This is a genomic window from Micromonospora sp. CMU55-4 (assembly GCF_011602315.1).
GTDB classification, from domain to species: domain Bacteria; phylum Actinomycetota; class Actinomycetes; order Mycobacteriales; family Micromonosporaceae; genus Micromonospora; species Micromonospora chalcea.
Window position 1 is genome coordinate 113552 of the sequence record NZ_JAAOLH010000008.1, and the last position, 56777, is coordinate 170328.

General features: G+C 72.5%; 54 protein-coding genes (2 of these 54 running past the window's edge). 28 read left to right on the top strand and 26 right to left on the bottom strand.

The features are described 5' to 3' along the window. The 3 genes from HA073_RS16075 to HA073_RS16085 all read right to left on the bottom strand — a co-directional run. Positions 1–577 carry the 5' portion of an AIM24 family protein gene (locus HA073_RS16075; protein WP_043327727.1) on the bottom strand. The gene continues 143 nt to the left of window position 1, outside the view, so 577 of the gene's 720 nt are visible here — the first part of the coding sequence; it begins with the start codon at positions 575–577; its stop codon lies beyond the left edge, outside the window. Between the two features lie 86 nt (positions 578–663). Further along, a complete protein-coding gene (locus HA073_RS16080; protein WP_176722904.1) occupies positions 664–1008 on the bottom strand; it encodes a metallopeptidase family protein in 345 nt (114 codons plus the stop codon). A gap of 89 nt (positions 1009–1097) precedes the next feature. Continuing rightward, positions 1098–1526: an OsmC family protein gene (locus tag HA073_RS16085; protein ID WP_013289315.1), complete on the bottom strand. Its 429-nt coding sequence runs from the start codon at positions 1524–1526 to the stop codon at positions 1098–1100. Positions 1527–1688: 162 nt separating this feature from the next. Between HA073_RS16085 and HA073_RS16090 the strand changes: the two genes are divergently transcribed. The 3 genes from HA073_RS16090 (at position 1689) to HA073_RS16100 (ending at position 4170) form a co-directional block, all read left to right on the top strand. Then, positions 1689–2381 carry a hypothetical protein gene (locus tag HA073_RS16090; RefSeq protein WP_158629859.1) on the top strand — a complete coding sequence of 231 codons (693 nt, stop codon included), beginning with the start codon at positions 1689–1691 and terminating at the stop codon, positions 2379–2381. Between the two features lie 155 nt (positions 2382–2536). Beyond that, complete coding sequence (locus tag HA073_RS16095) at positions 2537–3358, top strand: HAD family hydrolase (RefSeq protein WP_166456777.1); 822 nt, start codon at positions 2537–2539, stop codon at positions 3356–3358. After that, positions 3358–4170: an HAD family hydrolase gene (locus tag HA073_RS16100; RefSeq protein ID WP_166456778.1), complete on the top strand. Its 813-nt coding sequence runs from the start codon at positions 3358–3360 to the stop codon at positions 4168–4170. Before HA073_RS16095 ends, HA073_RS16100 begins: the two co-directional genes overlap by 1 nt. A gap of 35 nt (positions 4171–4205) precedes the next feature. On the opposite strand, the gene HA073_RS16105 is transcribed toward HA073_RS16100, so the two are convergent. After that, a complete protein-coding gene (locus HA073_RS16105) occupies positions 4206–4796 on the bottom strand; it encodes a bacterial proteasome activator family protein (RefSeq protein ID WP_043327723.1) in 591 nt (196 codons plus the stop codon). Between the two features lie 57 nt (positions 4797–4853). Between HA073_RS16105 and HA073_RS16110 the strand changes: the two genes are divergently transcribed. Further along, on the top strand, positions 4854–5681 hold the full coding sequence (locus tag HA073_RS16110; RefSeq protein WP_166456779.1) for a S9 family peptidase: 828 nt from the start codon (positions 4854–4856) through the stop codon (positions 5679–5681). Positions 5682–5729: 48 nt separating this feature from the next. Then, the gene (locus HA073_RS16115; protein ID WP_166456780.1) at positions 5730–6953 is read left to right on the top strand and encodes an ABC transporter substrate-binding protein; all 1224 of its coding nucleotides are present in this window, start codon (positions 5730–5732) and stop codon (positions 6951–6953) included. Between the two features lie 67 nt (positions 6954–7020). Here HA073_RS16115 and ddaH read toward each other — a convergent pair whose 3' ends face one another. Then, the gene (gene ddaH / locus HA073_RS16120; protein ID WP_176722883.1) at positions 7021–7854 is read right to left on the bottom strand and encodes a dimethylargininase; all 834 of its coding nucleotides are present in this window, start codon (positions 7852–7854) and stop codon (positions 7021–7023) included. Between the two features lie 59 nt (positions 7855–7913). On the opposite strand from ddaH, the gene HA073_RS16125 reads away from it, so the two are divergent. Continuing rightward, positions 7914–8372 (top strand): Lrp/AsnC family transcriptional regulator, encoded by a 459-nt coding sequence (locus HA073_RS16125; protein WP_030499444.1) that lies wholly within the window; start codon positions 7914–7916, stop codon positions 8370–8372. Positions 8373–8427: 55 nt separating this feature from the next. After that, positions 8428–9384 carry a zinc-binding dehydrogenase gene (locus HA073_RS16130; protein WP_069089579.1) on the top strand — a complete coding sequence of 319 codons (957 nt, stop codon included), beginning with the start codon at positions 8428–8430 and terminating at the stop codon, positions 9382–9384. A 6-nt stretch (positions 9385–9390) separates the two neighbouring features. Here HA073_RS16130 and HA073_RS16135 read toward each other — a convergent pair whose 3' ends face one another. The 3 genes from HA073_RS16135 to HA073_RS16145 all read right to left on the bottom strand — a co-directional run bounded on the left by HA073_RS16135 (position 9391) and on the right by HA073_RS16145 (position 11596). Then, a complete protein-coding gene (locus tag HA073_RS16135) occupies positions 9391–10518 on the bottom strand; it encodes a hypothetical protein (RefSeq protein ID WP_104115651.1) in 1128 nt (375 codons plus the stop codon). Between the two features lie 65 nt (positions 10519–10583). Next, on the bottom strand, positions 10584–10841 hold the full coding sequence (locus HA073_RS16140) for a DUF6457 domain-containing protein (protein WP_166456781.1): 258 nt from the start codon (positions 10839–10841) through the stop codon (positions 10584–10586). After that, positions 10838–11596 carry a molybdenum cofactor guanylyltransferase gene (locus HA073_RS16145; protein WP_166456782.1) on the bottom strand — a complete coding sequence of 253 codons (759 nt, stop codon included), beginning with the start codon at positions 11594–11596 and terminating at the stop codon, positions 10838–10840. Before HA073_RS16145 ends, HA073_RS16140 begins: the two co-directional genes overlap by 4 nt. A gap of 247 nt (positions 11597–11843) precedes the next feature. Between HA073_RS16145 and fdhD the strand changes: the two genes are divergently transcribed. Next, complete coding sequence (gene fdhD, locus HA073_RS16150) at positions 11844–12698, top strand: formate dehydrogenase accessory sulfurtransferase FdhD (RefSeq protein WP_043327716.1); 855 nt, start codon at positions 11844–11846, stop codon at positions 12696–12698. 4 nt (positions 12699–12702) lie between these two features. Here fdhD and HA073_RS16155 read toward each other — a convergent pair whose 3' ends face one another. Beyond that, entirely contained in the window at positions 12703–13812 is a 1110-nt protein-coding gene (locus tag HA073_RS16155) for a DUF4192 domain-containing protein (protein ID WP_166456783.1), read from the bottom strand. Between the two features lie 152 nt (positions 13813–13964). On the opposite strand from HA073_RS16155, the gene HA073_RS16160 reads away from it, so the two are divergent. The 5 genes from HA073_RS16160 (at position 13965) to HA073_RS16180 (ending at position 20703) form a co-directional block, all read left to right on the top strand. Next, positions 13965–14879 carry a fructosamine kinase family protein gene (locus HA073_RS16160; protein WP_166456784.1) on the top strand — a complete coding sequence of 305 codons (915 nt, stop codon included), beginning with the start codon at positions 13965–13967 and terminating at the stop codon, positions 14877–14879. Then, entirely contained in the window at positions 14876–15892 is a 1017-nt protein-coding gene (gene moaA / locus HA073_RS16165) for a GTP 3',8-cyclase MoaA (protein ID WP_166456785.1), read from the top strand. Before HA073_RS16160 ends, moaA begins: the two co-directional genes overlap by 4 nt. Positions 15893–15894: 2 nt before the next feature. Continuing rightward, positions 15895–16140 carry a MoaD/ThiS family protein gene (locus HA073_RS16170; RefSeq protein ID WP_043327712.1) on the top strand — a complete coding sequence of 82 codons (246 nt, stop codon included), beginning with the start codon at positions 15895–15897 and terminating at the stop codon, positions 16138–16140. A 20-nt stretch (positions 16141–16160) separates the two neighbouring features. Continuing rightward, positions 16161–17423 carry a metallophosphoesterase gene (locus HA073_RS16175; protein WP_205797534.1) on the top strand — a complete coding sequence of 421 codons (1263 nt, stop codon included), beginning with the start codon at positions 16161–16163 and terminating at the stop codon, positions 17421–17423. Positions 17424–17517: 94 nt separating this feature from the next. Next, on the top strand, positions 17518–20703 hold the full coding sequence (locus HA073_RS16180; protein ID WP_166456786.1) for a UvrD-helicase domain-containing protein: 3186 nt from the start codon (positions 17518–17520) through the stop codon (positions 20701–20703). Positions 20704–20714: 11 nt separating this feature from the next. Here the strand turns inward: HA073_RS16180 and HA073_RS16185 are convergent, their stop codons facing one another. Together HA073_RS16185 and HA073_RS16190 are read right to left on the bottom strand one after the other, a co-directional pair. Beyond that, positions 20715–21344 (bottom strand): A24 family peptidase, encoded by a 630-nt coding sequence (locus HA073_RS16185; RefSeq protein ID WP_166456787.1) that lies wholly within the window; start codon positions 21342–21344, stop codon positions 20715–20717. Positions 21345–21354: 10 nt separating this feature from the next. Further along, the gene (locus HA073_RS16190) at positions 21355–22362 is read right to left on the bottom strand and encodes an EamA family transporter (protein WP_240925801.1); all 1008 of its coding nucleotides are present in this window, start codon (positions 22360–22362) and stop codon (positions 21355–21357) included. A gap of 85 nt (positions 22363–22447) precedes the next feature. Here HA073_RS16190 and HA073_RS16195 point away from each other — a divergent pair, with 85 nt between their 5' ends. Next, complete coding sequence (locus HA073_RS16195; RefSeq protein ID WP_166456788.1) at positions 22448–23266, top strand: flagellar basal body protein FliL; 819 nt, start codon at positions 22448–22450, stop codon at positions 23264–23266. A 153-nt stretch (positions 23267–23419) separates the two neighbouring features. After that, complete coding sequence (locus HA073_RS16200; protein ID WP_030499459.1) at positions 23420–24655, top strand: ATP-binding protein; 1236 nt, start codon at positions 23420–23422, stop codon at positions 24653–24655. A gap of 13 nt (positions 24656–24668) precedes the next feature. On the opposite strand, the gene HA073_RS16205 is transcribed toward HA073_RS16200, so the two are convergent. Further along, positions 24669–25217: a GNAT family N-acetyltransferase gene (locus HA073_RS16205; protein WP_043330817.1), complete on the bottom strand. Its 549-nt coding sequence runs from the start codon at positions 25215–25217 to the stop codon at positions 24669–24671. A 135-nt stretch (positions 25218–25352) separates the two neighbouring features. Between HA073_RS16205 and HA073_RS16210 the strand changes: the two genes are divergently transcribed. Together HA073_RS16210 and HA073_RS16215 are read left to right on the top strand one after the other, a co-directional pair. Further along, the gene (locus HA073_RS16210) at positions 25353–25898 is read left to right on the top strand and encodes a DoxX family protein (RefSeq protein WP_030499461.1); all 546 of its coding nucleotides are present in this window, start codon (positions 25353–25355) and stop codon (positions 25896–25898) included. Positions 25899–26103: 205 nt separating this feature from the next. After that, positions 26104–27525, top strand: a complete 1422-nt coding sequence (locus HA073_RS16215; protein WP_043327708.1) for a glycosyltransferase 87 family protein — start codon at positions 26104–26106, stop codon at positions 27523–27525. 4 nt (positions 27526–27529) lie between these two features. On the opposite strand, the gene HA073_RS16220 is transcribed toward HA073_RS16215, so the two are convergent. The 5 genes from HA073_RS16220 to HA073_RS16240 form a co-directional block, all read right to left on the bottom strand. Further along, positions 27530–27955: a molybdenum cofactor biosynthesis protein MoaE gene (locus HA073_RS16220; RefSeq protein ID WP_309228036.1), complete on the bottom strand. Its 426-nt coding sequence runs from the start codon at positions 27953–27955 to the stop codon at positions 27530–27532. A 35-nt stretch (positions 27956–27990) separates the two neighbouring features. Next, entirely contained in the window at positions 27991–29250 is a 1260-nt protein-coding gene (locus tag HA073_RS16225; protein ID WP_166456790.1) for a molybdopterin molybdotransferase MoeA, read from the bottom strand. A 37-nt stretch (positions 29251–29287) separates the two neighbouring features. Next, on the bottom strand, positions 29288–29782 hold the full coding sequence (locus HA073_RS16230) for a molybdenum cofactor biosynthesis protein B (protein WP_205797536.1): 495 nt from the start codon (positions 29780–29782) through the stop codon (positions 29288–29290). Next, on the bottom strand, positions 29755–30246 hold the full coding sequence (gene moaC / locus HA073_RS16235) for a cyclic pyranopterin monophosphate synthase MoaC (protein WP_043327705.1): 492 nt from the start codon (positions 30244–30246) through the stop codon (positions 29755–29757). Before moaC ends, HA073_RS16230 begins: the two co-directional genes overlap by 28 nt. 244 nt (positions 30247–30490) lie before the next feature. Further along, positions 30491–33493, bottom strand: coding sequence for a tetratricopeptide repeat protein (locus HA073_RS16240; protein WP_166456792.1), 3003 nt, complete (start codon positions 33491–33493; stop codon positions 30491–30493). Positions 33494–34135: 642 nt separating this feature from the next. Here HA073_RS16240 and HA073_RS16245 point away from each other — a divergent pair. The 5 genes from HA073_RS16245 to HA073_RS16265 all read left to right on the top strand — a co-directional run bounded on the left by HA073_RS16245 (position 34136) and on the right by HA073_RS16265 (position 39788). Next, positions 34136–36574, top strand: coding sequence for a putative bifunctional diguanylate cyclase/phosphodiesterase (locus HA073_RS16245; protein WP_369799318.1), 2439 nt, complete (start codon positions 34136–34138; stop codon positions 36572–36574). A gap of 40 nt (positions 36575–36614) precedes the next feature. Beyond that, positions 36615–37958: a glycosyltransferase 87 family protein gene (locus tag HA073_RS16250; protein ID WP_166456793.1), complete on the top strand. Its 1344-nt coding sequence runs from the start codon at positions 36615–36617 to the stop codon at positions 37956–37958. After that, entirely contained in the window at positions 37955–38587 is a 633-nt protein-coding gene (locus HA073_RS16255; RefSeq protein ID WP_069089303.1) for a phosphoribosyltransferase, read from the top strand. The genes HA073_RS16250 and HA073_RS16255 overlap by 4 nt, the downstream gene beginning before the upstream one ends. Before the next feature lie 23 nt (positions 38588–38610). Continuing rightward, on the top strand, positions 38611–39000 hold the full coding sequence (locus HA073_RS16260) for a zf-TFIIB domain-containing protein (protein ID WP_064448065.1): 390 nt from the start codon (positions 38611–38613) through the stop codon (positions 38998–39000). A 107-nt stretch (positions 39001–39107) separates the two neighbouring features. Further along, the gene (locus tag HA073_RS16265) at positions 39108–39788 is read left to right on the top strand and encodes a maleylpyruvate isomerase N-terminal domain-containing protein (RefSeq protein WP_043330810.1); all 681 of its coding nucleotides are present in this window, start codon (positions 39108–39110) and stop codon (positions 39786–39788) included. Between the two features lie 6 nt (positions 39789–39794). On the opposite strand, the gene dnaB is transcribed toward HA073_RS16265, so the two are convergent. Then, the gene (dnaB, locus tag HA073_RS16270) at positions 39795–41204 is read right to left on the bottom strand and encodes a replicative DNA helicase (RefSeq protein WP_043327703.1); all 1410 of its coding nucleotides are present in this window, start codon (positions 41202–41204) and stop codon (positions 39795–39797) included. A gap of 397 nt (positions 41205–41601) precedes the next feature. On the opposite strand from dnaB, the gene HA073_RS16275 reads away from it, so the two are divergent. Next, positions 41602–43332: a hypothetical protein gene (locus HA073_RS16275; protein ID WP_166456794.1), complete on the top strand. Its 1731-nt coding sequence runs from the start codon at positions 41602–41604 to the stop codon at positions 43330–43332. Positions 43333–43424: 92 nt separating this feature from the next. Here the strand turns inward: HA073_RS16275 and rplI are convergent, their stop codons facing one another. From rplI to rpsF, 4 genes are all read right to left on the bottom strand, one after another. Beyond that, a complete protein-coding gene (rplI, locus tag HA073_RS16280) occupies positions 43425–43871 on the bottom strand; it encodes a 50S ribosomal protein L9 (RefSeq protein ID WP_013289354.1) in 447 nt (148 codons plus the stop codon). Between the two features lie 14 nt (positions 43872–43885). Next, positions 43886–44125: a 30S ribosomal protein S18 gene (gene rpsR / locus HA073_RS16285; protein ID WP_007073789.1), complete on the bottom strand. Its 240-nt coding sequence runs from the start codon at positions 44123–44125 to the stop codon at positions 43886–43888. Positions 44126–44166: 41 nt separating this feature from the next. Further along, positions 44167–44694, bottom strand: coding sequence for a single-stranded DNA-binding protein (locus HA073_RS16290; protein WP_018788497.1), 528 nt, complete (start codon positions 44692–44694; stop codon positions 44167–44169). A gap of 80 nt (positions 44695–44774) precedes the next feature. After that, positions 44775–45065, bottom strand: coding sequence for a 30S ribosomal protein S6 (rpsF, locus tag HA073_RS16295; RefSeq protein ID WP_013289357.1), 291 nt, complete (start codon positions 45063–45065; stop codon positions 44775–44777). 639 nt (positions 45066–45704) lie between these two features. On the opposite strand from rpsF, the gene HA073_RS16300 reads away from it, so the two are divergent. After that, complete coding sequence (locus HA073_RS16300; protein WP_043327701.1) at positions 45705–46487, top strand: deoxyribonuclease IV; 783 nt, start codon at positions 45705–45707, stop codon at positions 46485–46487. Next, positions 46484–48688: a hypothetical protein gene (locus HA073_RS16305; RefSeq protein WP_309228032.1), complete on the top strand. Its 2205-nt coding sequence runs from the start codon at positions 46484–46486 to the stop codon at positions 48686–48688. The genes HA073_RS16300 and HA073_RS16305 overlap by 4 nt, the downstream gene beginning before the upstream one ends. Before the next feature lie 21 nt (positions 48689–48709). Here the strand turns inward: HA073_RS16305 and HA073_RS16310 are convergent, their stop codons facing one another. The 3 genes from HA073_RS16310 to HA073_RS16320 form a co-directional block, all read right to left on the bottom strand. Continuing rightward, positions 48710–50266 carry a glycosyltransferase family 87 protein gene (locus HA073_RS16310; protein ID WP_166456795.1) on the bottom strand — a complete coding sequence of 519 codons (1557 nt, stop codon included), beginning with the start codon at positions 50264–50266 and terminating at the stop codon, positions 48710–48712. Positions 50267–50389: 123 nt separating this feature from the next. Then, positions 50390–53215 (bottom strand): transglycosylase domain-containing protein, encoded by a 2826-nt coding sequence (locus HA073_RS16315; RefSeq protein WP_166456796.1) that lies wholly within the window; start codon positions 53213–53215, stop codon positions 50390–50392. A gap of 194 nt (positions 53216–53409) precedes the next feature. Continuing rightward, positions 53410–53856 (bottom strand): DUF5318 domain-containing protein, encoded by a 447-nt coding sequence (locus HA073_RS16320; RefSeq protein WP_030499480.1) that lies wholly within the window; start codon positions 53854–53856, stop codon positions 53410–53412. A gap of 174 nt (positions 53857–54030) precedes the next feature. Between HA073_RS16320 and HA073_RS16325 the strand changes: the two genes are divergently transcribed. Together HA073_RS16325 and HA073_RS16330 are read left to right on the top strand one after the other, a co-directional pair. Continuing rightward, a complete protein-coding gene (locus HA073_RS16325) occupies positions 54031–54669 on the top strand; it encodes a PadR family transcriptional regulator (protein WP_030499481.1) in 639 nt (212 codons plus the stop codon). Between the two features lie 23 nt (positions 54670–54692). Further along, entirely contained in the window at positions 54693–55772 is a 1080-nt protein-coding gene (locus tag HA073_RS16330) for an inositol-3-phosphate synthase (protein WP_030499482.1), read from the top strand. A 65-nt stretch (positions 55773–55837) separates the two neighbouring features. On the opposite strand, the gene HA073_RS16335 is transcribed toward HA073_RS16330, so the two are convergent. Further along, positions 55838–56317 (bottom strand): methylated-DNA--[protein]-cysteine S-methyltransferase, encoded by a 480-nt coding sequence (locus HA073_RS16335; protein WP_043327698.1) that lies wholly within the window; start codon positions 56315–56317, stop codon positions 55838–55840. Positions 56318–56385: 68 nt separating this feature from the next. Here HA073_RS16335 and HA073_RS16340 point away from each other — a divergent pair, with 68 nt between their 5' ends. After that, positions 56386–56777 carry the 5' portion of a SigE family RNA polymerase sigma factor gene (locus tag HA073_RS16340; protein ID WP_369799317.1) on the top strand. 118 nt of this gene lie beyond the right edge of the window, so 392 of the gene's 510 nt are visible here — the first part of the coding sequence; it begins with the start codon at positions 56386–56388; its stop codon lies off the right edge, out of view.

A 56777-nucleotide genomic window follows, 5' to 3' on the forward strand; every position in this document is an offset into this window, starting at 1 on the left:
GCGTGCCGAGGCCGAGCTGCTCGGCGCGGTGGTAGCCGGTCTGGAGGTTCGCCGACCAGCAGACCGCCGCCTGCGGGTCCACGTACGTCGGCGCGTCCACGTTGAGCACCACCGGGGTGCCCTTGGTGGTGATGGCGATCCGGCCGTGCCCGGTGAACACGCAGTTGAACAGGCCGGAGGAGGACGCGAAACCGGCGCCGCCGACCATCTTGATGTCGTACTGCAGGGTCGAGTCGAAGGCCAGCACGCTGGAGCCGTTGATGGACAGCGCGTCGCCCGGCTCCAGGTCGATGACGTGCACGTCCTTGGCGAAGTCGGCGAGGAACACGTCGCCGCGCCCGGAGACCTTCATCAGCGGCACGCCCTCACCGGTGAGGCGCTGCTTGATGAACTTGCCGATGCCGCCGGAGCCGAGGGCCTGGAACTGCACCTGGCCCTGGTAGGCGACCATCGAGCCGACGCGGGCCATCGCCTCGCCGTTCAGCTCGATCTTCAGCATCTTGGAGTTCTGCAACCGCATGCCCGGCTGCTGGGACTCCTTCTCAAGGTTCTCCGCGGAGAACAGCGCGCTGCGCATGGGTTTTCCTCCTGGGTCAGAATGTGCCTGACCACGGAGGTTAGGGGACCGGCGCAACCGCCGGAATTAGCCGGGCGGGGACCCGGTCAGCCCCAGCCCAGGGCGTGCAGACGCTCGTCGTCGATGCCGAAATGGTGGGCGATCTCGTGCACCACGGTCACCGCGACCTCCTCGACGACGTCGTCGTCGGTGTCGCAGATCGCCAGGATCGGATTGCGGTAGATCAGGATGCGGTCGGGCAGCACGCCGGAGTAGTCCCAGCCGCGATCGGTGAGCGCGTGCCCCTCGTACAGGCCGAGCAGGTCCTCGCCCGGCGGCGGGTCGTCCTCGACCAGGATGACCACGTTGCTCATGAGCCCGAGCAGCTCCTCGGGCACCTCGTCGAGTGCCTCGCCGACCAGTTCCTCGAACCGGTCCCGGCTCATCTCCACGGCCACGCGGCCCGGTCACTCCCCCAGAATCGGCACGTCACACGGCGAGGGCGGCCCGCAGGACACCCCCGCCGTGCCGTACGTGATGGTCAGGCCAGGCGGGCGTTCAGCGTGATCTGCGCGCCCGGCGACAGCAGCCGGGAGATCGGGCAGTTCTCCTTGGCCGCCTCGGCCAGCTTGGTGAACTCGGCCTGGTCGATGCCCGGAACCTGACCGACGGTCTCCAGGTCGATCCGGGTGACTGTCATGCCGGCGTCGGTCTTGTCGAAGTGCACCTTGGCGGTGGTCTCCACCGCCGTTTCCTGGGCGCCGGCGTCGGCGAGCTGCTTGGACAGCGCCATCGAGAAGCAGCCGGCGTGCGCGGCGCCGATCAGCTCCTCGGGGTTGGTGCCCTCGCCCTCCTCGAAGCGCGACTTGAAGGAGTAGTTGCCGGACAGGCCGCCCTTGCCGGTGCGGACGGTGCCGGACCCCTCGGTGAGGTTGCCCTGCCAGCGAGCGGATGCGGTACGGATAGGCATGGCACGACGCTACGCGAAAGCGGGCCGCGTCGCACCGCACCTGTGGACCACGATCCGGGCCGTCGGGTGTGTGCTGTGCCATGATTCGACGCAGGCCCGCGTACGGGAAGGGTGGCCATGTCACAGGATCTCCCCGTCCCCCGCCAGGAGAAGCGAATCCCCGTGCGGGACGACGACACCACTGTCGTCGAGTGGGGTGACGCCGAGCCGGAGTCCCCCGGCCGGGCCGGACGCTCGCTCGCCGCCCTGGGCCGGGACCGCCGCCTGCCGACAGTGCTCGCCGGGCTCGCCACGGTGGCCGCTGTCGCCTCGCTGATCGGCGAGTGGCTGATCATCACGGTGCCGGCCGAGGCCCGGGACGACGACGCGCCCACCCGGCTGACCAGTGGCATCTCCGAGATCGGCGGGTTCGGGGTGGCGTACCTGGTGGGCCTGCTCGGGCTGTCCGTGGCGCTGGCTCTGGCGCTGCGCGGCGCCCCGGCGGTCCGTCGGCACGCCGCGCTCGCCGGGCTGGGCCTGTCGGCGGGCGTGCTCGGCGTGCTGGTCGCGACCGCCGCCTCCCTCGAGCAGCTGGCCCGGCGCATCCTATTCTTCGTCGGGGACCAGCGCCTCGACGTGGAGCACGGGCGCGGCCTGGTCACCGCGTTCCTCGCCGTGGCGCTGCTGGCCGCCGCGCTGCACCTGGCCGGCCGGAGCGCCGGGGACACGCCCGCCGACGAGGAACCGGACCACGACCACCCGGACGACCGGCCCGCCTGGCGGGGACGCGCCGCCACGGACGACCTGCCGCCGGCCCCCGCGGACCTGACGGTGCAGCCCACGGTGCCGTTCGCGGACCCCGACCGGTCCCGCTGACGCCGCATACGTCGGCCACCGCGGCTTCGCCTCCGATTCGCCGGAAAGCCGTGGTTGCCGCCCGTTCCGCGAGATACGGTTGCTGCCCGCCGTCCCGTGGTCGCGGCACCGAAGACCTGGTCGGCCGGCGTGACGGCGCGGGCGAAGGAGGAACCATGACCCGCCCGGGACTGCCCAAGCTGATCGCCACCGACCTCGACGGCACGCTCGTCCGCAGCGACGAGACCGTCTCCGCGTACACCCACCGGGTGCTGGACCGGGTGCGGTCCGCCGGGATTCCGGTGGTCGGCGCGACCGGCCGCGGACCGCGCCTGACCGAGCTGACCCGTAACGACATCCGGGCCGCCGACTTCCTGGTGATGGCCGGTGGCGGCCGGGTGGTGGACCAGAGCGACCCCGACGGGCCGCTGGTGCTGCGCGACGAGCGGCTGCCCGGCGAGGTGCTGGCCCGGATCCTCACCGACCTGGAGGCGGCGGCCGGCCCGCTCACCGTGATGGTCGAGGCGTCGGACGAGCACGACGCGCCGCTGTGGGGCGACTACCACCCGAGCTGGCCCTACCCGGACCGGTTCGAGGCGCGCAGCCGGATGGAGTGCCTGTCCTGCGACGTGATCAAGGCGTTCGCGCGTACCGCCGACCACCACGTGGACGAGCTGCTGGCCGCCGCCCGGGCGATCGTGCCGCCGGAGGTGGCCACGCTCACCCAGGCCGGGCTCGGCTTCATCGAGATCTGCCCGCCCCGCACCGACAAGGCCAGCGGCCTGAGCGTGATCGCCGAGCGGCTCGGCGTCGACCCGGCCGACGTGCTGGTCTTCGGCGACCAGCCGAACGACCTGCCGATGTTCGACTGGGCCGGGTGGGCGCGGGTGGCGGTGGCGAACGCCCACCCGGAGGTACGCGCCGCGGCGGACGAGATCACCTTGCGCAACGACGACGACGGGGTGGCCGTCTACCTGGACCGACTACTGTCCCGGTGATGGAAGATCCACCTCGGCTCGTCGCCTCCGACATCGACGGCACGCTGCTGCGCGACGACCGGACGCTCAGCCCGCGTACCGCCGGCGTGCTGGCCCGCATCGCCGCCGCCGGCACGCCGGTGGTCCTGGTCACCGGCCGTCCGATCCGCTGGCTCCAAATGGTGTACGAGCAGCTCGCCGCGCCGCTGCCGGCGATCTGCGCGAACGGCGCGGTGGTGTACGACCCGGTCACCGACCAGGTGCTGCGGGCCGACCCGCTCGCCCCGGAACTGCTGGCGGAGGTGGCCCGGCGACTACGGGCCGAGGTGCCCGGGGTCAGTCTCGCGGTGGAGATCGTGGACAGCCGACAGATGCGGCACGAGGCGCACTACCCGCTGCGCTGGGACGCCGACCTCGACGCCATCCGGGCCGTCGAGTCGCCCGAGGAACTGCTGGCCGCACCCGCGGTGAAGCTGCTGGCCCGCGCCGCTGAGCAGGACCCGGACGTCTTCGTGCAGGTGGTGGCGGGCGCGCTGGAGGGGCTGGCCGAGGCGACCCACTCGTCGTACAGCGGGCTGATCGAGATCTCGGCCGCCGGCGTGACGAAGGCGGCCGGCCTGGCCTGGTACGCGGAACGGCTGGGCGTCGGCGAGCGGGACGTGCTGGCCTTCGGCGACATGCCCAACGACGTGCCGATGCTGGCCTGGGCCGGACGCGCGGTGGCGGTCGCCAACGCCCACCCGGCGGTACGGGAGATCGCGCACGAGGTCACCGGGCCGAACACCGAGGACGGCGTGGCGGCGTACCTGGAGAAGGTCTTCGAGCTGGACTGAGCGGCCGGGGCGCGTGACGCGCCCCGGCCGGCGGGTCACAGGTACTGGCCGGGCGCGTGGCCCTCGCCGGCGCCGGGCATCCCGGGCATGCCCGGGATCACGCCGCCGGGGCCGCTGGGCAGCGCCTGACGGCCCGAGCGCATCTGCTCCAGCTGGACACGGGCGGCCATCTGCTGGGCCACCAGCGCGGCCTGGATGCCGTGGAACAGGCCCTCCAGCCAGCCCACGAGCTGGGCGTGCGCGATCCGCAGCTCGCCCTCGCTCGGCGTCTGCCGCTCGGTGAACGGCAGCGAGAGCCGCTCCAGCTCCTCGCGCAGCTCGGGCGCGAGACCCTCCTTCAGCTCGACGATCGAGCGCTCGTGGATCTCCCGCATCCGGTTCCGGCTGGCGTCGTCCAGCGGCGCCGCCTTCACCTCCTCCAGCAGCTGCTTGATCATGCTGCCGATCCGCATCACCTTGGCCGGCTGCTCGACCAGGCGGGTCGGGTCCTCGCCCTTGCCCTCCTCGTCGGTCTGCACCGTGCCGACCGGGCGGCCGTCCGGCCCGACCACCACCACGGTGCCGGGGATGCCATCGTTGCCCTGCTCGTCGTCCCGTCCGGAATGCGCTTCGGTCATGGCACCCATCTTTACCCACGCCGACCATGTGCACGCGGCCGGACCGGAGGGAGCTACCGTCGCCGCATGCTCTCCGACCCACGCGAGGTGCTGACCCGCCCGTCTCCGCCGCCGGACGCCACAGTCGCCTACGGCGACCACCCGGACCAGCTCGCCGACCTGCGCCGGCCCGCCGGCGACGGGCCGGCCCGGCCGCTCGTGGTCGTGGTGCACGGCGGTTTCTGGCGGGCCGAGTACGACAGGGCCCACACCGGCCCGATGGCGGCGGCGCTGGCCGCGCTCGGCCACCCGGTCGCGCAGATCGAGTACCGCCGGACCGGCCAGCCCGGCGGCGGCTGGCCGCACACGCTCACCGACGTCCGCACCGGGGTCGCCGCCCTGCCCGGTCTGGCCGCCGCCGCGCTGCCCGGCCGGGTGGCCCCCGTACCGCCGATCCTGATCGGCCATTCCGCGGGCGGGCACCTGGCCCTGTACGTGGCCGCGCGCGCCCCGGAGACGGTCGCCGGGGTGGTCGCGCTGGCCCCGGTGGCCGACCTCGCGCAGGCGTACCGGCTGGACCTGGACGGCGGGGCGGTGGCCGCGCTGCTCGGCGGCTCCCCGGAGGACGTGCCGGACCGGTACGCGGACGCGGATCCGTCGAATTTCGTACCCATGCGAACACGGACCGTAGTCGTGCATGGCGAGCAGGATCTTCAGGTTCCCACCTCGATCAGCCGATCCTGGGTGGCCGGCGACCGGGCTGCCGGCGGCACTTCCACCTTGATTGAGCTGCCTGAATGCGAGCATTTCGGGCTGATCGACCCGGAGGCGGCTGCCTGGCCCCGGGTGACACAGGCGTTGCGGTCGCTTCACGATGATCTTCCGGGCATTGACGCAGCGTCGCCGACCAGGTAGAACGCCGAAGGGGTGTGCACCATGGCCACCCCGTCGGGAAGGAAATCGGTGGCACAGATGAACCGCAGGCGGGCTCTGCAACTGCTGGCCGCGCTGGGCACCACCGGACTGGCGGCGGGTTGCGGCTCCGGGGAGGACGACACCGGGGAGCAGGCCGGATCCGGCAGCCCGATCAAGATCGGGCTGATCGTGCCCGGCAGCGGGGCGAACAAGGCCATCGGCGACGAGATCACCAACGGCTTCCAGCTCTACCTCCGCCTGCGCGGCCAGCAGATCGCCGGCCATCCGGTCACGCTGGTGCCGGCCGAGGAGGGCTCCACCGCCGCCAGCGGCAAGGCCGCCGTGGAGCGGCTGATCAAGGAGGGCGTGCTCGCGCTCACCGGCGTGGTCAACCCCACCGTGATGACCGGCATCAAGGACTCGGTCGAGCAGGCCCGGGTGCCGCTGATCGGCTCCAACGCCTCCCCCTCGACGCTGCAGGGCGTCGTCTACATCTGGCGCACGTCGTACGTGCTGACCGAGCCGGGCGAGGCGCTCGGAGAGTACCTGCGCCAGAAGCTCGACGCGTCGAGCCGCATCGCCATCTTCGGCACCCGCGGCCAGGGCAGCCAGGACGTCGTCGAAGGGCTGCGGCGCGCGTACGAGCGGGGTCGCCGGCTCACCGAGGACCCGATCTACACCGACGACTCCGACAACCCCTCGCGGAATCTCTACGCCGGGCCGATCCGCAAGGCGCTGGAGCGGAAGCCGGACGCGGTCTTCTGCCACTACTCGGGCGCCCAGGCCGTCCAGTTCGTCAAGCAGCTCTACGCCCTGGGCTACCGGGGGCCGATCTACGCCCCCGGGTTCCTCACCGAGGGCACCGCGCTGGACCAGCTCGACGACGGTGAGAAGGGCCGCGACCGCAAGCTGATCGAGGCGAACGGCATCGAGACCGCGCTCAACTACTCGGCCGATCTCAACAACACCGCGAACCGGATCTTCGCCTCGGCGTACCGGAAGACGTTCAACTCCGCGCCGACCACGTACGCGATGGCCTCCTACGACGCCGCGCTGGTGCTGGACAAGGCGATCCGGCTGGCCGGGGCGAACCCGTCCCCGCAGCAGGTCAACCTGGCACTCGGCAAGGTCGGCCAGGTGGACAGCCCGCGCGGCCCCTGGCAGTTCAACCAGACCCGTACCCCGCAGCAGAAGTGGTACCTGCGCCGGGTGCAGACCGACGGCCGGCTGCTGTCCAACATCGTGATCAACGAGCTGGCCACGCTCGGCTGACCGGCCCCCGTACGCGACGAAGGGCGGTCTCCCCACCGGGAGGCCGCCCTTCGCGCCGAGGCGTGGCTCAGTGCCGCAGTTCGGCGATGCAGCACTTCACGCTGCCACCGCCCTTCTTCAGCTCGGACAGCTCCACCGGGACCGGGTGGTAGCCGGCCGCCTTCAACTTGCCGGCCAGCCGCGTCGCCTCGTTGTTCAGCACCACGTTGAGCCCGTCGCTGACCAGGTTCAGGCCGAACGCCAGCGCGTCCTCGTCGTCGGCGACGATCGCGTCCGGGAACAGCTGGGCCAGCACCTTCTGGCTGGCGGCGGAGAAGGCGCCCGGGTAGTAGACGATGTTCTCGTCGTCGATCGAGGCGAGCGCCACGTCCAGGTGGTAGAAGCGCGGGTCGATCAGGCGCAGCGAGACCACCGGGCGGCCGAGCGCCTCCTGCGCCTCGGCGTGCGCGGCCGGTTCGGTCCGGAAGCCGTGCCCGGCGAGGATCAGGCCGCCGTGGGCCTCCGGCAGGTACGCGAAGTCGCCCTCGCCCTCGTTGGTCTCGTTCGGGGCGATGAACCGCCAGCCCTGCTCCTCGTAGAACGCCCGGTGCGCGGCGGCCTCGGCGGTCCGCTGCTCGTGCTTGAACCGGGCGCCGTAGACGGTGCCGTCGACCACGAACGCGCCGTTCGCCGCGTAGACCATGTCCGGCAGCCCCGCCTCGGGCGTGAGCAGGTGCACGTCGTGGCCGAGCCCGACGAGCGTCTCCCGCAGCCGGTCCCACTGCTTGACCGCCAGGTCGGCGTCGACCGCCGTGGTCACGTCCATCCACGGGTTGATCGCGTACTCGACCGTGAAGTGCTCGGGCGAGCACATGAGATATGTCCGCTTTCGCGAGACTCGCTGCTGGTTCACGGTCACCAAGAGTAGGTACGGTACAACTTTGGTAACAGCCACAAGCATTGCTTCCCGGGAGCAGAACGTTGCAGATAGACGCGGTAGACCAGCGAATCATTGCGTTGCTCGTGGCTGACGCCCGCGCCTCGTACGCGGACATCGGCACCCGGGTGTCACTCTCCGCCCCCGCCGTCAAGCGACGGGTCGACCGACTCCGGTCCGCCGGGGTGATCCGGGGATTCACCGCCGTCGTCGACCCGGCCGCTGTCGGCTGGACCACCGAGGCGTTCGTCGAGCTGTTCTGCGCCGGCCGGACCACCCCGGCACAGATCGGCGCCGCCGCCCGACGGCACCCCGAAGTGGTCGGCGCGTACACCGTCTCCGGCGAGGCCGACGCGCTCGTGCACCTGCGCGCCGCGGACATCTCGCACCTGGAGGAGGCGCTGGAGCGGCTGCGCGCCGAATCGTTCGTCACCTCGTCCCGCAGCACCATCGTGCTCTCCCGGCTGGTCGAGTCCCCCGGCGTCGGACCGTCCACGCCTTGACCTCAACCTCGCTTCATGTCGTGCACTGGTGACCGGCTCGAAGCGAGGGGGCGGTATGCGTGCGGTGTGGCTGCGGGAGTTCGGCGGACCGGAGGTGCTCGTGCCCGGGACGGCACCCGATCCGGCACCCGGACCGGGCCAGGTGCTCGTCGACGTGGCACACGCGAACATCACGTTCGTCGAGACGATGTTCCGGGCCACCGGCTTCGGGCCGTTCGACGCCGAACTGCCACTGATCCCCGGCAACGGCGTCGGCGGGACGATCACCGAACTCGGACCCGGCGTCGATCCGGCGCTCGCCGGGCGCGTCGTGGTCACCGCCACCGGCGGCACCGGCGGGTACGCCGAGCGCGTCGTGGTCGACCGGAGCGCCCCTGTCCCCGTACCCCCGGGGTTGGCCCTGGACGCGGCGGTGGCGCTGATGGCCGACGGCCGGACCGCCCTGATGCTGGCCCGGGCGGCCGGGCTGCGGCGCGGCGACCGGGTCCTGGTGGAGGCGGCGGCCGGCGGCGTCGGGTCGCTGCTCACGCAGTTGGCGGCGGCGTCCGGGGCGACGGTGGTGGCCGCCGCCGGCGGCCCGGCGAAGGTGGCCGGGCTCCGCGCGGCCGGCCTCGACCTGGCAGTCGACTACCGGCAGCCCGGCTGGACCGGCCGGGTCCGGGACGCCGTCGGCGCGGTCGACGTGGTGTTCGACGGCGTGGGCGGACCGCTCGCCCGGGAGGCGTTCGACCTGCTCGACCCGGGCGGGCGGATGCTCAGCTTCGGGCTCGCCGGCGGCGCCTGGGCGGACATCCCGGCCGAGGCGGCCACCGCACGCGGCGTCACGCTGCTGAGCCCACGGCCCGGCCCGGACGAACTGCGCGCCCTCACCGAGGCGGCGCTCGCCGAGGGTGCCGCCGGCCGGCTGCGACCGCAGATCGGGCAGCGCTTCCCGCTGGAACGGGCCGCCGACGCGCACGCCGCGATCGAAGCCCGGCAGACCGTCGGCAAGACCCTGCTCGACGTGCGCTGACCCGGCTCAGAGGTACATGCCGGTGCGGTGCTCCTCGGCCCGCGCCGGCTTGTCCCCCTCGCCGAAGAAGCGCTTGCCGCCGAACTCGCCGTGCAGACGGTCGTCCAGCTCGTCCGCGAGACCGGTCATCACCTGCACCGCGAGCATCAGGTGGGTGGGCTGGAAGTTGCGGCCGAACACCGGAATCGAGGCCCACACCGTGTCGTCGGCGCAGTAGAGCCGCCCGATCGGCATCCGGTTGGTCAACTCGGACAGCTTCACGTACAGGCGCTCGGTCGGCTCGACCTCGGTCAGCACCGGCGAGAAGACGTCCACGAGCGGCGGGTTGTCGCGCACCCGGACGAACACCATCGCCGAGCCGGCCCGGATGTTGATGTCACCGTCGGAGTCGACCTGAAGCTGGTCGGACGCGGACTTCAGCATGGTCGACACGACGGTGCGGACCCGCTCCTCCAGGGCCAGCACGTCGTTCTCGCCGGACTGCGCGGCCGCCGCCGCGGCCAACGCCTCGTCCAGGTCGGCCTCGACGTCGCGGTCCGGGCCGAACTCGCTGCGGGCCGTACCGAGCGGCTCCACCGGCAACGGCTCACCCTCGGTGTCGTGCACCAGGTAGACGAGGAAGGCGGGATGCGGGGCGCCGTAGACGTCACGCAGCGTCCGGGACAGCACAGCGGCCAGCCGGGTCGCCTCGTCGGTGCCGCAGTCCAGCCCGAACTGCTCACCGGAACCCGGCACCACGCCCGGCGGCGACCAGCCGAGCGCCACCATGTCGGCCACCGCCGCCCGGTCCAACCGGTAGCCCTGGGGCAGCGTGGCGTTGCCGACCGCCCGGGCCGAGAGGCGACCCTCCTCGCCCGCGTCCACGCTCACCGAGTAGACGGCGTCCCCGGTGCCGGAGGCGGTCGGATCGAGTGTCACCTCCAGGTGACCACCGGCGGGCAGTGCGCGTAGCCGCTCGGCGAGCGCCCGCGCGAACTCACGCCAGGCCTCGGTGACCTTGGCCCGAAGATCAGCGGTGGTCGGCTCGTCGAGCAGGATCGACTCGTGATGCTCCGGCGCGCTGCCGGTGGCGTGGTGTTCCGGCGCGCTGCCGGCAGGCTTGTCGACCGGCGCCGAGGGGTGGTCTGCCGTCATGATCGCCTCCGTCCGTCCCCGCCACCCTACCCACGCGCGGCGGCCACCGAATCACGCGCAAGGCGCTATTCCGCGGGCGTGGACCCACCCAGATCCACCGGCCACGAGCCGGCCAGCGCGCTGAGCCGCTCGGCCGCCGCCGCCGGGTCCGCCCCGCGCCCCACCGCCACCCCCAACAGGTACGCGGTGACCGGCGCCCCCGGCCGGACCACCTGATGCGCCACGTCCCGGGCCACGTCCAGCACTGTCGGCACCGGCACCCCGGCCGGGTCCAGCTCCAGCTCGGCGCAGACCGCCGTGACCCAGTCGTCCAGCACCGTCATCTCGACCACTCCTCCGCCCGGCGTACGTCCTCGTCAGTGTCGCAGTCGAACCAGGGCGGAGGACCCGAGCCGGACCACGACACCTCGCGTACGGCGACACCGGTCAGCAGTCCGCGTACCGGCGCCCCGTCGAGGGTGCCGCCCCGCGTCGCGGCGAGCCGGTCGAGGGCGGCCCGCAGGGCCGGTAACCGCCACACCGCGCAGAGCTGCTGGCGGCGGCCGTCGCCGTCCACGTAACAGGCGAGGGCGACGGTCGGTCCGCGCGGGGGGAGCGCTGATGCCCGCTCGGTAGCGCGGTCGAGTTCCCGATCAGCGGCCGGTTCGCGTTCCCGCTCGGCGGCCCAATCGTGTTCCCGCTCGGCGGCCAGGTCGTGTTCCCGCTCGGCGGCCAGGTCGCGTCCCCGCTCGGCGGCCGGGGTGTCGAGCGCGTGCCGCAGCTCGGTCACGGCGGCGGCGGTGAGCAGCGGGAGATCGGCGGCGAGCAGGGCGACTGTTGTCGTACCCGGGTCGAGCAGCGCCAGCCCGGCCGCAATGGCGGCCACCGGCCCACCCCCGGGTGGCTCCTCACGTGTCGTCCGGACGCCGTCGGGCAGCGGAACGGACGGGCCGACCACGATCCGCTGGTCCGCGTCGGCAACCGCGGCCAGTACCCGGTGCAGCATCGGCCGGCCGCCGACCGGACGGGCCGGTTTGTCGACGCCGCCCATCCGCCGGGCCGCGCCACCGGCAAGGACCACCGCCGCGTACCCCGTCACCGCCTCACCCTATCCACGGCCACGACCGTCGAATCCCGGCTCGGGCACGAGGCCCGGGCCCGTGCCCGGCTTCGCTGGCGGTTTTCCGACGTTGATCAACTCCATCTCGCCGAAGTGGCGGCATCCGGGGCCGTCCGATACCGCCACTTCGGCGATCTGGTGTCGATCATGATCGGCTGGGCCGGCGGGGGCACGTGAACGAGTGGGGTGGGGTGCGGGCAGTGGAGGGGCCGGGGAGGATGGCGGGATGGGACGGGCGACAGACCGGCGGAGCGTGCTGCGGATCGACCTCGACGCGACGGGCGAGGGCCGGGGCCGGATCCGCCGCCAGGACACCCTGGCCGCGGAGGAGCCACTGGAGATCCGCGTGGGCGCGGCCGGGCCGGGTCGGCGTCGGCCGCTCGCGGTGACTATGCGTACGCCCGGCGACGATCTGGACCTGGCGATCGGCTTCCTGCTCACCGAAGGACTGATCCGGTCGGCCGAGGACGTGCACACCGCACAGCTCTGCGCCGGCGCGGAGACCCCGAACACCTACAACGTGGTCGACGTGGCGCTCACCCCCGGTGTTCCGGAGCCGGTCACCGATCCGTCGCGCAACTTCTACACCACCAGTTCGTGCGGCGTGTGCGGCAAGGCGAGCATCGAGTCGGTGCGTACCCGTTCGCGGTTCGCCGTGCGGGACGACCCGCTGGTGGTCACCGCCGAGTTGCTGGCCGCGCTGCCGGACCGGCTGCGGGCCGCGCAGCGCGCCTTCGACCGCACCGGCGGCCTGCACGCGGCCGGCCTCTTCACCGCCGACGGGGAGATGGTGGTGCTGCGGGAGGACGTCGGGCGGCACAACGCGGTGGACAAGGTGATCGGCTGGGCCGCCCGGGAGGGGCGGTTGCCGCTGGCCGGGCACGTGCTGCTGGTCTCCGGGCGGGCCAGTTTCGAACTCACCCAGAAGGCGTGGATGGCGGGCGTGCCGCTGCTCGCCGCGGTGTCCGCGCCCAGCACGCTCGCCGTCGAGCTGGCCGAGGAGGCCGGGATGACGCTTGTCGGCTTCCTGCGCGGGCCGACCATGAACGTCTACACCGGGGCGGCCCGGATCGGCGGCTGACGGCTCAGCGCCGTGGACGGCGACGGCGACGGCGCAGCACCGGGCCTCCGTCGGAACCGGGCCAGCCGTCCAGCTCGGACGGGGCCACCCCGCGCCGAAGCGCCTCGTCGAGCAGCAGCGCGAGCGAATAGCCGGGGTGGGCGGACAGCACCCGTTCCAGGGCGACAGCCGCCAGCGCCCCGTGTCCGGAGCGCCAGGCGGAGAACGCGAGCAGGCAGCCCGGCGCGGCGATCAGGTCCGGCTCGGCACGCCGCGTCACGTCGGTCCAGAGGCTGATGTCGGCGTCCCGGCCGTCGGTCCGGGACCAGGCGTGATCGCGTACCGGGATGTGGGTGAGCAGGACGGTCAGCCAGGCCACCTCGTCGTCGTCGAGCCGCTCGCCACGCCGCTGCCTGCGGAACGCGGCCCGCACCGCCGCCGTGCCCGCGCTCCGCACCGCGCGTGGTGAATCCTCCGGACCTCCACCGTCGGCCCGCACATCACCGTCCCCCGGCACGGAACTGCCGGCCTCCGGGCCCCGGCCGGACTGCGCGGGCGTCCCGCCGGTGAGCGCGGCCAGGCGCAGACGGGCCCGGCCGGTGGCCCGGCGCATGGCGAGGCGTACCGGCCCGTCGAGCGGGGACACCTGCGCGGCCAGCGCGGCCCGGTCGGGCAGGGCGACCTGGCCGGCGAACACGGCCGCGGCGCTGACCTGGCTGGCGGCCGGGTCGTACGGGGTGCCCTCGGGCGGGCAGCAGGACGGCTCGGCGCACAGGTACGACCACCAGCGGCCGTCGGTGACCCGCAGGGCGTCGAGCACGACCAGGCCGGCAGCGGTCAGCGCGTCGCCGATCGCGTCCACGGCACCGGTCACCCGGGCGGCCGGACCGTAGCCGACGAGTGTGGCGGCGTCGGCGTCCTGCCGGGCCACCACGTGTGCCAGGTGCCGGGCCGCCGGGCCGGGGTCGGCGCCGGGCGCGGGCAGGTCTCCCCGGGCGGCGAAGACGACGCGCCGGCCGCGTACCGCGACCACCACGACGCTGTCGGCCGGGTGGAAGCCGAGCAGGTAGGGCACGGCCGTGACCATGTCGGCGGGCGTGCGGACGGAGAGGCGGGGTTGCTCGGTGGAGTTCATGCCGGGAGCGTGGGCGGTGGAGTGCCACCGCGTCCGCCCCTGTGGACGACACGCGGTCCGTCCACAGATACGGAGCGTATCGGTCCAGGTCAGCGGCGATCCGTGGCGTCGCTTGCCCCACGGTTGTCCGGGGTACCCGCTACCTTGCGCTCATGGACCTGGCGTACCTGCGGGCACACCCGGAGCACCTGCCGACCTTCCTGACCCACCAGCGGATCCGGGAGACCCCGGTCTCCGGCGGCGACATCTGCGCCGCTTCCCGGCTCACGCTGGACGACGGGCACTCGGTGTTCGCCAAGACGTGGCCGGAGCGGGCGGCGCGTCCACTGCCGGAGGGCTTCTTCGCCTCCGAGGCGGCCGGGCTGCGCTGGCTGCGCGAGGCGGGTTCGGTGCCGGTGCCGGAGGTGATCGTGGCGTTGCCCGATCTGCTCGCGCTCGACTGGGTGGAGCCGGGCGAGCCGACGCCGGAGGCCGCGGAGGCGTTCGGGCGTGACCTGGCCGGGCTGCACCGGGCCGGGGCGCCCGCGTTCGGCGCGGACTGGGCCGGGTTCATCGGTGCGCTGCCGCAGGACAACACGCCCGATCCCGGTCCCTGGCCGGACTGGTTCGCCCGGCGCCGCCTTCTGCCCTACCTACGCAGTTCGGTCGACGGCGGCGCGCTCGACGGTTCCGGGGCGGCGCTGGTCGAGCAGGTCGTCGCCCGGATCGGCGAGTTCGGCGGTGACGAGCCGCCGGCCCGGGTGCACGGCGATCTCTGGCCCGGCAACCTGCTCTGGGGCGCCGACGACCGGGTCTGGCTGGTCGACCCGGCCGCGCACGGTGGGCACCGCGAGACCGACCTGGCGCAGCTCGCCCTCTTCGGCGGCCCGCCTCACCTGGACCGCGTCCTGGCCGCCTACCGGGAGGCGTGGCCGCTGGCCGACGGCTGGCGGGAACGGGTGCCGCTGCATCAGCTGCACCTGCTGCTCGTGCACACCGCGATCTTCGGCGCGGCGTACGCGGACGCGGTGGCCGCCACCGCCCGGGCCGCCCTCCGGGGCCTCGACCGCGCTACGGTCGACGGATGAGCGCCCCCCGGACGACGACCGACGGCGTCCTCGCCGACCGGTACGGCCGCGTCGCCCGGGACCTGCGGGTCTCGCTGACCGACAAGTGCAACCTGCGCTGCACCTACTGCATGCCGGCCGAGGGCCTGCCCTGGCTGTCCGGTCCGCAGCTGCTCACCGACGACGAGATCGTCCGGCTGGTGGGTGTCGCGGTGACCCGGCTCGGCATCACCGAGGTGCGCTTCACCGGCGGTGAGCCGCTCATCCGGCCCGGCCTGCCCGGCATCGTGGCGGCGGTCGCCGCGCTCACGCCCCGGCCGCGCATCTCGCTGACCACGAACGGCATCGGCCTGGCCCGCATGGCGTCGGCGCTGCGCGACGCCGGGCTGGACCGCGTCAACGTCTCGCTCGACACGCTGGACCGCGACCGGTTCACCGCGCTGACCCGCCGCGACCGGCTCGCCGACGTGCTCGCCGGGCTGGCCGGGGCCGCCGAAGCCGGGCTGACCCCGGTGAAGGTCAACTCGGTGCTCATGCGGGGCACGAACGACGACGAGGCGCCCGCGCTGCTCCGGTTCGCGCTCGCGCACGGCTACGAGCTGCGGTTCATCGAGCAGATGCCGCTCGACGCGCAGCACGGCTGGGACCGCTCGACCATGGTCACCGCCGACGAGATCCTGGCCTCCCTGAAGGCCGCGTTCGCGTTGACGCCGGACCCTTCCGCGCGGGGCGCGGCACCGGCCGAGACGTGGCTGGTGGACGGCGGGCCGGCCCGGGTCGGGGTGATCGCCAGCGTGACCCGGCCGTTCTGCGGCGACTGCGACCGCACCCGGCTCACCGCCGACGGCCAGGTGCGCAACTGCCTGTTCGCCACGGAGGAGTCGGACCTGCGCGGCGCGTTGCGCGACGGCGCGGACGACGAGGAGCTGGCCCGGCGCTGGCGCGCCGCGATGTGGGCCAAGCGGGCCGGTCACGGCATCGACGATCCGACGTTCCTCCAGCCCGCGCGTTCGATGTCGGCGATCGGAGGCTGAGGGTGGAGCTGACCGTCCGCTACTTCGCCGGCGCCCGCGCGGCGGCCGGACTCTCCGAGGAGACCGCATCCGCCGGCCGGTCCCTGGACGAACTCCTCGATGACCTGGCCGCCCGCCACGGCGAACGCCTCGCGGTGGTGCTGAAGGCGGCGAGTTTCCTGGTCGACGGCGTGGCCTGTCATGATCGACGGGCGCTGTTGCCGGCCGGGGTGACGGTGGACGTGCTGCCGCCCTTCGCGGGCGGCTGAGGGGGGCACACGTGCTGGCCATGGCGACATTCCTGGGCTTCGTCGTGCTCGTGATCGGCCTGATCCACTTCTACCTGTGGAAGCGGCTGGTCCGGGACACCACGCGCCCGGGGCGGTGGCGCCGGGTCGGCGGGGTGGCGATCGCGGCGCTGGCGGTGCTCGTACCGGTGACTCTGGCGGGCACCCGCAACGGCTGGTACTGGCTGGCCTGGCCCGGCTACCTCTGGGTCGCGCTCATGTTCTACCTGCTGGTGATCCTGCTGGTGCTCGAAGTGCCGACCGCAGTGGCCCGGCTGGTGCTGCGCCGCCGCGCCCGCTCGGTGGTCGCCACCGGCCCGGAGCCCGAGCCCGTACTCGTGGGCGCGGCGACGGCGGAGGGTGCGACGCCACCGCCGGTCGACAGCGCCGGCGCGCCGCCGGCCGGCGCCCTCGCGCCGGACCACGACCCCTCCCGGCGGCTGCTGCTCGCGCGCGGGGCGGCGATCTTCGCCGGGCTCACCGCCGCCGGCGTCACCGGGTACGGCGTCCGCACCGCCATCGGTCCGCCGCAGCTCGACCGGGTGCAGATCCCGCTGGCCAAGCTGCCCCGGAGCATGGACGGGCTGCGCATCGCCACCGTCTCCGACATCCACCTCGGGCCGCTGCGCGGCCGGGCGCACACCGAGCGGATCGTCGCGATGATCAACCGGATGGACGCCGACCTGGTCGCCGTGGTCGGTGACCTGGTCGACGGCACGGTGGCCGAGCTGGGGGAGGCCGCCGAACCGCTGCGTGACCTGCGGTCCCGCTACGGCAGCTTCTTCGTCACCGGCAACCACGAGTACTACTCCGGCGTGGAGGAGTGGGTCCGCGAAGTGGACCGGCTCGGCCTGCGCGTGCTGCAGAACGAGCGGCAGGAGATCCAGGCCCGGGGCGGCGTGCTGGACCTGGCCGGTGTGAACGACGTGAGCGCCGCCGGCACCGGGGTGGCCGCGCCCGCCGACTACGCCGCCGCGCTCGGCGACCGTGACCCGAGTCGGCCGGTCGTGCTGCTGGCGCACCAGCCGGTGGCCGCGCAGGAGGCGGCGAAGTTCGGCGTCGACCTCCAGCTCTCCGGGCACACGCACGGCGGCCAGATGGTGCCGTTCAACCTGGCGGTGAAGCTCGAACAGCCGGTGGTCTCCGGTCTCGGCGAGATCGACGGCACGAAGGTCTACGTCACGAACGGCGCCGGTTTCTGGGGTCCGCCGGTGCGGGTGGGCGCGCCTCCCCAGGTGACGCTCGTGGAGCTGCGCGCCCCATAGCGCGCACCCGCCGCCGAGTCCAGCACCGCATTGCTCAGGTCACCCGTTCGCGTGGCGGCGGGCGGGCGGGGGACCGGACGTGACAGGATGCGGCGTGCCTCCGTTCAGCGCCGCACCCTCCGGTGGCCTCCCGCCGTACGTGGCGGACCTGCACATCCACTCGAAGTACTCGCGTGCGTGCAGCCGCGACCTGACCCTGCCGAACCTGGCCTGGTGGGCCCGGCGCAAGGGCATCGGCGTGCTCGGCACCGGCGACTTCACCCATCCCGCCTGGTACGACCACCTGCGCGAGACGCTGCACCCGGCCGAGCCGGGCCTGTACCGCCTCGCGCCCGAGGCGGAGCGGGACGTCGCCCGGCGGCTGCCGCCCCGGCTCGCCAGTGAGGCGGAGGCGGACCCGGTCCGGTTCATGCTGAGCGTGGAGATCTCCACGATCTACAAGCGCGACGACCGCACCCGGAAGGTGCACCACCTGATCTACCTGCCGGACCTGGACGCGGTGGCCCGGTTCAACACGGCGCTGGGCCGGATCGGCAACCTCGGCTCGGACGGGCGGCCGATCCTCGGGCTGGACTCCCGCGACCTGCTGGAGATCACGCTGGAGGCGAGTCCGGACGGCTATCTGGTGCCGGCACACATCTGGACGCCGTGGTTCTCCGCGCTCGGCTCGAAGTCGGGCTTCGACGCGATCGCCGACTGCTACGCGGATCTGGCCGAGCACATCTTCGCGGTGGAGACCGGCCTGTCGTCCGACCCGGAGATGAACTGGCGGGTCGGCAGCCTGGACCGCTATCAGTTGGTGTCCAACTCGGACGCGCACTCACCGCCGGCTCTGGCCCGGGAGGCCACGGTCCTCACCGCCGCCCGTGACTACTTCGCGATCCGCGAGGCGCTGCGCACCGGGGACGGGCTCGCCGGAACTGTCGAGTTCTTCCCGGAGGAGGGCAAGTACCACGCCGACGGGCACCGGTTGTGCGGGGTGAACTGGCCGCCGCAGCGGACCCGTGAGGCGGGCGGACGCTGCCCGGAGTGCGGCAAGCCGCTCACCGTGGGCGTACTCAGCCGGGTGGAGGAGCTGGCGGACCGGCCGGAGGGGCACCGTCCGGCGCACGCGCGCGAGGTGACCCACCTGGTGCCGCTGGCCGAGATCCTGGGCGAGCTGAACCGGGTCGGCGCGCGGTCGAAGAAGGTCGAGGGCAAGCTCAACGAGCTGGTCGCCGCGCTCGGCCCGGAGCTGGAGATCCTGACCCGTACCCCGGTGGAGGAGATCGGCCGGGTCGGCGGCGAGCTGCTCGCGGAGGGCATCGGCCGGCTGCGCCGCGGCGACGTGCGCCGGGTGCCGGGCTACGACGGGGAGTACGGCGTGATCACGCTGTTCGACCCGGCGGAACTGGGCGGCCCGGGTGCCGGGGCGGGGCAGGAGACGCTGTTCGACGTACCGGTGCCCGCGCAGCGGAGGCCCGCGGAGCCGGCGCCGAAACCGAAGGCCAAGCGCCCGGCGGCGGTCCGGCCGGAGCCGAAGCGGACGCCGCCGCCCGCGCCTCCGATCGCGACGCCGCCGTCCCCGCACGAGCCGTTCGAGCCGATGCTCGCCGGGATGGAGGAGGTCGGCACCGGCCTGCTGGACCGGCTGGACGCGATGCAGCGGGTGGCCGCGTCCGCGCCCGGTGGTCCGCTGCTGATCGTGGCCGGTCCGGGCACCGGGAAGACCCGCACGCTCACCCACCGGATCGCGTACCTGTGCGCGGAGTTGAACGTCTTCCCCGATCAGTGCCTGGCGATCACGTTCACCCGGCGGGCGGCCGAGGAGCTGCGGCACCGGCTGGACGGGCTGCTCGGCCCGGTCGCCGAGGACGTCACTGTGGGCACGTTCCACTCGCTGGGCCTGACCGTGCTGCGGGAGAACGCGGCGGCGGCGGGGCTGCCGGCGGACTTCCGGATCGCCGACGACGCGGACCGGGCGGCGGCGCGCGCGGAGGCCGGTGACGACGACGAGCGGTACGCGGCGTTGCTGCGCAAGCGGGACCTGGTCGACCTGGACGAGCTGCTGACGCTGCCGGTGTCGCTGCTCAAGGGGGACCGGAAGCTGGTCCGCGAGTACCGCGAGCGGTGGAAGTGGATCTTCGTCGACGAGTACCAGGACGTCGACGCGGTGCAGTACGACCTGCTGCGGCTGCTCAGCCCGCCGGACGGGAACCTCTGCGCGATCGGTGACCCGGACCAGGCGATCTACTCGTTCCGGGGCGCCGACGTGGGCTACTTCCTGCGCTTCTCGCAGGACTTCACCGACGCGCGGCTGGTCCGGCTGAACCGCAACTACCGCTCCTCGGCGCCGATCCTGGCCGCCGCGGTGCAGGCCATCGCGCCGTCGTCGCTGGTGCGGGGCCGTCGCCTCGACCCGGCCCGGCTCGACCCGGAGGCGCCTCTGGTCGGCCGGTACGCGGCGGCTTCGCCGTACGACGAGGCCGACTTCGTGGTCCGTACCGTGGACGAGCTGGTCGGTGGCCTGTCCCACCGCTCGCTGGACTCGGGGCGGATCGACGGGCGGACCACGTCGCTGTCCTTCTCCGACATCGCGGTGCTGTACCGCACGGACGCGCAGGCCGCGCCGATCGTGGACGCGCTGGCCCGGGCGAACATCCCGGTGCAGAAGCGCTCGCACGACCGGCTGCGGGACCGTCCCGGCGTGCCGGCCATCGCCCGCGAGCTGCGCCACGCCGGTCTGGACGGTTCGCTCCCCGCCCGGGTACGCCAGGCCGGGCAGATCCTGGCCGAGCGCTTCGCGGTGCCGACGCTCGACGGCTCCGGCGCGGTACGCCCCGAGGACGTCCGCACGGCGGTGGACCTGCTCACCCCGCTGGCCCGGCGCTGCGACGACGACCTGGAACTGTTCCTCAACCAGCTCGCCACCGGCGCGGAGGTGGACGCGCTGGACCCGCGCGCCGAGGCGGTCACGCTGCTGACGCTGCACGCCGCGAAGGGCCTGGAGTTCCCGGTGGTGTTCCTGGTCGGGGCCGAGGACGGGCTGCTGCCGCTGCGCTGGCCCGGAAGCGAGCCGGACGACGACGCGGTGGCCGAGGAGCGGCGGCTGTTCTTCGTCGGGCTGACCCGGGCGCAGGACCGGCTCTACGTCAGCCACGCGGGCCGCCGTGCCCGGCACGGCGCGGAACGCGACACCCGCCCGTCGCCGTTCCTCGACGTGATCGACCCGGCGTTGTTCGAGCGCCTGGACGCGACCGAGCCCCGCCGCCCGAAGGACCACCAGCTCCGGCTGATCTGACCGGGCACGCCTCAGCTGAGGACGGCGGCGAGCCACGCGCCGCCGAGCAGCGCCGGGCCGAACGGCACCGGCGTGTCCCGGCGTACCCGGCCGGCGGCGAGCAGGACGAGCACGGCAACTCCGGCGAGCACGTGCGGCAGGAGCAGCCCGAGGCGCAGCGCCGGCCAGCCGAGCCAGCCCAGCGGCAACCCGAGCGCGGCGGCGAGCTTCACGTCGCCGAAGCCGAGCCGGGCCCGGGGCAGCAGCGCCAGCAGCGCGTACCCGAGGAAGGAGAGCGCCGCCCCGGCCGCCGCGACGGCCAGGCGGCGCGGTTCGCCGGTCGCCGCCGTGGCAGCGGTGAGGCCGAGCCCGCCGCCGAGCGCGACCATGCCGACGAGCGGGTCGGGCAGCCGCAGCGCTGTCACGTCGGTGACCGCGAGCGCCAGCCCGACGGCGGCGACCAGCAGCAGCGCGGGCAGCGCCGGGTCGGCGGCCCGGGTGGCGGCGAGCCCGCCGAACGCCACGGCGCCGGCCAGCGCGAACGCGCCCCGGCGCGGAGCGTCGCCGGCGGGAACTGTGACGAACGACCGGCCGACCGGTACGGCCACCCACCCGGCCGACGCGCCCACCAGCGCGGCCCCTGTCACCAGCAGCGCCGACACGGGCGGGACGCTACCGCCCGGCGGGTTCCCCGGCTGCCCCGTCAACGGCTGGTGGCGGGGACCGGCGGGGTCGCTCGGTGCTCACCACCACCGCCACGCCGACCACGATGATCGCACCGCCCAGCAGCACCTGCGAGGTGATCGGCTCGGCGACGAACAACGCGCCGAGCGCCACCGCGACCACCGGGTTCACGTACGCGTACGTGGAGACCAGGGAAATCGGCGCGTGCGCGAGCAGCCAGACGTACGCGGTGAAGGCGACGAGCGAACCGGCCACCATCAGGTACGCCAGCGCCGCCCAGGACCGCCCGGTCACCTCGGCGAAGCTGAAGCCGCGCAGCTCGCCACGGGCGACGCCGACGAGCGCGAGCACCGCCGCGCCGGCCAGCATCTCGTAGACGGTGGCCACGAACGGGTCGGCGGGCATCCGGATCCGCCCGGACAGGTACGAGCCGACCGACCAGCTGGTGGCGGCCGCGACCACAGTGAGCGCGCCGGCCACCGGCACGCCGTCCACGCCGTCGCGGGGCAGCACCAGCACGACGAGGCCGGCGAAACCGAGCGCCACCCCGAGGAACGTCCACGGCGGGGGCCGGTCCCCGCCCACGGTCCGCAGCACCACCACCAGCAGCGGCACGGTGGCCACCAGCAGCGCGGCCACGCCCGAGGGAACCGCGGTGCCGGCCGGACCCGACTCGGCGAGCACCACCAGTCCGTTTCCGCCGGCGAGCAGCAGCACGCCGATCAGCGCGGCGGAGCCGACGCGGCGCACGGGCACCCGCAGCGCGCCGGGGCCGCGCCGCAGGCGCAGCACCACGGCGAGCACCACGGCCGCGCCGGCGAACCGCATCGCCGCGGAGATGAGCGGCGGCAGGGACTCGACGGCGACCCGGATGCCCAGGTACGTCGAGCCCCAGAGCAGGTAGACCAGCACGAGTGCGGTCCAGATCAGGGCGGTGCGTGTCGGCGGCGTCGCGGAATCGACAGCGTTCGTCGCACTCGTGGGGCGTGAGCTCATCGAGGGTCCACGCTACGGTGACCACGGCGTCGGCGTCCCCAGTTGGTGGCCGGCCTCTCAGCACTGGCGTACGCAGGAGGCGTTCATGTCGAACTTCGGTCCACCGGGCGGCGGCTCCCCCGACCCCTGGGGACGGCCCGACGACGGCTACGCCCCGCAGCCCGATCCCCGCTACGCCGCGCAGCCCGATCCGCGTCACGACCCGCAGTACGGCCCGCCGGGCGCGCAACCGTACGGCCCGCCGGCCGATCAGTACGGGCCGCCGACCCAGCAGTACGGGCCCGCCGACCGGTACGGCCCGCCGGCCGATCAGTACGGCCCGCCGACGCAGCGCTACGAGCCGGCGCCGGCGTGGTCCCCCGGCCCACCGCGGCAGGGTCACCCGGCCGACCCCTACGCCGGGCCGCAGTACGGCGGGGAGCCGCAGTACGCCGAGCCGACGCCGCCGAAGCGCGGCAAGGGCCCGCTGCTGGTGGTGGTGGTCGTGCTGGCGGTGCTGCTGCTCGGCGGCGCCGGGGCGTACTGGATGCTCGGCCGGGACGAGGAGAGCCCGACCGCCGGGACGACGGCGGCCACCGCGCCGGCCGCTGATCCGACCGAGGCGGCGCCGAGCGATCCGGCGGAGGCCACGCCGACCGCGCCCGCGCCGGCCTCCTCGACCGATCCGCGTTTCGTGAAGGCGGGCCAGTGCGTCGCCAACGAGGGTGGCGGCGGTCAGCCGAAGCTGGTGATCGCCGACTGCGCCCCGAAGACGTACGAGGTGCTGCGGCGCATCGACGGCGCGACGAGCGGCAAGAAGGACGCGGAGGCGAAGTGCGGGAAGGTCGACGGGTACACCGACTGGTACTTCTTCGACAGTGAGCTGGACACGCTCGACTTCGTGCTCTGCCTGAAGCGCCGCTGACGCGCCACTGACGCCCCGGCTCGTCGGTAACCAAAACTAGGGCTGTCTAGCTTCCACGCTAGACAGCCCTAGTTTTATGTCGAGACCGACACGCGGTAGCTGCATCTACGCACGTCTAGCCTGGCCGCTAGAGAAGCCGATACTGTGCGATTCGTGGATCCGGTCCGCAACCCGTACGCGCCGGGCGCCGGCCAGCGCCCGCCCGAACTCGCCGGGCGGGGGCGGGAACTGGACGTGTTCGACGTGGTGCTGGAACGCATCGCGCGTGGCCGGCCCGAACGCAGCCTGATGCTCACCGGGCTGCGCGGCGTCGGCAAGACCGTCCTGCTCAACACGCTGCGGTCCGAGGCGATCAACCACCTCTGGGGCACCGGCAAGATCGAGGCGCGGCCGGACCAGTCGCTGCGCCGCCCGATCGCCGCCGCGCTGCACATGGCGGTCCGCGAACTCGCGCCCCGGCACCGCGCCCCGGACCGGATCGACGCCTTCCTCGGCGTACTCAAGGCCTTCGCGCAACGCTCCGCCCCCACCGGGCGCGGCGGCGCGGCGCCCAAGCTGCGCGACCGCTGGCAGCCCGGCATCGACGTGCCCGCGAGCAGCGGACGCGCCGACTCCGGCGACATCGAGATCGACCTGGTCGAACTGCTCAGCGACGCGGCAGCGGTCGCCACCGACGTCGGCACCGGCATCGCGATCTTCATCGACGAGATGCAGGACGTCGGCGCCGAGGACGTCTCCGCGCTCTGCGCCGCCTGCCACGAGCTGTCCCAGCTCGGCGCGCCTCTCATCGTGGTGGGCGCGGGACTGCCGCACCTGCCCGCGGTGCTCAGCGCCGCCAAGTCCTACTCCGAGCGGCTCTACCGCTACCAGCGCATCGACCGGCTCGACCGGATCGCCGCCGACCAGGCGCTCTGCGCGCCGGCCGAGCGGGAGGAGGTCGAGTACGAGCAGAAGGCCCTCGACCTGCTCTACGAGAAGTCCGGCGGCTACCCCTACTTCGTCCAGGCGTACGGCAAGGCCACCTGGGACCACGCGCCCCGCTCGCCGATCACCGCGGCGGACGTCCGGGTCGCCGCGCCCGAGGCGGAGGCGGAACTGGCGGTGGGGTTCTTCGGCTCCCGGTTCGAGCGGGCCACCCCGGCCGAACGCGAGTACATGCGCGCCATGGCGACGCTGGCGCTGGTGGACGGCGAGGAGGGCAGCCGCGACGACATGGACGCCGCGGTGCCGACCGCCGAGATCGCCCGCGCGCTCGGCCGCAAGCCGGCCAGCCTCTCCCCGGCCCGCGACGCGCTGATCAAGAAGGGGCTGATCTACTCCGGCGAGCGGGGGACCGTGGCGTTCACCGTCCCGCACTTCGGCCGCTACCTGCGCACCCAGCCCGCGTGACGGCCGCGACCGCTCAGACCCGCGACCACGGTGGTGGGAAGACCACCTCGCCGGACGGCGGTGGCGGTTCCTCGCTCGCCGACGGCGGCAGCACCAGCGCCTGCCACGGCTCGCCCAGCCCGGACCACGGGCTGGTCAGGCCCAGCCGGTCCGCCGGGCCGAACCCGAACCGCCGGTAGTACGCCGGGTCGCCCAGCACCACCACCAGCCGTTCGCCCAGCTCGGTCGCGGCGTCGAGCGCCGCCTGCACCGCCGCCGTGCCGTGACCGAGCCGCTGCCGGTGCCGTGCCACAGCCACCGGGCCCAGCGCCAGCGCCGGCCACACGCGGCCGTCGTCGGTGCGTACGCCGACGCGCGTGAGCAGCGCGTACGCCACCACCTCGCCGCCGTACTCGGCGACCATGGCCAGCTCGGGAATCCACGCCGGGCTGTGCCGCAGCTCCTCGACCAGGCCGACCTCCGGCGGGGTGGCCACGTCGGGCCGGGCGAAGGCGGCGGCCAGCACCCGGGCCACCGCCGGCTCGTCGGCGGGGCCCTCCGGGCGTAGTCGCAGCGTCGTCACCCGCGCGACCTTACCGAACGCGACCGGTCCATCCGCGACGGTCGCTGAAATCGATACCGTCCGGACGTCCACGTCGGCCGATACCTTTCGTGTGTTGCGGGGATGACGACGCCCCCGACGGGGTAAGACTGAGCCATGAAGCCCGTGCGCTCCCTCGCCCGAGTCATGTTGAGCGGCATCTTCGTGGTCAGCGGCGCCCGCAACCTGCGCAACCCGGAACGCCTGGTGCAGGCCGCGGAGCCGGTCACCGGGAAGGTCGCCCCGCTGATCCGCAACGTGCACCCGCGCATCCCCACCGACACCGTGTCGCTCATCCGGGCCAACGCCGCCACCCAGCTCGTCGGCGGTCTGATGCTGGCCACCGGCCGGTTCACCCGTCCGGCCGCGCTGGTGCTCGCCGGTTCGCTGATCCCGACCACCGCCGCCGGTCACGCCTTCTGGAACAACGACGACCCGGCGGCGCGCAACAACAACCAGGTCCACTTCCTGAAGAACCTCGGCCTGCTCGGTGGCCTCCTCCTCGCCGCCGCCGACACCGAGGGCAAGCCGGGGCTGCGCTGGCGCGCCGGCCACCGGATCGACCACTCGCGCCGGTCGGTCACGCGCGCGGTCCGCACCGCCCGCCGCGATGCGAAGATCGCCGTACGCTCCGCGGCGGCCGCCCGCCGAATCCCTGGTTGACACCCCTTTCGTACGGCCACCACCCCCCGCAAGGCCACCAATCACCTGAACCGTCCGAGACCCGTTAACGCGGTGGAAATGTCGCAAACACGTGTGGGATCGGACACGGTCGCGTAACGCGGGAGGCAGCAACGTGAGGCGCCGTTCTAGGCTCCGTTCTGGACCTGGACGGGTACGACGACCTTGGTACGGGGGTGGCCACGCCATGCCGACGTCAGTCGGTAGACGGACCAACCGCCTCGCCCCGACCTCCCGCGTCGACCGCCGGACCGTCGTGCGCCTCGGGATCGTGGCCGCCGTGTCGTACGCCGCGTGGCTGGCCATCGGCGCCTTCGGACGGCCGTACAACTTCTTCGACATGAAGATCTACCACGGCGCGGTGGTGTGGTGGGCCAGCGGAAACGAGCTGTACGACTTCGTCGCGCCGTCGACGACACTGGGCTTCACCTATCCACCGTTCGCCGGTGTGGTCATGCTCCCGATGTCCTGGCTGCCCGTCGACGGCGCCGGCTTCGTCAACGCCCTGGCCAGCATCGCCGCGCTCGCGGTCGTCCTGGCGGCGCTGCTGCGCCCCATCGTGGACCGGCTCGGCTGGCCGCTCTGGTTCACCGTCGGCATCGCCACCCCGCTCGCGGTGGCCATCGAGCCGTCCCGGGAGACGCTCGGCTACGGCCAGGTCAACCTGCTGCTGTTCGCGCTCGTCATGGCCGACATGGTGGGCCTGCGCTGGCGCGCCAAGCGGGGCACCCACCACGAGACCGCCGACTCGCCGCTGGCCCGCTTCGTCTACAGCGGCGCGTGGGCGGGCGTCGGCATCGGGCTCGCCACAGCCGTCAAGCTAACCCCGGCGTTGTTCGTCGCGTACCTGATGCTGACCCGGCAGTGGCGGGCCGCGCTCACCGCCGTCGGCACCACGATCGGCGTGACCATCGCGACGTTCGGCCTGGTCGGTGAGGAGTCCCGCGCCTACTTCACGAGCGTGCTGTGGCAGACCGAGCGGGTCGGCGCGGCGGACATGACCGCAAACCAGTCGCTCGCCGGGCTGCTGGCGCGGCTCTACGACTCGATCGAGACGCCCGGCCTGCTCTGGCTCGCCTTCTCGGTGCTGCTCCTGGCGCTGGGCCTGTCCCGCGCGATCAGCGCCCGCGCCGACGGCGACGAGCTGACCGCGTTCACACTCGTCGGGCTCACCGCCAACGTGATCAGCCCGATCTCCTGGTCGCACCACCTGATCTGGGTCATCCCGGCGATCATCGTGCTGGCCGACGCCGCGGTACGCCGCCGCGACGCCAGCCGTGGCCTGCCCCTGCGCGGCAGCGGCCCCTCGGCCAACGGTGTGCCGGCGCTGCGCCCGCCGATCTGGTACCCGACGTTGACCGGGCTCCGCCACGGCGTCGGCGCGCTCGGGCTCTACCTGCTGTTCCTGATCTCACCGATCTGGCCGTACGAGCACCAACTCCCCGAGGTGTCCCACTACCAGGACGGCCTGTTCGGCGCGCTGATGGAGAACTCCCTGGCCATCGCGCTGATCGTGCTGGTGGCGGCGCTGCCGTGGCGTCCGGGAGCCGAGCCCGCGTTCTACCACGACCGGTTCAGCCGCGCGGCCGCGCTCGCCGGCCGGCGCTGAGCACTCAGGGGCAGTTCACCCATTCCTCGGTGCCGTCGTCGAAGACCTGCCGCTTCCAGATCGGCAGCCGCGCCTTCACCTCGTCGACCAGCCGCGCGCACGCGGCGAACGCCGCCGCCCGGTGGGCGGTGCTGACCGCCGCCGCCAGCGCCACGTCGCCGATCTCCAGCGGGCCGATCCGGTGCGACACCGCGACCGCGTACACCGCCGGGTCGGCGGCGATCTCGGCCGCCACCTCACGCAGCACCGCCTCGGCGGTGGGGTGGCCCTCGTACTCCAGCCGGGTGACCCCCCGCCCGTGGTCGTGGTCGCGGACCACGCCCTGGAAGAAGACCACCGCGCCGGCCCGGCGGTCGGCGACCGCCGCCTCGTGCGCGGCCAAGTCGAGCGGCCGGTCGGTCACCGCGCCGAGCACCACGCCTGCCCGCACCGTCACGACGTCTCCCGTCGGCTCGTTCGTCGCGCTCACCCGGCACGCTCCCCGGGGGTCAGCGGCAGCGGCACCAGCGGCACCCGGTCGCCGGCCGCGCCGCTGGCACCGGGCCGGATCACCGCGAAACCATCCGCGCCCGCGAGACCGCGCAGCATCGCCGACCCGACGTGCCGCACCGGGTACGCCGTGCCGGCGACCCGGTCCCAGCGGGCCAGCGCCAGATGGGTGTAGTCGCCGCGCCCCGGAATCGGCTCGGCCAGCGTCACGTGCGGCAGCACCGGCATCGGCCGGCCGGTGAGACCGGCGAGCAGCGGCGCGACGAGCGACACGAGCGCCACCACCGCGGACTGCGGGTTGCCCGGCAGACCGGCCACGAACCGCACCCGCCCGTCGTCGCCCACCAGCCGGGCCAGCAGCATCGGGAAGCCCGGGCGCACCGCCACCGTGTTGACCACGTAGTCGGCGCCGAGCGCCTCCAGCGTCGGGTGCAGGTGGTCGACCGGCCCGTGCATGGTGCCGCCGGTGGTGCAGACCAGGTCGGCGTTGGCGAGCGCGCCCCGCACCGCCGCCACGTGCGCGGGCAGCGTGTCGGCGACCGGGCCGACCACGTCGGCCGTACGCACCTGGCAGCCGTAACGGCGCAGCCAGGCGGGCACCGACGGGCCGAGCGCGTCGCGGACCCGCCCCGCGCCGGGCGGACCCGAGGTGAGCAGCTCGTCGCCGAAGACCAGCAGCGCGGCCCGGGGTGGCCGGCGGACCCGCAACGTGTCGTGCCCGCAGGAGGCGGCCAGGCCGAGCACCGCCGGATCCACCGGCGTGCCGGCGGGCAACAGCTCCTCCCCGAGGTACGCCTCCTCGCCCGGCTCCCGCCACTCCGGCGCCGGGCGGGGCGTGCCGGTCACCAGGCCGTCCACCGTGCGGGCCGACTCCTCGATCCGCAGGATCGCCGTCGTGCCCTCGGGAACCATCGCGCCGGTGGCGATCTCGACAGTGCTGCCGTCGGTCTCCAGCGGCGCGGCGGTGTGCCCGGCGAGCACCCGGCCCACCACCCGCCACGGCCCCGGGCCCCGCACCGCCCAGCCGTCCACGCTGGAGGTGGGGAACGCCGGCAGGTCGGTACGCGTCGTCAACGGCTCGGCGAGGGTGTGCCCGTCGGCCTCGGCCAGCGGGCGGGCGACGGCGGGGAGCGCGGCGGACAGGCCCACCGCGTACACCCGGGAGCGGGCCTCCTCCCACCCGGCCGGTGGTGGCGTGCCCGCCTCGGCCGCGGCGGCTTCGGTTTCCGTGCTCATCCGGCGAGCCTAGCGCCGGGGCACGTGGCCCGCGGGTTCAGTGGTCGCCGCCGCGAAGCTGGTCGACCGCGTGCCGCAGGATCGGCCCGAGCACCGCAAGGCCGTCGCGGGCGCCGCCCCGCGAGCCGGGCAGGTTGACCACGAGCGTCCGGCCGGTCACCCCGGCCAGCCCGCGGGACAGCGCCGCGGTCGGCACGGTGTCGCGGCTGTACGCGCGGATCGCCTCGGCGATGCCGGGGATCTCGTAGTCGAGCAGCGCACGGGTCACGTCGGGCGTGCGATCGGTCGGGGTGATGCCCGTGCCACCGCTGGTCAGCACCACGTCCACACGTTCCTCGCGGGCGGCGAGCAGCGCCTCACCGACCGGATCGCCGTCCGGCACCACCACCGGCGGGTCGACCTCGCAGCCCAGCTCCCGCAGGCCGGTCACGAGCAGCGGGCCGCTGGTGTCCTCGTACACCCCGGCGGCGGCCCGGTTGGAGGCCACGATCACCCGGGCCCGGATCACGGCCGGTCCTCCGGCCGGACCCATTCGCCGGTCTTGCCGCCCTCCTTGCGGAGCACCCGGACGGCCTCCACCGAGGCGGCCGGGTCGACCGCCTTCACCATGTCGATGAGAGCGAGGCCGGCGACCGCCACCGCGGTCAGCGCCTCCATCTCGACGCCCGTCCGGTCGGCGGTCTTCGCGGTGGCGGTGATCTCGACCGTGTCGGCGGTCAGGTCGAGGTCGACGGTGACGCCGTGCAGCGCGATCGGGTGGCAGAGCGGGATCAGGTCGGGCGTGCGCTTGGCGCCCATGATGCCGGCGAGCCGGCCGACGGCCAGCGCGTCGCCCTTGGGCAGGCCGTCGCGCCGCAGCAGCTCGACCACCTCGGCGGTGGTGCGGAGCCGGCCGGCGGCGACCGCGAGCCGGCCCGAGACCGGCTTGGCGGAGACGTCGACCATCCGGGCCGCGCCGGCCGGGTCGACGTGGGTGAGCTGCGCGGGTTCGGTCACGGCCCGACCCTATCCGCCGGGTACGACGACGCGCGTGCTCCCGGCCGTCGGCGGGGAGGAGCGCCGTGTCGGGTGCAGATCCACGACGCCCCTCCCTCACCTACCCACCGCCGATTCGCTGGGGGGAACTGGCGGTGGGGGCCTCGTTCGGCCGGGTCCGATCTGGCGGTGGACCCACCCCGTGGCCGATGCCGGGGACGTTAACGAACGCCGCGATAAGAAATCGATAAGCCGGGTCCACCGCTCAGTCGGAGAGCAAAGTTCGTACGCGCTGCTGTTCCGGCCCGCCGATCCGCTCGAAGATCGCCAGTGCCCTCCGCCACAGCCGGCGCGCTTCGTCCCGGTCCTTACTCGTCATGAGGTCACCGAGCCGGGCCAGGGCCCGGGCTTGTTCTTGTGGGTGGGCGATACGAGTAGCCAACTTCAATGCCTGCTCGTGGAGCAGAATCGCTTCCAGCGGATCACCTTGCGCCCCGGCCGTCGTGCCGAGCTCATTCAGAGCGGCACACTGCGCGTGGCGTTCGCCGTTGTCGAGAGCCAGCCGCAATGCTGTTTCGTGCTGGTGCCGAGCCTCGTCCAGTCTGTTCAGTTCGCGTAACGCGACGCCGAGTTCCACCCGAAGTTCCGGTTCTCCATAACGGTGGCCGGTGCGGTCCCGCAGCCGGAGCGAGGCCTGCATGATCCGGATGCCCGGCAGATGGTCACCCATCTTGGACCGCACGATGCCGACGTGCCCGAGAGCGTTGAGAAGCTGGAACTGGTCGGCCTCGAGCCGAGCCAGGAACAGGTGGAGTCGATGCAGTTCCAGGGATTCGGCATACCTACCGACGGCCGCCAGCGCGATGCCGTGGTTCGGCAGCACCAGGTCGATCCAGTCGTGGCCGTACAGCAACACGTCTCGGCGCATCTGCGCGCCGAGACGCACCGCTGCTTCGAGCCTGCCCGTCAACCAGTAGACCACGCCGAGATTGGCCCGGAATCGCGCCGCGCTGCGCACATCACCCAGTGCCTGGTAGATGTCCACGGCGGATTCCACCAGCCGAGCCGCTTCGGGATAGTCGCCGGTCCGCACGCAGGCCGAAGCGAGGTAATTCTGCATCTGCGCAACCGCCACTCGGTCCCCGAGCCGCTCGGCGGAAAGCAGGCCGTACCGATGGGTCGACAACATGTCGTCGAAGTACGTCCGAATGTAGAAGAAGCGCCAGAGTGCACGTGCCAGTCGCCAAGCGAGTTCGTCCCGCCCGGCCTCTGTCGCATATGCCACTAGTGCGGTGAGGGTGGTCCGTTCGCGTTCCAGCCACTCGACGTCCGGTTCAACGGCAGCGAGCAGATCTGACCTGAACGTGGGTTCGACGGCCAGTCGCTTCCCGCCGAGACGCGCTTCGAGCACGACCGCCACTGACAGCGCGGCGTGAAGACACAGCTTCAGGAGCCGGTCCGTGGCTTCCAGCAGCGCCTCCGGCTTGTCGACCAGCCGTGACATCTCGCCGGCGTATTCGCGGATCAGGTCGTGCATGCGGTAACGCCCGCTCGCGGTCTCCTCCAGCAGGTGACGATCGATCAGATCCTCGAGGATTCGTATGGTCTCGGGCAGTGGCAGGTCGGCCAGCGCTGCAGCCATCGGCTGGCTCAGATCGTCACCGGGGTGGAGCGCGAGCATCCGGAACACCCGCCGGCTCTGATCGTCAAGCGGTTCGTAGGAGGTGGCGAACGCGCCAGCCAGCGTCTGGTCACCCACGGCGAATTGACCGATCCGTCCACGCTCGTCAGCGAGGCGAGTCGCCAGGTCCGCCACCAGCCACGTGGAACGGTGAGCCAGTCGGGCTCCCGCAAGCCGGATGGCGAGAGGAAGATGACCACAGCGCCGTACCACCTCCTCGGCCGCATCCGGCTCCGCGAGCACCCGATCCGACCCGGCCGTGGAGGCAAGGAGACTCATTGCCTCGTCGCGGCTCAGCACGCCGAGCGATTCCGGGACGCCGAACTCGGTGGCGAGCACCCGTGACCGGGAGGTCACCAGCACTGCCGTGCCCGCTCCTCGAGGCAGCAGCGGGAGTACCTGATCAATCCCCGCGGCGTTGTCCAGAACCAGTACTACCTTGCGTTTCGCCAACTCACGGCGCCAGAGGTCGACCCGATCCTCGAGATCGGGCGGTACCCGTCCTGGTGGCACGCCCAACTGTCGGAGCAGGGTCAGCAGCACCGCCGCCGGTTCGAGGGGAGCAGCTTCCCCGTGCCCTCGTAGGTCCACGAACAACTGGCCGTCGGGATACTCGGCCCACAACATCTCCGCCAGCCGCACCGCGAGAGTGGTCTTTCCGCAGCCCGCCATCCCATCGATCACCTGGACGGCAGCGGCTCGCCCGGATCGCTCCTTGATCTCCCTCGACAACCGGTTCAGCACGTCCTCCCTGCCGACGAAGTCGCTCGTCGGCAGAGGGAGCCATCTAGCAGGTTGGGTAACCGGCCTCGATGCTCCCGGCCGGTCAACCGCGCTCGGAAGTGGTCGGGCAGCCTTGATCGCCACTCGGTGAAGCTCATCCAACGTCGGCCCAGGACGTACGCCCATCTCCTCAGCCAGCGCTGCACGAGTTGCCCGATAGACGGCGACCGCCCCGGCTGCGTCCGCACACGCGAGCAGAGCCTGCATGAAAACCGCCTGGAGCCGCTCCCCTGTGGGATGACGCGCGGCATGGGGACGGAGCAACGCGACGGCACGCTCAGGCTGTCCGGAACTGAGGTACAAGCTTGCCAGCAGCAGCACTGCCTCTTCGTGTTCCCCATCGACCGCCTCGCGTCGTGCGGTCAACGTGGGCCCCAGCGGCAGCCCGTGCAGCAAAGGCCCCGGCCAACGCCCAAGCGCATTCACGAGCACACGGATCGCGGCGGCCCCCTGGTTCGTGTCGGCCAACGCGCGGCCCTGCGCGAACTGCCGCTGCATCCCGAACAGGTCGACGGCCTCCAGACTGGCGGAGAGCTGGTAACCGCCCTGATGACGGACGACCGCCGCTTCCCCGCCGGCTTTGGCGAACGCCCGCCTGAGGTTTGCCGCGTACGTGCGGACGTTCGCCACAGCCGAGCGCGGCGGCGATTCGGGCCACAGCTCGTCGACCAAACTGTCGAGGGTCACGAGGCGGCCCGCATCAACGGCCAACATGCCGAAGACAAGTCGTTGCTTCGGCGTTCCGAGATGCAGGGAGTCGCGCCCGGTCCTGACCGCCATGCCGCCTAAGACCCGAATCTCCACGCCGCTCGACCTCGGATTCAGCGAACTCCATTGCGCAACTTGAAATGCTAGTCCCGATCGCGGGTCATCGCTGACCGGCCAAGGCGTGGTCAAGGCCCGGGATAGCCGATTCGGCATGAAACCCGCGCTGCCCGACGGTTGAATTCCGGTCTACAGGTCATCAGGCTGACAGCGGATAGGGGTGCCGATCGGGCGGCGGTTGCAATCCGCAACCGGGCAGGCACATGGGGGATACCTCCGACTCCGTTCTGCACAACCACCGTGGACAGAACGTCATTAATCGCCACAGACTTAACTGATATTGCGCATAGCGACATTTATGTCTTCTAACCGGGAGCTTTCCTCTCCTAAGCTTCTTTCGAGGTTTTGCCCAGCCGCAACGGCTTCGAAAAGAGCAGGAAAGGAGTTCGGCGATGCGCGGTAGCGAGTGGCACTGAAAATCCGGCACTTCTCGCCGAGAAACTCCTCGCGGTAGGCTCCTGACGTCACGACGCTGGGCCACACCAGCACGAACGTCAGCCTCTCAGCCCTGGGAGCTGAATGAGTCACACCGCCGGACGACACGATGTTGGGACCGATCGGCGTCTACTGACGCTCGTCGGTCTCATCGTCGTTCTCTCGTCAGGCGTCGTGATCGGCGCCATGGCGTCACTTCCCCGGACACTCCCCGATTCGGTCCGGGACATCGGCACCTTCGCCACCCTCATCTTCATGATCACATTGGGTGGGGTCGTCAAAGCGTCCATTCGGATCCGCTCCACCACGCACTCCATCGCATGGGTGGAGACGGCAGTGGTCATCGGTGTAGCGATCGCACCAGCGTCCTGGGTCGTCGCCAGCACCGTGCTGGGCGTGGCCCTGTCCTCGTTCATCCTGCGCCTGCCGGCGATCAAGTCGGCCTTCGGCATCGGGAAGAACGTGCTGATCGCCGGCGGCACGGTGGCCATGGCCTCGGCCCTGGACTGGCCGGCCGCATCACCATCGGTGAGCAACCTCATCGGCACCCTGGCGATTGTCTACCTGGTAGCGGCGCTGCTCGATGACCTGCTGGCGATGCCGGTCATCGCGCTCGCGTCCGGCACGCCCATCGTGCGGCAGTTCCGCACCGACCTCGACCTGCGGGTGGCCGGCTTCGCGGTCCGCTTCCTGGTGGCCGCCTGCACCGTACTCATCCTGCGGGCCGATCCCCGGCTGCTGCTCGCCGTGCCGGCACTGGTGCTCAGCCTCCACCTGGCCTATTCCACGCGGATCCGCACCCGCACCGAGCAGCAGGCGTGGCAACGACTCGCCCGCGCCACCGACGCGCTCAACGTGGTCGACCTCGACCAGGTGCTGACCACCGCAGTCACCGAAGCCAGCGAACTCTTCTCCGCCGACGAGATCGAGATCGAACTGCGCGACGGCGGACGCACCGTCCGCGGCAACGCCGCAGGCATCGCGTACGACGGAACGTCGCCCCAGCCCAGCGACATCGACGGCCGGGTCATGCCGGTCGCGCTGGAAGGCCACAACCGCACCGACGACCTCGGCGTGCTGCGGCTACGGTTCGCCGGTCCGGTCGAACTCTCCGAGCGCGAGCAGTACACCCTGCGTACCTTCGCCTCCGCCCTGTGCACCGCGGTCCGCAACGCCCAGGCGTACGCCGAACTCGCCCGCATCGCCGAGGACCACGCCTACGCCGCCACCCACGACGCCCTCACCGACCTGTCCAACCGGCGCCACCTGCTGGACGAGGGCAGCGCCCAGCTCACCACCCGGCACGCCGACGGCGTCACCGCGCTGGTGCTGATCGACCTCAACCACTTCAAGGAAGTGAACGACACCCTCGGCCACGGCGCCGGTGACCAGGTGCTGATCCAGGTCGCCGAGCGGCTGCGCGACGCCGCCCGCCCCGACGACCTGGTCGCCCGGCTCGGCGGGGACGAGTTCGCCGTGCTGCTGCGCGGCCTGCCCGCCCCGGCCGTCGCCTCCCACCGCGCCGAGGCCCTGCTCAACGCCCTGCACGACCCGCTCGACGTGGACGGCATGCGGATCAGCGTGGAAGCCAGCGGCGGCATCGCCGTCGCCCCCGCCACCGGCGGGATGCCCGAGCTGCTTCGCCGCGCCGACGTGGCCATGTACCAGGCCAAACGCGCCGGCCAACGACTCGCCACCTACGCCCCCGCCCGCGACACCGCAGACCTCAGCCGGCTCACCCTCGGCGGGGAACTGCCCCGCGCCGTCGCCGACCACGAGTTCACAGTCAACTTCCAGCCCATCGTCGACCTCGCCGGCGGCGAGGTGATCGGCGCGGAGGCCCTCGCCCGCTGGCACCACCCCACCCACGGGCTCATCGACCCACTGCGCTTCCTCGAAGCGGTGGAACGCTCCGGCCTGCTGCCCGCGTTCGCCGAGGCGATCCTCGACCAGGCGCTCATCGCCGCCGGCTCCTGGCGCGACGCCGGCTTCGACCTGCCCGTCTCGGTCAACGTGTCACCCCGCAGCCTGCTCGACGCCCGCTTCCCCGGCGCGGTCCTGGCCCGGCTGCGCGCCCACGACCTCCCGCCGGACCGGCTCGTGCTGGAACTCACCGAGACGCTCACGCTCAGCCAGCTCGACGTCGTCGACCGCGTCCTCAGCCGCCTGCGCGACTCCGGCGTCCGCCTGGCGCTCGACGACTTCGGCACCGGATATTCGTCGCTCTCCCTGCTCTCCCGCATCCCCGTACACGAACTGAAGATCGACCGCAGCTTCGTCACCGCCATGGAGACCGCGCCCGAGGCCGCCGCCGTCATCCGCTCCACCCTCGACCTCGGCCGCAGCCTCAACCTCACAGTCGTCGCCGAGGGCGTGGAGAGCGAACCCCAGCGCCGCGCCCTCTGGGAACTCGGCTGCGCCGCCGGCCAGGGCCACCTGTTCGCCCGGCCACTGCCCGCCGCCGCGCTGCTCGCCAGCCTCCAGCGCGGCCACGGCGGCCGCACCGGCGCGCTCGCCCCGGCACTGCACGACGCGGGCGCCGTGATCCGCCTCCCCGGACGCCGCGCCGGCGGCGCCCGCACCCGCCCCAACCCGTCCGCCGCCGGCGACTCCCGGCAACCCTGACCCCGCCGGGCCACCGCGCCGGTCTGCCAGACTGGCCCGCGTGACCGCCCACGCCGACCCCGCAACCACCGTCTCCCGCCGCTGGTCGGCACTCGACGCCGCAGCCGGTGGTCTCGCCCTCGACCTGGGCCTCTACGCCGCCGCCACCGTCTTCGCCGCGGTCACCGCCGCCACCTCCACACTGCCGCCGCACCGCGCCTGGGGCGCCGTCGCCACCATCGGGTACGCGCTCGCCACCCTCGCCGCGACCACGCAACTGCTCGCCCGCCGCCGCGCCCCCGGAACACCCCTGGCCGCGCTGCCCGCACGCTGGACGGTCACCGGAATCACCTGGGCCACCACCGCGCTGCTGCCGATCGTCACGCAGAGCCTCGAACGGGCCGGCGGGCGTACCGACCGCGCCCAGGAGGAGGTGATCGTGGTCGAACACGCCGGCGCCCGCCTCGCCGAGCACGGCACCCCCTACCTCGGTCCCGACGCCATCGCCGCGCTGCCCCCCGGCGAACAACTCCTCGGCTACACCCCCTACCAGCCCGGCATGGCCCTGTTCGGGCTGCCCCGCGCCGCGGTGGACGCCTGGTGGACCGACGCCCGCGTCTGGTTCGCCGTCGTCACCGCGCTCACAGTGATCGCCCTCGTCGCCACACTGCGCGCGAGCGGCGGCCCGGCCGCGCCCCGCCGCGACGCCGCCGTGCTGCGCGCCGTCCAAGCCGCCACCGTCCTGCCCGTCTGCGCGCTCACCCTCGCCACCGGCGGCGACGACCTGCCCGTACTCGCGCTCTGCCTGCTCGCCCTCGCACTCGCCGCCACCGGCCGACCCGGCCGCGCCGGTCTCGCCGTCGGCGCCGCCGGCGCGCTGAAACTCTTCGCCTGGCCGATCGCCCTCGTGCTGCTCTTCTGGGCCGCCACCCGCCGCGCCACCCTCCGCACCGCCCTCGGCGCCCTCGGCCTACCAGTCCTCGCGCTGGTCCCGGTGCTGCTCGTCGACCGCGAAGCCCTCGTCGAGAACGTGCTGCGCTTCCCCCTCGGCCACGGCCTGGTCACCAGCCCCGCCCAGTCACCCTTCCCCGGCCACCTGATCGCCGAGACGCTCCCGGCCGGCCGGGCGGTCGCCGCCGCGCTGCTCGTCGCCGCCGGAGGAGCCATCGCCGTCCGGCTGCTGCGCCGCCCGCCGCGCACCGCCGCCGCCACCACGATCATCTGCGGGTACGGGCTGCTCGCCGCGATCCTGCTCATGCCCTCCACCCGCTTCGGCTACCTGCTCTACCCGATCGCGCTGCTCGTGCTCGCCCCGGCGCTGGCGCTCACCCGACCAGGCGACCCGACGGCATTCCCGGCAACCGCCCCGCGCGATGCGGCCGGAAGGCGTACACCTGAGGGATGACCACCTACCGCGACCGGGCCGAGGCGGGACGGCAACTCGCCGAACGTCTGACCGACCTCGCCGGCCGACCCGACGTCATAGTGCTCGGCCTGGTCCGCGGCGGCGTACCCGTCGCCCGGGTGATCGCCGACCGGCTCGGCGCCCCCCTCGACGTGCTGGTCGTCCGCAAGCTCGGCGTGCCCTGGGCGCCCGAGGTCGCGTACGGCGCGCTCGGCCCCGGCGGCGTGCAGATCCTCAACGAGATGGTCGCCGGCCGGATCAGCGAGAACGACCGCGCCCAGGTCCGCCGCCGCGAACAGGCCGAACTGGAACGCCGCGAACAGCGCTACCGCGGCGGCCGCCCGCCGCTGGACCTGACCGGACGCACCGCCGTCGTCGTGGACGACGGACTCGCCACCGGCGCCACCGCACGCGCCGCCGTCCAGGTCGCCCGCCACCTCGGCGCCGCCCGCGTCCTCGTCGCCGTCCCGGTCGGCTCCGAGCAGGCGTACGAGATGCTCGCGCCCGAAGCCGACACGGTCGTGAGCTGCCAACTCCCGCCCGACTTCGCCGCCGTCGGCGCGTACTACGAGGACTTCCACGAGGTCACCGACGACGAGGTCACGCAGGCGCTGACCGCCGCTGCGTGAAAACACCCGGTACCGTCGTTGTCATGCAGATGACCTGTCCCAAGTGCCGCGGAGAGATGCGCCAGTACGAGCGCAGCGGAGTAGTCATCGACCAGTGCGGCGAATGCCGGGGCATCTTCCTCGACCGCGGCGAGCTGGAAAAGCTGTTCGATGCCGAGGCCAACTGGAACCAGCAGCACGGCGGCGCCCGCCAGCCCGCGCCGTCCGGCGCCGGTTACCCGCCGCCTCCGCCGCCCCCGCCCGCCGCGCCGCACCAGCCCGGCTACGGCGCGGTCCCCCCGCCCCCGCCTCCGCCGCCGCCCGGCCACGGCTACGCCCAGCCCGCGTACGGCCACGGTCAGCAGCACTACGGCTACCACGGCCACTACCGCCGGAAGAAGAAGCACGGCTTCCTCGGCGAACTGTTCGACTGACCGCCGACGTCGCCCACGCCGGGCCGGTGCGCCGCATCGACCCGGCGTGCCCGTCGTCGTCTTTCTTCACCGTGCCGGGCGTGGCGCGCCGTGGCAGGCTGCACGGCATGAGCCCGATCCGGCAGCACGAGGCGCTGGCCCAGGCGTACGACGGCATCACCGCCGTGGTCACCCCGCTCGACGACGCCGCCCTGCAACGCCCCACCCGGTGCCGCGGCTGGCTCGTCGCCGACCTGCTCTTCCACGTGCTCTGCGACGCCCAGCGCGCGCTCGTCGCCCTGGCCAGCCCCGCACCCGGGCCGCCCGACGTGGACGATGTCAGCTACTGGCGCGCGTTCCCTCCCGGCGACGACGACGCGAGCGCCCGGCACGCCTGGTGGGCACGCCGCTCCGCCGTCGCCTTCGACCGGCCCACCGGCGTGGTCCGGCTCTGGTCCGACACCGCGCCCGCCGCCGTCCGCGCGGCCACCGCAATAGACCCCGACGGGTACGTGACCACCCAGGGTCACGTGTTGCGCGTACCCCATCTGCTCGCCACCCTGACCACCGAGGCGGTCATCCACCACCTCGACCTCGTGGTGGACCTGCCGGACGCGCCGCTGCCGGCGGCCGACCCGACGCGGGTCGCGGTGACCACCATGGACGGGCTGCTCAGCGACGAGGCGGTACGGCCGGCCGGCTGGGACGACCACGAGTACCTGCTGAAGGCCGCCGGCCGGGTGCCGCTGACCGACCGGGACCGGCTGGAGCTGGGCGAGGCCGCCGGCTGGTTCCCGCTGCTCGGCTGACGCCGCTCAGACGATCGCCATGTCCACGAAGCGCGACAGGTGCAACTGGGCGGCAACCGTCACCGTGTCGGTCGGCCCATTCCTGTGCTTGGCAACAATAAAATCCGCCTCGCCCGCGCGCGGCGACTCCTTGTCGTAGTAGTCGTCGCGGTGCAAAAGGATAACAACGTCCGCATCCTGCTCAATCGAGCCAGATTCACGCAAGTCTGACAATTGGGGGCGCTTGTCGGTGCGTTGCTCCGGGCCACGGTTCAGCTGACTCACCGCGATCACCGGGCACTCGACTTCCTTGGCCAGCAGCTTCAGGCCACGGGACAGGTCCGCGACCTCCTGCTGCCGGCTCTCGGTGCGCTTCGGTGAGGTCATCAGCTGGAGATAGTCGACCACGATCAGCTTCAGGTCGTGCTTCTGCTTGAGCCGCCGCGCCTTCGCCCGGATCTCCATCAGGTTCATGCTTGGTGTGTCGTCGACGAAGAGCGGTGCCTCGCTGATCTCGCCCATGCAGCGGGCCAGCTTGGTCCAGTCGTCGTCGGAGAGCTGCCCGCTGCGGAGCACGTGCAGCGGTACGCGCGCCTCGGCCGAGAGCAGTCGCATGACGATCTCGACCTTGCTCATTTCCAGCGAGAAGATCGCCGACGCCTGGTTGGCCCGGATTGCCGCATTTCGGGCAAAGTCCATAGATGCGGTTGATTTGCCCAAACCAGGCCTGCCGGCCACGATAATAAGTTGGCCGGCGTGCAGGCCGTTGAGCAGTCGGTCCAGGTCGGTGAAGCCGGTCGGCACACCGGTCATCACGCCGCCCTGGGCGCCGACCGCCTCGATCTCGTCGAGCGTGGGCTGCAGCATGTCGGCCAGGACCGCGAAGTCCTCGCTGACGCGCTTCTCGGTGATCTCGTAGACGGCCTGCTGGGCGAGGTCGACGATGTCGTCGACGTCGCGGCTGCCGCTCGGCCCGGTGCCGTAGCCGAGCTGCACGATCCGGGTGCCGGCCTCGACCAGGCGGCGGAGCACCGCCCGTTCCCCGACGATGCGGGCGTAGTAGGCGGCGTTCGCGGCGGTGGGCACGCTGGCGATGAGCGTGTGCAGGTAGGGCGCGCCGCCGATGCGGGCGAGGTCGCCGGAGTCGGCGAGCGCGGCGGCGACGGTGATCGGGTCGGCGGGTTCGCCGCGTCCGTAGATGTCGAGGATCGCGTCGAAGATGGTGGCGTGGACGGGGCGGTAGAAGTCGTTGGTCTTCAGGATCTCCACGACGTCCGCGATGGCGTCCTTGGACAGCAGCATGCCGCCGAGTACGCACTGCTCGGCGGCCACGTCCTGCGGTGGTGTCTTCTCGAACGGCGCGTCGCGCGGCGGCGGCGGCTCGGACGACGGTTGCCCCCCGGTCCGTTCCGTACGCGCCTCGTCGGTGACCGACACGGGTGCCCCCCTTGCTGCGTCGGATCGAGTCCAGCTCTATCGCTGGGGTGTGACAACTTCCGCCGACCCCTCCGGTCGATCGGGGGTCATCGCCCGGCGGTCGGGGGGACCACGATACGGAACCCGAGGTCAGCGACTCAACAAGGCCGGTGGATGAGCCTCGGGACAACCTGTGGACGCCTGGGGACCGGCATGTGCGCAGGGTGTGCACAGGGTGTGGAAAAGTGATGGGGAATTCCGGGCGTATCGCCTCTGACCTGCGCTTTTACTGTCCCCACCCTGTGGACGGAAGATTTCCGGCTGAGCTTTGTCGTCGTTCGTCCCGTACTATCGCTGCGAACGGCGACACCTGGGACAGCGGGTTTACTTTCGGGTTGAGAGAGGTCACGCTCCGGCCGTGAGACACCGGGACTGGGGAAGCGGGGAGGACAGCCCGCGCGAGCGACGGCCGAGCGGTTCCTGGGACGAGCCCGCCGGGCCGCGCCGGGCCGACTCGTACGCGCCGGAGAGCTACCGCACGCCGAGTCGGCGGCGGGCGATCGAACGCGGCCAGGACGAGCCGGTGGACACCTACCTTCCCCGCTGGGCTCTGGAGTCCGGGGTGAGCCGCGCGGACGGTGGCGGGCGGCACGCGGCGCCCGACGACGACGAGATCGAGGTCGAGACGCCGTCGTCCGAGGGTGGCCGGCGCACGGAGGCGGGCCGCCGCCGGCGCGATCGGCCCGAGCCGCGGGCGATCGGTGCGGGTCCGTTGTCGGACCACACCGCCGAGTGGACGATGGATGCCCCCCAGGAGCGGGGGTACGTGGGGAACAGGCGTGCCGACTCGGACGACGAGCCGGTGTCGGGGGTGTCGCCGCGTAGTCGTCCCCGTCGCGCGGCGACCCGGCGTCCGCAGGTGATCTGGTCCGGGCTGCCGGATTCGGCGGGCTCGGGCGACGAGGAAGCCGCGCGGGACAGCGGGCGGCCGGGCGGGCGGCGTCGATCGGCGTCGGGTTCTTCCTGGCCGCCGCCGGTGGCGTCGGACTCCGCCTGGTCGCGTTCGGCGGTTGCGGGCTCGGACCGGTCCCGTCCGGCCGCGTCGGATGCCGACTGGCCCGCGTCGGCGGTGCCGGAGTTGCGGCGGCCGGCGTCGGAGTCGGAGTCGGGCTGGTCGCGGTCGGCGTCGTCGGGCCGGTCGGCTTCGGAGCCGGGCTGGTCGTCCTCGGCGGCTTCGGAGACGGGCTGGTCGCGGTCGGTGGCCCCGTCGGGTTCGGAGCAGTCCCGGCCGGCGGCGGATCCCTGGCAGCGGCGTCGGGCGGCCGACCGTGAGCCGCCGGAGCCGCCGCCTGCGGTCGACCCGTGGGACGCTTCGGGCGTGCACGCCTGGGGCCGGTCGGCGCCCGGTGGCCGCTGGGAGCAGGCGGAACGCCGGTGGGACCGCACGGAGCACACGGGCGAGTGGGACCGGTTCACCGACACCGGTTATCTGGAGCCGGTGCGCGACGAGGTCGATCCGTGGGATCGCACGGCTCCGCCGGTGCGGGAGGGATGGGCGTCACCGGAGCGGGCCGAGGCGTTCTGGTCGGGTACCCGGCTGGCCGGGGACGATCCGCGGTGGATGGAGACACCGCCGTCGGCGCCGAGGTCACCGGCGGTGGCGTACTCGGCTCCGCGTCCGCGTGCCGTGCCGCGCGGTCGGCCGGTGACGCCGGCCGGGTCGACGCTGCGCCGGCGGGTGGAGACGATCGGTGGCGGCTCGTGGGGCCGGCGGCTGGAAGACGACCTGCTGGATCCGGATCCGGGCGGTCCGCTGCGGCCTCTGGTCTACACGGTGGCCTGCTATCTGGTCCCGGCCGTGCTGCTACTCGTCGGTCTGCTGTTCCTGAGCGGTCAGCCGCCGGAGGGTTGCGTCACCGACATCACCGGTGGCGGCTGCGACTCGCCGCGTACGCATGCCCTGGATTCGCTGGTGTCGGCGGCGCCGCGGTTCGGTTTGGCGTTGGTGAGCAGCCTGGTGGTGGCGGTGCTGCTACGGCAGGTCGGGACGACCTGGCGGGCGGCGACGGTGGCGCTGGCGGCTGCCGTGGTGGGCGGTGGTCTGTCGACCGTGGTGATCAGCGCGGTGACCGGCAACCCCCTCGGCTGAGACCCGGGGGTGCGGCCGGGGCCGTGGTGACGGAGATGCGGAAGGGCCCGCACCGGTGTCCGGTGCGGGCCCTTCGCGTCGTGCTACGGGTGTCAGCCCTTGACCACGTTCAGGTCGAACTTGGCGGTCACCTCGGGGTGCAGCCGGATGCTGACCGGGTAGGAGCCGAGCGCCTTGATGTGGCCGGGCAGCTCCAGCCGGCGGCGGTCCAGGGTCGGGCCGCCGGCGGCCTTGACGGCGTCGACGATCTCGGCCGGGGTGACCGAGCCGAAGAGCCGGCCGCCGTCGCCGGCGCGGGCCTTCAGGTTGACCTTCAGACCCTCGATCTGGGTCTTGACCTCGGTGGCGTGGCCCAGGTCGCGGATCTCGCGGGCCGAGCGGGCCCGCTTGATGACCGTGACCTGCTTCTCCGCGCCCTTGGTCCAGGCGATCGCGAAGCCCTGCGGCAGCAGGTAGTTACGGCCGAAGCCGTCCTTCACCTCGACGATGTCGCCCGGAGAGCCGAGGCCGGACACCTCCTGAGTGAGGATGATCTTCATGTCCGTGCCTCCTCTCAGCGGGCCGTGGCCGTGTACGGCAGGAGCGCCATCTCGCGGGCGTTCTTGACCGCACGGGCGATCTGCCGCTGCTGCTGCGAGGTCACGCCGGTCACCCGCCGAGCGCGGATCTTGCCGCGGTCGGAGATGAACTTGCGCAGCAGCGCGGTGTCCTTGTAGTCGATGTAGGTGATCCCGTCCTTGTCGAGCGGGTTCACCTTCTTCTTCGGCTTGCGAAGTGCCGCAGCCTTAGCCATTGCTCGTGCTCCTGGTTTGCGATCGCGGGCGCTCGGCGCCATTAGAACGGAGGCTCCTCGTCGAAGTTTCCGCCCGAACCACCGCGGGAGGGGGCGGGGGCAGCAGAGGCCCAGGGGTCGTCGAAGTTGCCTCCGCCGCCACCCTGGCCGCCACCACCACCGAAGCCGCCGCCACCGCCACCGGAGCGGGACATCTTCTGCACCTTCGCCGTGGCGTAGCGCAGCGACGGGCCGATCTCGTCGACCTCCAGCTCGATGACGGTGCGCTTCTCACCCTCACGGGTCTCGTACGACCGCTGACGCAGCCGGCCGGACACGATCACCCGAGCGCCACGCTGCAGCGACTCGGCGACGTTCTCGGCGGCCTGGCGCCAGACCGTGCACGAGAGGAACAGCGGCTCGCCGTCCTTCCACTCGCCGGAGGCCTTGTCCATGAAGCGGGGCGTCGAAGCGACCCGGAACTTGGCGACCGCCGCGCCGGAGGGGGTGAAACGCAACTCGGGGTCATCGGTCAGGTTGCCGATGACCGTGATGGTGGTGTCTCCTGCCATGACCATCTCCTCGCGCACTCATCTTTGTGCCGTACAGGCTCTCAGAGCCGTACGACAGCGTGGATGAGGCTTGATCCGGACGTGCCGGGACTAGATGCTCAGCGCATCTCCGGACGGATGACCTTGGTGCGCAGCACCGACTCGTTGAGTCGGAGCTGACGGTCCAGCTCGCCAACGGCCTCCGGCGTCGCCTGGAGGTCGATGACGGCGTAGATGCCCTCGGCCTTCTTGTTGATCTCGTACGCGAGGCGCCGGCGGCCCCACACGTCGGTCTTCTCCACCGAGCCACCCGCGGTCCGGATCACGTTCAGGTACGTGTCGAGCGACGGGGCGACGGTGCGCTCCTCGAGGCTGGGGTCGAGGATCACCATGACTTCGTAATGACGCAAGACGTGCTCACCTCCTGTGGGCTAAGCGGCCACGGTCCTTCCGTGGCAGGAGGTCGTGCGTCGTTGCCGTGACCGGTTCCGGGGGAACCCGGCTGGACACGGGCAACCGGACCAGGATAGCCGGTGCGGACGATCATGGACGGACCGGTCGACCGGCACGGCCCGGACGCGGCGACAGGGGCCCACCTTCGGCCTCGAGAGCCGGCAGGTGGACCCCTGTCCACGGGACCGCGGGGCGTCCCGTCCGCATTCCTTGGGTGGGACCTGGGGAGGAACGACCACACCGATGAGGTTGGATCGAAGACGCCCCGCGGAGCTTTATCGTGTTGTCACCTGTGCTGACCATACAATGGCTCTCGTCACCACTTGGGGTAAATTGAGGATTTAGTCCGGACTTCCATTTGGTGTGCCGGATTCCTGATGGATCCCGCCCCGTCGTGCCGGGCCGCACGCCGGGGCGTCCCGTCACCGGGCGTCGGCCCCCTCACCCGTACGTGCTGTGGACCACGTCCGGGCGGAGCGTCGACCATCGATCCCACCTCGGACAACGACCGCCGGGCCGGGTGGTGACGCCTCCGACCCGCCGGGCGCCTCCGGCGAGCGCGGCGACCGTCGCAGGCGCGACGTAGGCTGCCCTGCATGCGAATCGGAGCCCACGTCGATCCGACCGACCCGCTGGCCGAGGCGGCCGCCCGGCAGGCCGAGGCGGTGCAGTTCTTCCTGGCCGACCCGCAGGGCTGGAAGGCCCCGAAGCCGCGCGAGGACGCCGAGCGCCTGCGCGCCGCCGACGTCGACCTCTACGTGCACGCGCCGTACGTGATCAACGTGGCCACGCTCAACAACCGGATCCGCATCCCCAGCCGCAAGCTGCTGCTCGCCCACGCCACCGCCGCGGCGGCCGTCGGCGCCAAGGGCCTGATCGTGCACGGCGGCCACGTCAACGCCGGCCAGGACGTCGCCGTCGGCTTCGACAACTGGCGCAAGACCTTCGCGTACGCGGCGGAGTCCGGCGGATTCCCGCTCCCGGTGCTGATCGAGAACACCGCCGGTGGTGACAACGCCTGTGCCCGGCACCTCGACTCGCTGGCCCGGCTCTGGGACGCGCTCGGCGACCACGAGGTCGGCTTCTGCCTCGACACCTGCCACGCCCACGCGGGCGGCGAGGAGCTGCTGGGCCTGGTCGACCGGGTGAAGGCGATCACCGGCCGGATCGACCTGATCCACGCGAACAACTCGAAGGGCGCCTTCAACTCCGGTCAGGACCGGCACGACAACCTGACCGGCGGCACCATCGATCCGGAGCTGCTGGTGGCGGTGATCCGCGCGGCAGGCGCGCCGGTGATCGTGGAGACCCCCGGCGGCGTCGAGGGCCAGGCCGCCGACATCGCGTTCCTGCGCGGGCAGTTGGGTGCGGCGGAGTGACCGCCGAGAAGTCCGGCACGACCGGCCGCCGGTCCGGCGCCGAGACCCGGGCGGACGGGACCGGCGCGAAGAACCCGCCGGACGACGCGGCCGGGGCCGGGCCGGGGAGCGGCTCGCCCGACGAGCGCGCGTCCGGCGCGGACAGCTCCGGTGAGGACGACACCGCGGGCACGGTGACGAGTGCCGGCAAGGCGAAGCGGACCCGCAAGGCTCGCCGCACCGGCGCGGCGAAGGCGGCAGGCGCGGCGAGCACCGCCGACAAGACGAGCACCGCCGACAAGGCGGAGGCCGGAACCGAAGCCGGGACCGAAGCCGGGACCGAAGCCGGGACCGAAGCCGAGGCCCGGGACAGAGCGGACGCCGCCAAGAAGGACGGCGACGCCGCGGAGAAGAGCGACGCCGCGAAGCAGGACGGTACGGGCGACGACGAGCCGGCCGACCCGTGGTCCGCGTTCGGTCCGGCGCCCGAGCCGGTGCTCGGCCGCCCCCGCCGGGCCGTCCGCGCCGTGGGCCGGTTCCTGGTGCACGAGTGGACGCTCGCCGTCGTCGCCGCGCTGGCGCTGGCGGCGGCGATGACCTGGCCCACGCTGCGCTATCCGCGGCACACGCTGCCGCAGGACTACTGGGACCCGAGCCTGCAGGCGTGGCAGATGGCCTGGTCCGGCCACATCCTGCGGACGAACCCGGCGCAGCTGTGGCACTCGAACACGTTCTATCCGGAGAACTGGAGCTTCGCGTTCTCCGACACGCTCCTCGGGTACGCCCCGGCCGGCCTGATCGGGGTCGGCCCGGAGCACGCCGTGCTGCGCTACAACATCATGTTCGTGCTGGCGCACGCGCTCGCCGCGTTCGGCGCGTACGCGCTGGCCCGGCAGCTCGGCGCGGGCCGGATCGGCGGCGCGGTGGCCGGGGCGAGCTTCGCCTACGCGCCGTGGCTGCTGGCCCAGGCCGGCCACCTGCACATCATCTCCAACGGCGGCATCCCGTTGGCGCTGGCCATGCTGGCCCGGGGGCACGGCTGGTCACTGCGGTACGGGTACCGGCCGCGCCGCCGGCACGCGGGCTGGGCGTTCGCCGGGTGGCTGGTGGCCGCGTGGCAGCTCAGTCTCGGCTTCGGCATCGGGCTGCCGTTCGCGTACATGCTGGCCGGGGTGGTCCTGGTCTCGGTGGTGCTGTGGTTCGTGCGGCGGCGCAAGGTGAAGCGCCCGTTCGGCCGGCGGCTGTTCCTGGCCGACGTGCTGGGCGGCCTCGTCTTCGCGGCGGTGGGCGCGGCGCTGGCGGTGCCCTACTTCAAGGTCGCCGAGCTGCACCCGAACGCGGAGCGCACGATCGGCGACATCGGGCTCTACTCGCCGCCGGCGAGCGGGTTCTTCACCGCGCCGGCCGAGTCCCGGGTCTGGGGTGGTCTGCACGAGGGTGCCCGGGCCGTGCTGCCCTGGCATCCGGAGATGACGTTGCTGCCGGGCTTCGTGCTCTACGCGCTCGCCGCCGGGGGGCTGTTCTTCTCGGTGTGGCGGGTCCGGCACCGGATCTTCCTGCTCGCCGGTGTGCTCGTCACGATGGCGCTGGCGATGGGCACCCGGTTCTTCGGCGGCCGGTTCACCTACGTGCCGTTGTTCGACTATCTGCCGGGCTGGAGCGGGCTGCGCACGCCGGGCCGGATGATGCTCTGGACCACGCTGCTGCTTGGCCTGCTCGCGGCGGGCGCGGTCACCGCGTTCTGCATACGGGTACGCGAGCTGGCCGCCGAGCGGGTACCGCCGTGGCCGGGTCCGTGGCTGCGGCTGGCGACGCTGCTGCCGTTGGCTCTGGTGCTGGTGGAGGGGTTGAACGCCACGCCGCAGCCGGTGGTGCCGCGGCAGCCGGCGGCGCTGCGGACCGTGGACGGGCCGATGCTCGTGCTGCCGAGCAGTCAGAACCTGGATCAGCCGGTGATGCTCTGGTCCACCGACCGGTTCCAGCCGATGGTCAACGGCGGCAGCGGCTTCACGCCCCGGTCCCAGGCCCGGATCCGCGAGGCCACTGTCAGCTTCCCGGACTACGCGAGCGTCGACTACCTGCGGCAGATCGGCGTGAAGAACGTGGTGGTGTTGCGCGACGAGCTGGAGGGCACCCCGTGGGAGGGGATGCTGGACCGGCCGGTCGACGCGCTGGGCGTGGCCCGGGAGCAGGTCGGCGAGGCGGTCGTGTTCCGGCTGTAGACCGGAACACGACCGTCTCGGTCACACCGGCACGGGTTCGGCGGGCTGTTCGGCGGCGCGCGCCCGCCAGCGCTGGTGCCAGGGCGCGTCGGGCGCGCCGTCGAGCACCCCGCCGTCGGGGTCGTCGGCGTAGGTCTGCCGGACCGCGTCGAGTTCGGGCCGCACGATGTCCCGGATGACGAACCCGCAGAGCACCGCCACGGTGATCAGGCGCAGGCTCGACGCCAGCACGAAGACGCCCTCGGGGAAGACGGGCCGGGACATGGCGGTGCCGAGCAGTTCGCCGTAGAACGCGGCGAAGTAGCCGACCTCGGCGATCTGCCAGGCGAGGAACGCGCCCCAGCGCGGCCGGGCGAGCACCGCGAGCGGCAGCAGCCAGAGCACGAACTGCTGGGACCAGACCTTGCTGAAGATGAGGAACGCGGCGACCACCAGGAAGGCGAGCTGGGCCAGCCGGGGCCGGCGCGGCGCCAGCAGCGCCAGCCCGGCCACGCCGAGGCAGGCCAGCCCGAAGAGCAGGTACGACACCCAGTTGAGCGTGGGGATGTTGGCGTTGAGCCATTCGAACGGCCCGAGTTCGCCGGGTGCGGACGGGCTGATCCGGCCGTCCAGGTAGCGGCCGATGTACCAGAGCGTGCCCCAGTCGATGGGTCGTGTGGTGTTCAGGTCGAAGAAGCGTTCCCAGTTCTCCCGGTAGGGGATCGCCACGGGCAGGTTGACCGCCACGAGGGACACCAGTGCGGTGGCGGTGGCGACGAGCCCGGCGGCCAGTTTTCCGGCCCGTAGCGCGAGCACCAGGATCGGGCCGAGGAGGAACAGCGGCCACATCTTGGCCGCGCCGCCGAGTCCGATCAGGACGCCCGCCACCGCGGGCAGCAGCATCGCGTACCGGTCGGGGCGGGCGCGCGCCCAGGCCAGCAGGCCGAACGCGGCCAGGCCGATGGCGAGCAGGTCCCAGTTGACGGTGGCGGTGAGCACCAGGGCCGGGGAGAGCGCGAACAACGCGGCGTCCCAGGGTCGTCGGCGGCGCAGGCTGAGGATGACCGCGACGGTGGCGACGGCGAGCGCGCCGAGCACCAGCGCGTTGAGGTTGTAGAACCACTGCCCCTGGTTGATGGCGGGGTTGTCGACGCCGAGGGCGTGCACCGGCAGGCCGAGCGCGCCCATGAAGTAGCCGGTCAGCACCGGGTACTCCACCGGGTGGTCGGCGTAGGGCACCTTGCCCTCGTTGAGCCCTTCGGCGTAGTAGAGCGCCAGCACGTCGGTATAGCACATGCGGGTGTACTGGATGTTGTTCTGCCACGCGCCGTCCTGGCAGGGGGATTTCTGCACCCAGTGCAGTGCCAGCGTCAGGCAGACCAGCGCCAGCACGATCCGGCCGGCGGTCCAGAACCGGCTCTCGCGGTCGGCCGGCCGGTCCAGGGCGGCGGCGTGGTCGCCGAGCGGCCCCCCGATCAGACCGGAGGCGCCGCGGACGAACCAGTCCGAGCGGGACGGGTGGTCAATCGTCTCGGCCGATCGCGGCGCCGCCTCGGACGCGCCGGGCTCATCGATGCCTGCGGGCGACTGGGTGCTCATGGAGAGGCATCCTGCCGTACACAGGGGGTCGCCGTCCCGTCGCGCGCGGAGAAATTCCGGTACGCGAAACGCCGGCGGCGGCCGGACCGCTCGGGTCCGGCCGCCGCCGTCAGGTCGTGCGCGTCAGTTCTGGCGTGTCGGTGGCGTGCTCGGTAGCAGCCCGCCACCGCCGCCACCACCGCCGGGGCGTCCGCCGCCACCGGGTAGCCCGCCCCCGCCGGGGTTACCACCCTGGTCGCCGCCGCCGGGGTTGCCGCCGCCGGGCGTACCGCCGGGGCAGAACAGGCCCAGCGGGTCGCAGCCCGGTCCGCCCGGCTGGCCCGGCTCGTTCGCCGGCGGCGGCGGGGCCTCGCCGTTGCCGGCGTCGTCCTTGCCGACGTTCGCCGCGGGCGGGAACTCTTCCTTGTCCTTGCCCTTGAGCGCGTCGTCCATGAAGCGCTTGAAGATGTCACCCGGCATCCGGGCGCCGCTGATGTCCCGGCCGTCCTTGTACTGGATCGGCTTGCGGTCCTTGACGTTGCCGACCCATACCGCGGTGGCGAGTTGCGGCGTGTAGCCGATCATCCAGGCGTCGCCGTTGCGGGTGGTCTTGTCGCCGAGTTCCCAGGTGCCGGTCTTCTCGGCCACCTGACGGCCGTCGTCGAGCCGCTTGTTGATCTGGGCCGGGTACTGCTTGAGCACGGAGGTGACGTCGGCGACGATGTCCTTGTCGATCCGCTGCTGCCCCTTGAGCTTCTCCGCGCCGACCAGGTCCCACTTACCCGTGTCCGGGTTCTGCTTCTCCACCTTCCGGATGAAGTGCGCCTTGTGGTACATGCCCTGGTTCGCGAACGTGGCGACGCCGTTGGCGTGGTCGAGCACCGTGATCGGGTACTGGCCGTACCCGAGGACGTGGAAGAACGGCGACGGTGCCAGGTCCTTCGGGTCGGCCTTGGTCAGGTCGTGCGCCTTGGCCGGGTTGGTGTCGGTCTGCCACATCGTGGTGACGCCGGCCTGCTTGGCCATGTCGAGCACCTTGTCCGGGCCGATCTGCTCGGTGATGTAGTAGAACGGCACGTTCAGCGACTTCAGCGTCGACAGTTCGAGCGTGCAGGAGTCACCGCAGGAGACCTTGTCCGCGCCGGCGTTGCTGACCTTGAACTTGGTGCCCTTCGGCGTGAAGGCCGTGCCCTTCCACCGGGACTTGAGCGAGATGCCTTCCTTGAGCGCCGCGGCGAGCGTGTAGATCTTGAAGCTCGAACCCGGTGAGTGGCCACCGCTCACGACGCCGTTGTCGACGTTCTTTCCGGCGTAGTCGGTGCCGGTGCCGTTGTCACCGCCGTAGTAGGCGAGCACGCGGCCGGTCTTCGGGTCGATCGCCACCACGGCGGCCATCAGGTTCGACCGCTGGCCGGCGAGTTCGGAGCCCTTCCTGGCCCGCTGGGCCGCGTCGAGCGCCGCCTCCTGCATCTTCCGGTTGATCGTGGTGGTGATCCTGTAGCCGCCGCGGCTGAGCGCCTTGGCGCACAGCGGCTTCTTGTCCGTCACCTCGGCCTCGTTGTCGGTGCAGAGCTTCATCTCGCGCAGTTCCTGCGAGACGTAGTTGACGACGTTGCCGTACGGGGTGTCGATGCCGTAGCCACCAGCGCTGCTCTTCGACGGCTTCTGGATGTTCTTCGGGTACTCGGTGGGGTGCTGCGGCGTGTTCGGCGCGTCCAGCCACTTCTCCGTGATCATGCCGTTGATCACATAGTTCCACCGGTCGACGGCGGCCTGCGCGTTGATGGCCGGGTCGTAGCCCTTGTGCGTGGCGCTGGGCTCCGGCTGCTTGATCAGGGCGGCGAGCACCGCGGCCTCGGCGACGTTCAGGTCCTTGACGTTCTTGGCGAAGTACGTCTGCGCCGCCGACTGGATGCCGTAGGCGCCCCGGCCGAAGTAGATGACGTTCAGGTAGTGCTGCATGATCACGCGCTTGTCGTACTTGTCGTTCAGCTTGGAGGCGAGGATCGCCTCCTTCACCTTGCGGCCGTACGTGTCCTGGTTCAGGTTGTCGAACGCGTTGCGCGCGTACTGCTGGGTGATGGTCGAGGCGCCCTGCTTGTCGCCGCCGGTGAGGTTGTTCCACGCGGCCCGCGTGATGCCCTTGTAGTCCACACCGGAGTGCTTGTAGAAGTTCCGGTCCTCCGCCGCGGCCACCGCGTGCTGGACGTGCTCCGGAATCTGGTCGATGGTGACGAGTTGGCGGTTCTGGTCACCGATCCGCGCGAAGGCCTTGCCGCTCGAGTCCAAGATCGTGGTGGACAGCGGCGGGATCGTGTCCTCCGGGAGCACCACCTTGGTGGAGTACCAGGTGAAGCTCACCACGCCGATGCCGGCGAGCATGATGAACACGGCGAAGCCGGCGATCAGCATGTTGATCCGGCGGCGCTTCTTCGCGCGCGCCGGGTCCTCGCCGCGACCGCCCCGGCCGGGGCCGGTCGGGCCGCCGGGACCGCCGGGACCGCCACCGGCGGAGCCGGGCACCCGGGCGCGGCCGCCCACCGCCGCCGCGCCGACGCTCGCCCGGGCGCCGACGCTCGCGCGCCCGCCCACGCTCGCCGCCCCCACGCTCGCCGCGCCGACCGCGGCACGTCCGGCCGGAGCGGCCGGGGAGACCGGAACCGACGCCCGTCCCGCGCCCGCGCGCCCGGAGGCGCCGGGTGCCGGCGAGACGGGCACCGAGGCGCGGCCGCCCGCGCCGGCCCGGCCCACCGAGGCCGAGCCCGATGCCGGGCGCGGCGCCGGAGCGGCGCCACCGACCGAGGCCCGGCCGCCCGAGCCGTACGGTGTCGCGGAGGCGCGCGCCGAGGCGCCGCCGTCCGGGGAGCCGGACCAACCGTTCCCGCCCTGGTTCCACTCGGAACCGGGGTCGCCGTTCGGGCCCGGGATCTGGGCCCGCCCACGCGAAGAACTGGGATCGCCGTAGTTCATTCCTCACACCCTGCCGGTCGCGGTGGGGCGCGGGGGCGCCGCCACCGGGTTGCCGTGAGCTGGAACACGGGACGTTACCCGCCGGCCGTGCCCGCGGTTGCCCGTCAAATCCGATCTATTCGGACTAATTACGTCTAAGGGCTGTCGATTCCGCCACCCGGGGAATGGGCCGGCAGAGATCGGGACAGCCACGTTCACCGTTGCGCCTCTCGCCTTCGCCGAGGGGTGGAGCCGTTGGCCGCGACGGAATCCTCCGCGCCCTCCGCCTCGCCCACGAGACCGTCCCGGCCGAGCAGGAACTGCTCGACGAGATGGTTCCAGTCGCAGCCGGGGCAGACCTCCACCACGAACACCTGGAACTCACGCAGCGTCATGGCCAGGACGGGCAACTCGGCCCGGGTACGCGCCTGGCCGGCCGACTGCTTGAGTTCGTCACCGTAAATGTAGTGGACGTGGATCAGGTTCTCGCTGCGGCAGATCGGGCAGCGGTGATCGGTCGGCTCGCCGTGGAAGCGCGCAGCGTTCTTCAGGTACGGCGAGGCGTCGCAGACGTCGTACGTGCCGATCCGCCCGGCGAGCAGTTCACGCAGCACCGCCCGCTTCTGGAGCGAGTAGTCGACGACCTGGCGCTGCGTACGCATGCGGCAAAGGGTACGCGCTCCGACGAACCCAGGCGACCATGGTCACGATGCGTGATGATCACGTCGCGTAAGACAGGGTTTGCCCCGTACATCGGCGTCCGCTAACGTGCGATGTATCGGTCCGATACATCGCGGTGGTTAGTGCTCCGCGCAGGGGGAAAGAAGGGATGGCCCGTGCTCGAGCTCGCCATCCTCGGCCTCCTGCAGGAGGCGCCGATGCACGGCTACGAACTGCGCAAGGAGCTGACCGCCAAGCTCGGCGCCATCCGGGCGGCGATCAGCTACGGCTCGCTCTACCCGACCCTGCGCCGGCTGCAGGCGGCGGGATGGATCACCGAAGCCGCTGAGACACCCGCGACCGCCGAGGAGGTTCCCGCGCTGACCAGCCGACGTGGTCGGGTGGTCTACACCATTACCGCGGAGGGCAAGGAACGCTTCGCCCAGCTGATAGCGCAGGCTGGACCCGAGACGTACGACGACACGGGCTTCGGGGTGCACTTCGCGTTCTTCGCCCGGACCGACCAGGCCACCCGGCTCCGGATCCTGGAAGGTCGTCGTCGCAAGATCGAGGAACGTCGCGAAGGTCTTCGTGACGTGCTCGGCCGGGCAGCCGAGCGACTCGACGCGTACACCCTGGAACTGCAACGCCACGGGCTCGACGCCTGTGAGCGCGAAGTCCGCTGGCTGGAGGAGCTCATCGCCAACGAGCGCTCCGGCCGGGCCCCGGCCGACCCGCGAACCGGGACGGCCGACGGCCGACGAGACAACGACAGCCCGCCCACGCCTGGAACGTCCAGGACAGAGCGGCCGTGATGAAGAAGAAGGAGGCAGACGCTATGGGCTCCGTCCGCGTCGCCATCGTCGGTGTGGGTAACTGCGCCTCGTCCCTGGTCCAGGGCGTGGAGTACTACCGGAACGCCGACCCGAACGACCGCGTCCCGGGTCTCATGCACGTCACCTTCGGCGACTACCACGTATCCGACGTGAAGTTCGTCGCGGCGTTCGACGTGGACGCCAAGAAGGTGGGCATGGACCTCGCGGAGGCGATCGTCGCCAGCGAGAACAACACGATCAAGCTGTGCGACGTGCCGCCGACCGGCGTCACCGTGCAGCGCGGCCCGACCTTCGACGGTCTCGGCCAGTACTACCGCGAGATCGTCGAGGAGTCGGACGCCAAGCCGGTCGACGTGGCGCAGGCGCTGCGCGACGCGCAGGTCGACGTGGTCGTCTCCTACCTCCCGGTGGGCTCCGAGGAGGCCGACAAGTTCTACGCCCAGGCCGCGATCGACGCCGGCTGCGCGTTCGTGAACGCCCTGCCGGTCTTCATCGCCTCCGACCCGGAGTGGGCGAAGAAGTTCACCGACGCCGGCCTGCCGATCGTCGGCGACGACATCAAGAGCCAGGTCGGCGCCACGATCGTGCACCGCGCCCTGGCGAAGCTCTTCGAGGACCGCGGGGTCGAGCTGCTGCGCACGTACCAGCTCAACTTCGGCGGCAACATGGACTTCATGAACATGCTGGAGCGCAACCGCCTGGTCTCGAAGAAGATCTCGAAGACCCAGTCGGTGACCTCCCAGATCCCGCACGAGATGCAGAAGAGCGACGTGCACATCGGCCCGTCCGACCACGTGCCGTGGCTGGACGACCGCAAGTGGGCGTACATCCGCCTGGAGGGCCGTTCCTTCGGCGACACCCCGCTCAACGCGGAGCTGAAGCTCGAGGTGTGGGACTCGCCGAACTCGGCCGGTGTCATCATCGACGCCGTCCGCGCCGCGAAAATCGCGCTGGACCGGAAGATCGGTGGCCCGATCCTCTCCGCCTCCTCGTACTTCATGAAGTCCCCGCCGGAGCAGTACGCCGACCACGACGCGCACGCCGCCGTCGAGGCGTTCATCGCCGGCGAGATCGAGCGCTGACGCGCTGAAACGCCGAAGAAGGAAGGCCGGGTCCGCGCGGACCCGGCCTTCCTTCTTCGGGTACGTCAGGACCAGGCGCGCCGCAGCGCCACGGCCGCCTCCAGCTCCAGCAGCGTCACCTTGCGCGGCAGCCCGCCGCCGAAGCCGACCAGCTTGCCGCCCGCGCCGACGATCCGGTGACAGGGCACGATCACCGGTACCGGATTGCGGTTGCAGGCCACCCCGACCGCCCGCGCGCCGCCCGGGTCGCCGACCGCCTTCGCCACCTCGCCGTAGGTCTTCGTCTCCCCGTACGGGATGCCTGTCATCTCCCGCCAGACCGCGCGTTCGAACTCCGAGCCGCGCGGGGCCGACACCGGCACCGTGAACTCGGTCAGCTCACCGGCGAAGTACGCCCGCAGCTCCGTCACCGCCAGCCGCGCCACCGCGTCGCCGGGCTCGTCGGCCGCCCCGTCCACCCGGCCGAAGTGCGCGCCGCGCACCGCGTCGTCGTCGGTGCCGACGGAGAACTCCCCGATCGGTGAGTCGAGCACTGTCCAGCGCATGCCACCCATTGTCGCGCGACGGGCAAAGATTTCCCCGCCCCGGGCGTCTGGAGATGCGGAGGTGGACGGTGGCAGAGGTCGACGGGGAGTTCACCGCGTTCGTCAACGAGCGGGGAGCGGCCCTGCTGCGGGTCGCCTACGCGCTGGCCGGCAGCCAGCACGCGGCGGAGGATCTGCTGCAGAACGCGCTGGCCAAGGCGTACGTCCGGTGGCCCCGGATCCACGGCGACGCGGAGCCGTACGTGAAACGGATCCTCTACCACGACCAGGTCTCCGGCTGGCGGCGGCGGGCGCGACGCGCGGAGGTGCCGGTGGCCGAACTGCCGGAGCGACCGGCCGCCGGCGACGACAGCGACCTGCGGCTGCTGGTGCGGGACGCGCTGCGGACACTGCCGCCGCGCCAGCGGGCCGTGCTCACCCTGCGCTACCTGGAGGACCTGAGCGTCGAGCAGACAGCCGC

Bases quoted from the DNA above. Each gene is read 5' to 3' on its own strand.
- HA073_RS16085 (WP_013289315.1), bottom strand. From the start codon at position 1,526: ATGCCTATCCGTACCGCATCCGCTCGCTGGCAGGGCAACCTCACCGAG.
- HA073_RS16095 (WP_166456777.1), top strand. From the start codon at position 2,537: ATGACCCGCCCGGGACTGCCCAAGCTGATCGCCACCGACCTCGACGGC.
- HA073_RS16100 (WP_166456778.1), top strand. From the start codon at position 3,358: ATGGAAGATCCACCTCGGCTCGTCGCCTCCGACATCGACGGCACGCTG.
- HA073_RS16105 (WP_043327723.1), bottom strand. From the start codon at position 4,796: ATGGGTGCCATGACCGAAGCGCATTCCGGACGGGACGACGAGCAGGGC.
- HA073_RS16110 (WP_166456779.1), top strand. From the start codon at position 4,854: ATGCTCTCCGACCCACGCGAGGTGCTGACCCGCCCGTCTCCGCCGCCG.
- HA073_RS16130 (WP_069089579.1), top strand. From the start codon at position 8,428: ATGCGTGCGGTGTGGCTGCGGGAGTTCGGCGGACCGGAGGTGCTCGTG.
- HA073_RS16135 (WP_104115651.1), bottom strand. From the start codon at position 10,518: ATGACGGCAGACCACCCCTCGGCGCCGGTCGACAAGCCTGCCGGCAGC.
- HA073_RS16140 (WP_166456781.1), bottom strand. From the start codon at position 10,841: ATGACGGTGCTGGACGACTGGGTCACGGCGGTCTGCGCCGAGCTGGAG.
- fdhD (WP_043327716.1), top strand. From the start codon at position 11,844: ATGGGACGGGCGACAGACCGGCGGAGCGTGCTGCGGATCGACCTCGAC.
- HA073_RS16155 (WP_166456783.1), bottom strand. From the start codon at position 13,812: ATGAACTCCACCGAGCAACCCCGCCTCTCCGTCCGCACGCCCGCCGAC.
- HA073_RS16160 (WP_166456784.1), top strand. From the start codon at position 13,965: ATGGACCTGGCGTACCTGCGGGCACACCCGGAGCACCTGCCGACCTTC.
- moaA (WP_166456785.1), top strand. From the start codon at position 14,876: ATGAGCGCCCCCCGGACGACGACCGACGGCGTCCTCGCCGACCGGTAC.
- HA073_RS16175 (WP_205797534.1), top strand. From the start codon at position 16,161: ATGGCGACATTCCTGGGCTTCGTCGTGCTCGTGATCGGCCTGATCCAC.
- HA073_RS16190 (WP_240925801.1), bottom strand. From the start codon at position 22,362: ATGAGCTCACGCCCCACGAGTGCGACGAACGCTGTCGATTCCGCGACG.
- HA073_RS16195 (WP_166456788.1), top strand. From the start codon at position 22,448: ATGTCGAACTTCGGTCCACCGGGCGGCGGCTCCCCCGACCCCTGGGGA.
- HA073_RS16210 (WP_030499461.1), top strand. From the start codon at position 25,353: ATGAAGCCCGTGCGCTCCCTCGCCCGAGTCATGTTGAGCGGCATCTTC.
- HA073_RS16215 (WP_043327708.1), top strand. From the start codon at position 26,104: ATGCCGACGTCAGTCGGTAGACGGACCAACCGCCTCGCCCCGACCTCC.
- HA073_RS16225 (WP_166456790.1), bottom strand. From the start codon at position 29,250: ATGAGCACGGAAACCGAAGCCGCCGCGGCCGAGGCGGGCACGCCACCA.
- HA073_RS16230 (WP_205797536.1), bottom strand. From the start codon at position 29,782: ATGGGTCCGGCCGGAGGACCGGCCGTGATCCGGGCCCGGGTGATCGTG.
- HA073_RS16245 (WP_369799318.1), top strand. From the start codon at position 34,136: ATGGCGTCACTTCCCCGGACACTCCCCGATTCGGTCCGGGACATCGGC.
- HA073_RS16255 (WP_069089303.1), top strand. From the start codon at position 37,955: ATGACCACCTACCGCGACCGGGCCGAGGCGGGACGGCAACTCGCCGAA.
- HA073_RS16260 (WP_064448065.1), top strand. From the start codon at position 38,611: ATGCAGATGACCTGTCCCAAGTGCCGCGGAGAGATGCGCCAGTACGAG.
- HA073_RS16265 (WP_043330810.1), top strand. From the start codon at position 39,108: ATGAGCCCGATCCGGCAGCACGAGGCGCTGGCCCAGGCGTACGACGGC.
- rplI (WP_013289354.1), bottom strand. From the start codon at position 43,871: ATGAAGATCATCCTCACTCAGGAGGTGTCCGGCCTCGGCTCTCCGGGC.
- rpsR (WP_007073789.1), bottom strand. From the start codon at position 44,125: ATGGCTAAGGCTGCGGCACTTCGCAAGCCGAAGAAGAAGGTGAACCCG.
- HA073_RS16300 (WP_043327701.1), top strand. From the start codon at position 45,705: ATGCGAATCGGAGCCCACGTCGATCCGACCGACCCGCTGGCCGAGGCG.
- HA073_RS16310 (WP_166456795.1), bottom strand. From the start codon at position 50,266: ATGAGCACCCAGTCGCCCGCAGGCATCGATGAGCCCGGCGCGTCCGAG.
- HA073_RS16315 (WP_166456796.1), bottom strand. From the start codon at position 53,215: ATGAACTACGGCGATCCCAGTTCTTCGCGTGGGCGGGCCCAGATCCCG.
- HA073_RS16320 (WP_030499480.1), bottom strand. From the start codon at position 53,856: ATGCGTACGCAGCGCCAGGTCGTCGACTACTCGCTCCAGAAGCGGGCG.
- HA073_RS16330 (WP_030499482.1), top strand. From the start codon at position 54,693: ATGGGCTCCGTCCGCGTCGCCATCGTCGGTGTGGGTAACTGCGCCTCG.
- HA073_RS16335 (WP_043327698.1), bottom strand. From the start codon at position 56,317: ATGCGCTGGACAGTGCTCGACTCACCGATCGGGGAGTTCTCCGTCGGC.